The 56,921-nt window shown below is 71.2% G+C and carries 55 protein-coding genes (2 of these 55 only partly in view); 11 read left to right on the top strand and 44 right to left on the bottom strand.

Annotated features, from left to right (window positions below):
* From ASG91_RS10740 to rimP, 9 genes are all read right to left on the bottom strand, one after another.
* Positions 1–1,173 carry the 5' portion of a long-chain fatty acid--CoA ligase gene (locus tag ASG91_RS10740; RefSeq protein ID WP_056922620.1) on the bottom strand. Its footprint begins 678 nt before the window's first position, so only the first 1,173 of its 1,851 coding nucleotides appear in the window; its start codon is at positions 1,171–1,173; the stop codon falls past the left edge of the window.
* 121 nt (positions 1,174–1,294) lie between these two features.
* Positions 1,295–2,473, bottom strand: a complete 1,179-nt coding sequence (gene rodA / locus ASG91_RS10735) for a rod shape-determining protein RodA (protein WP_371262044.1) — start codon at positions 2,471–2,473, stop codon at positions 1,295–1,297.
* Complete coding sequence (locus ASG91_RS10730) at positions 2,437–3,396, bottom strand: bifunctional riboflavin kinase/FAD synthetase (RefSeq protein WP_056922742.1); 960 nt, start codon at positions 3,394–3,396, stop codon at positions 2,437–2,439. The genes rodA and ASG91_RS10730 overlap by 37 nt, the downstream gene beginning before the upstream one ends.
* A 10-nt stretch (positions 3,397–3,406) precedes the next feature.
* Positions 3,407–4,321 (bottom strand): tRNA pseudouridine(55) synthase TruB, encoded by a 915-nt coding sequence (truB, locus tag ASG91_RS10725; protein WP_056922618.1) that lies wholly within the window; start codon positions 4,319–4,321, stop codon positions 3,407–3,409.
* Positions 4,308–4,820 (bottom strand): 30S ribosome-binding factor RbfA, encoded by a 513-nt coding sequence (gene rbfA / locus ASG91_RS10720; protein WP_056922617.1) that lies wholly within the window; start codon positions 4,818–4,820, stop codon positions 4,308–4,310. The genes truB and rbfA overlap by 14 nt, the downstream gene beginning before the upstream one ends.
* A 97-nt stretch (positions 4,821–4,917) precedes the next feature.
* A complete protein-coding gene (gene infB / locus ASG91_RS10715; RefSeq protein ID WP_056922616.1) occupies positions 4,918–7,851 on the bottom strand; it encodes a translation initiation factor IF-2 in 2,934 nt (977 codons plus the stop codon).
* 188 nt (positions 7,852–8,039) lie between these two features.
* Positions 8,040–8,297, bottom strand: a complete 258-nt coding sequence (locus tag ASG91_RS21200; RefSeq protein ID WP_255358352.1) for a YlxR family protein — start codon at positions 8,295–8,297, stop codon at positions 8,040–8,042.
* A 95-nt stretch (positions 8,298–8,392) separates the two neighbouring features.
* Positions 8,393–9,502 (bottom strand): transcription termination factor NusA, encoded by a 1,110-nt coding sequence (gene nusA / locus ASG91_RS10705; RefSeq protein ID WP_056922615.1) that lies wholly within the window; start codon positions 9,500–9,502, stop codon positions 8,393–8,395.
* A 1-nt stretch (position 9,503) separates the two neighbouring features.
* A complete protein-coding gene (gene rimP, locus ASG91_RS10700) occupies positions 9,504–10,109 on the bottom strand; it encodes a ribosome maturation factor RimP (RefSeq protein WP_056922614.1) in 606 nt (201 codons plus the stop codon).
* Positions 10,110–10,210: 101 nt separating this feature from the next.
* Between rimP and ASG91_RS10695 the strand changes: the two genes are divergently transcribed.
* Complete coding sequence (locus ASG91_RS10695) at positions 10,211–11,251, top strand: DUF4439 domain-containing protein (RefSeq protein ID WP_056922613.1); 1,041 nt, start codon at positions 10,211–10,213, stop codon at positions 11,249–11,251.
* On the top strand, positions 11,248–12,192 hold the full coding sequence (locus ASG91_RS10690) for an aminoglycoside phosphotransferase family protein (RefSeq protein WP_056922612.1): 945 nt from the start codon (positions 11,248–11,250) through the stop codon (positions 12,190–12,192). Before ASG91_RS10695 ends, ASG91_RS10690 begins: the two co-directional genes overlap by 4 nt.
* A 93-nt stretch (positions 12,193–12,285) precedes the next feature.
* Here ASG91_RS10690 and ASG91_RS10685 read toward each other — a convergent pair whose 3' ends face one another.
* Entirely contained in the window at positions 12,286–13,002 is a 717-nt protein-coding gene (locus ASG91_RS10685) for a response regulator (protein ID WP_235545531.1), read from the bottom strand.
* A complete protein-coding gene (locus tag ASG91_RS10680; RefSeq protein ID WP_082594078.1) occupies positions 12,995–14,563 on the bottom strand; it encodes a sensor histidine kinase in 1,569 nt (522 codons plus the stop codon). The genes ASG91_RS10685 and ASG91_RS10680 overlap by 8 nt, the downstream gene beginning before the upstream one ends.
* A 203-nt stretch (positions 14,564–14,766) precedes the next feature.
* Here ASG91_RS10680 and ASG91_RS10675 point away from each other — a divergent pair, with 203 nt between their 5' ends.
* Positions 14,767–16,137 (top strand): cation:dicarboxylate symporter family transporter, encoded by a 1,371-nt coding sequence (locus ASG91_RS10675; protein WP_056922610.1) that lies wholly within the window; start codon positions 14,767–14,769, stop codon positions 16,135–16,137.
* Positions 16,138–16,179: 42 nt separating this feature from the next.
* Here ASG91_RS10675 and ASG91_RS10670 read toward each other — a convergent pair whose 3' ends face one another.
* The 4 genes from ASG91_RS10670 to ASG91_RS10655 are packed head-to-tail and all read right to left on the bottom strand — an operon-like array spanning position 16,180 to position 21,609.
* Positions 16,180–17,031: an alpha/beta fold hydrolase gene (locus ASG91_RS10670; RefSeq protein WP_200961279.1), complete on the bottom strand. Its 852-nt coding sequence runs from the start codon at positions 17,029–17,031 to the stop codon at positions 16,180–16,182.
* Positions 17,028–18,446 (bottom strand): wax ester/triacylglycerol synthase family O-acyltransferase, encoded by a 1,419-nt coding sequence (locus tag ASG91_RS10665; protein ID WP_056922609.1) that lies wholly within the window; start codon positions 18,444–18,446, stop codon positions 17,028–17,030. Before ASG91_RS10665 ends, ASG91_RS10670 begins: the two co-directional genes overlap by 4 nt.
* A complete protein-coding gene (locus tag ASG91_RS10660; protein WP_056922608.1) occupies positions 18,434–20,644 on the bottom strand; it encodes a molybdopterin-dependent oxidoreductase in 2,211 nt (736 codons plus the stop codon). Before ASG91_RS10660 ends, ASG91_RS10665 begins: the two co-directional genes overlap by 13 nt.
* Positions 20,641–21,609 carry an alpha/beta fold hydrolase gene (locus tag ASG91_RS10655; protein ID WP_200961278.1) on the bottom strand — a complete coding sequence of 323 codons (969 nt, stop codon included), beginning with the start codon at positions 21,607–21,609 and terminating at the stop codon, positions 20,641–20,643. The genes ASG91_RS10660 and ASG91_RS10655 overlap by 4 nt, the downstream gene beginning before the upstream one ends.
* A 162-nt stretch (positions 21,610–21,771) precedes the next feature.
* On the opposite strand from ASG91_RS10655, the gene ASG91_RS10650 reads away from it, so the two are divergent.
* On the top strand, positions 21,772–22,317 hold the full coding sequence (locus ASG91_RS10650) for a GNAT family N-acetyltransferase (RefSeq protein ID WP_200961277.1): 546 nt from the start codon (positions 21,772–21,774) through the stop codon (positions 22,315–22,317).
* Here the strand turns inward: ASG91_RS10650 and ASG91_RS10645 are convergent.
* Positions 22,304–22,897, bottom strand: coding sequence for a helix-turn-helix domain-containing protein (locus tag ASG91_RS10645; protein WP_082592628.1), 594 nt, complete (start codon positions 22,895–22,897; stop codon positions 22,304–22,306). The two genes, ASG91_RS10650 and ASG91_RS10645, sit on opposite strands and share 14 nt — an antisense overlap.
* Positions 22,898–22,976: 79 nt before the next feature.
* On the opposite strand from ASG91_RS10645, the gene ASG91_RS10640 reads away from it, so the two are divergent.
* On the top strand, positions 22,977–23,912 hold the full coding sequence (locus ASG91_RS10640; RefSeq protein WP_056922605.1) for an NAD(P)/FAD-dependent oxidoreductase: 936 nt from the start codon (positions 22,977–22,979) through the stop codon (positions 23,910–23,912).
* Positions 23,913–24,126: 214 nt separating this feature from the next.
* Here ASG91_RS10640 and ASG91_RS10635 read toward each other — a convergent pair whose 3' ends face one another.
* The gene (locus ASG91_RS10635; RefSeq protein ID WP_056922604.1) at positions 24,127–24,666 is read right to left on the bottom strand and encodes a TetR/AcrR family transcriptional regulator; all 540 of its coding nucleotides are present in this window, start codon (positions 24,664–24,666) and stop codon (positions 24,127–24,129) included.
* Complete coding sequence (locus ASG91_RS10630) at positions 24,663–25,103, bottom strand: SRPBCC domain-containing protein (RefSeq protein WP_056922603.1); 441 nt, start codon at positions 25,101–25,103, stop codon at positions 24,663–24,665. The genes ASG91_RS10635 and ASG91_RS10630 overlap by 4 nt, the downstream gene beginning before the upstream one ends.
* Positions 25,104–25,224: 121 nt before the next feature.
* Here ASG91_RS10630 and ASG91_RS10625 point away from each other — a divergent pair, with 121 nt between their 5' ends.
* Positions 25,225–27,201, top strand: a complete 1,977-nt coding sequence (locus ASG91_RS10625; RefSeq protein WP_056922602.1) for a thioredoxin domain-containing protein — start codon at positions 25,225–25,227, stop codon at positions 27,199–27,201.
* On the opposite strand, the gene ASG91_RS10620 is transcribed toward ASG91_RS10625, so the two are convergent.
* From ASG91_RS10620 to ASG91_RS10590, 7 genes are all read right to left on the bottom strand, one after another.
* Positions 27,179–27,802, bottom strand: a complete 624-nt coding sequence (locus ASG91_RS10620) for a hypothetical protein (RefSeq protein WP_056922601.1) — start codon at positions 27,800–27,802, stop codon at positions 27,179–27,181. The two genes, ASG91_RS10625 and ASG91_RS10620, sit on opposite strands and share 23 nt — an antisense overlap.
* 21 nt (positions 27,803–27,823) lie before the next feature.
* Positions 27,824–28,600: an FAD:protein FMN transferase gene (locus ASG91_RS10615; protein WP_235545529.1), complete on the bottom strand. Its 777-nt coding sequence runs from the start codon at positions 28,598–28,600 to the stop codon at positions 27,824–27,826.
* Between the two features lie 5 nt (positions 28,601–28,605).
* The gene (locus ASG91_RS10610) at positions 28,606–29,109 is read right to left on the bottom strand and encodes an FMN-binding protein (protein ID WP_056922600.1); all 504 of its coding nucleotides are present in this window, start codon (positions 29,107–29,109) and stop codon (positions 28,606–28,608) included.
* An 8-nt stretch (positions 29,110–29,117) separates the two neighbouring features.
* Entirely contained in the window at positions 29,118–30,554 is a 1,437-nt protein-coding gene (locus ASG91_RS10605) for a ferric reductase-like transmembrane domain-containing protein (protein WP_056922599.1), read from the bottom strand.
* 90 nt (positions 30,555–30,644) lie between these two features.
* Entirely contained in the window at positions 30,645–31,427 is a 783-nt protein-coding gene (locus tag ASG91_RS10600; protein ID WP_056922598.1) for a TSUP family transporter, read from the bottom strand.
* Positions 31,428–32,195, bottom strand: a complete 768-nt coding sequence (locus tag ASG91_RS10595) for an HAD family hydrolase (protein WP_056922597.1) — start codon at positions 32,193–32,195, stop codon at positions 31,428–31,430.
* Positions 32,195–33,979 (bottom strand): proline--tRNA ligase, encoded by a 1,785-nt coding sequence (locus tag ASG91_RS10590; RefSeq protein WP_056922596.1) that lies wholly within the window; start codon positions 33,977–33,979, stop codon positions 32,195–32,197. Before ASG91_RS10590 ends, ASG91_RS10595 begins: the two co-directional genes overlap by 1 nt.
* A gap of 179 nt (positions 33,980–34,158) precedes the next feature.
* On the opposite strand from ASG91_RS10590, the gene ASG91_RS10585 reads away from it, so the two are divergent.
* On the top strand, positions 34,159–34,779 hold the full coding sequence (locus ASG91_RS10585; protein WP_056922736.1) for a pyridoxamine 5'-phosphate oxidase family protein: 621 nt from the start codon (positions 34,159–34,161) through the stop codon (positions 34,777–34,779).
* Positions 34,780–34,853: 74 nt separating this feature from the next.
* Here ASG91_RS10585 and ASG91_RS10580 read toward each other — a convergent pair whose 3' ends face one another.
* From ASG91_RS10580 to ASG91_RS10500, 17 genes are all read right to left on the bottom strand, one after another.
* Positions 34,854–35,255 carry a MauE/DoxX family redox-associated membrane protein gene (locus ASG91_RS10580; protein ID WP_056922595.1) on the bottom strand — a complete coding sequence of 134 codons (402 nt, stop codon included), beginning with the start codon at positions 35,253–35,255 and terminating at the stop codon, positions 34,854–34,856.
* Between the two features lie 49 nt (positions 35,256–35,304).
* The gene (locus ASG91_RS10575; RefSeq protein ID WP_056922594.1) at positions 35,305–35,544 is read right to left on the bottom strand and encodes a hypothetical protein; all 240 of its coding nucleotides are present in this window, start codon (positions 35,542–35,544) and stop codon (positions 35,305–35,307) included.
* Positions 35,545–35,568: 24 nt separating this feature from the next.
* The gene (locus ASG91_RS10570; RefSeq protein ID WP_056922593.1) at positions 35,569–36,414 is read right to left on the bottom strand and encodes a DUF4081 domain-containing GNAT family N-acetyltransferase; all 846 of its coding nucleotides are present in this window, start codon (positions 36,412–36,414) and stop codon (positions 35,569–35,571) included.
* Between the two features lie 161 nt (positions 36,415–36,575).
* Positions 36,576–37,736, bottom strand: coding sequence for a flavodoxin-dependent (E)-4-hydroxy-3-methylbut-2-enyl-diphosphate synthase (ispG, locus tag ASG91_RS10565; RefSeq protein ID WP_056922592.1), 1,161 nt, complete (start codon positions 37,734–37,736; stop codon positions 36,576–36,578).
* Between the two features lie 52 nt (positions 37,737–37,788).
* Entirely contained in the window at positions 37,789–39,144 is a 1,356-nt protein-coding gene (locus ASG91_RS10560; protein WP_056922591.1) for an RIP metalloprotease, read from the bottom strand.
* Positions 39,141–40,412 (bottom strand): 1-deoxy-D-xylulose-5-phosphate reductoisomerase, encoded by a 1,272-nt coding sequence (gene dxr, locus ASG91_RS10555; protein ID WP_056922590.1) that lies wholly within the window; start codon positions 40,410–40,412, stop codon positions 39,141–39,143. The genes ASG91_RS10560 and dxr overlap by 4 nt, the downstream gene beginning before the upstream one ends.
* A complete protein-coding gene (locus tag ASG91_RS10550; protein ID WP_056922589.1) occupies positions 40,409–41,062 on the bottom strand; it encodes a Pr6Pr family membrane protein in 654 nt (217 codons plus the stop codon). Before ASG91_RS10550 ends, dxr begins: the two co-directional genes overlap by 4 nt.
* 21 nt (positions 41,063–41,083) lie before the next feature.
* Complete coding sequence (locus ASG91_RS10545) at positions 41,084–41,440, bottom strand: barstar family protein (protein WP_056922588.1); 357 nt, start codon at positions 41,438–41,440, stop codon at positions 41,084–41,086.
* A gap of 157 nt (positions 41,441–41,597) precedes the next feature.
* Positions 41,598–42,689, bottom strand: a complete 1,092-nt coding sequence (locus tag ASG91_RS10540; RefSeq protein ID WP_235543887.1) for a DnaB-like helicase C-terminal domain-containing protein — start codon at positions 42,687–42,689, stop codon at positions 41,598–41,600.
* 83 nt (positions 42,690–42,772) lie between these two features.
* A complete protein-coding gene (locus tag ASG91_RS10535; RefSeq protein WP_056922587.1) occupies positions 42,773–44,233 on the bottom strand; it encodes an NAD-dependent succinate-semialdehyde dehydrogenase in 1,461 nt (486 codons plus the stop codon).
* Entirely contained in the window at positions 44,233–45,348 is a 1,116-nt protein-coding gene (speB, locus tag ASG91_RS10530; protein WP_082592632.1) for an agmatinase, read from the bottom strand. The genes ASG91_RS10535 and speB overlap by 1 nt, the downstream gene beginning before the upstream one ends.
* Before the next feature lie 34 nt (positions 45,349–45,382).
* Positions 45,383–46,657: a saccharopine dehydrogenase family protein gene (locus ASG91_RS10525; RefSeq protein ID WP_056922586.1), complete on the bottom strand. Its 1,275-nt coding sequence runs from the start codon at positions 46,655–46,657 to the stop codon at positions 45,383–45,385.
* Between the two features lie 4 nt (positions 46,658–46,661).
* Complete coding sequence (locus tag ASG91_RS10520; protein ID WP_082593224.1) at positions 46,662–47,453, bottom strand: ABC transporter permease; 792 nt, start codon at positions 47,451–47,453, stop codon at positions 46,662–46,664.
* A gap of 9 nt (positions 47,454–47,462) precedes the next feature.
* Positions 47,463–48,380 carry an ABC transporter permease gene (locus ASG91_RS10515; protein ID WP_056922584.1) on the bottom strand — a complete coding sequence of 306 codons (918 nt, stop codon included), beginning with the start codon at positions 48,378–48,380 and terminating at the stop codon, positions 47,463–47,465.
* Positions 48,380–49,489: an ABC transporter ATP-binding protein gene (locus ASG91_RS10510; RefSeq protein WP_056922583.1), complete on the bottom strand. Its 1,110-nt coding sequence runs from the start codon at positions 49,487–49,489 to the stop codon at positions 48,380–48,382. Before ASG91_RS10510 ends, ASG91_RS10515 begins: the two co-directional genes overlap by 1 nt.
* Positions 49,489–50,712 carry a spermidine/putrescine ABC transporter substrate-binding protein gene (locus tag ASG91_RS10505; protein WP_056922582.1) on the bottom strand — a complete coding sequence of 408 codons (1,224 nt, stop codon included), beginning with the start codon at positions 50,710–50,712 and terminating at the stop codon, positions 49,489–49,491. Before ASG91_RS10505 ends, ASG91_RS10510 begins: the two co-directional genes overlap by 1 nt.
* Before the next feature lie 114 nt (positions 50,713–50,826).
* Complete coding sequence (locus ASG91_RS10500) at positions 50,827–52,284, bottom strand: gamma-aminobutyraldehyde dehydrogenase (protein ID WP_056922581.1); 1,458 nt, start codon at positions 52,282–52,284, stop codon at positions 50,827–50,829.
* Between the two features lie 173 nt (positions 52,285–52,457).
* Here ASG91_RS10500 and ASG91_RS10495 point away from each other — a divergent pair, with 173 nt between their 5' ends.
* From ASG91_RS10495 to ASG91_RS10480, 4 genes are all read left to right on the top strand, one after another.
* Complete coding sequence (locus tag ASG91_RS10495; protein ID WP_056922580.1) at positions 52,458–52,943, top strand: Lrp/AsnC family transcriptional regulator; 486 nt, start codon at positions 52,458–52,460, stop codon at positions 52,941–52,943.
* Positions 52,940–54,376: an aspartate aminotransferase family protein gene (locus tag ASG91_RS10490; protein ID WP_056922579.1), complete on the top strand. Its 1,437-nt coding sequence runs from the start codon at positions 52,940–52,942 to the stop codon at positions 54,374–54,376. Before ASG91_RS10495 ends, ASG91_RS10490 begins: the two co-directional genes overlap by 4 nt.
* Positions 54,377–54,536: 160 nt before the next feature.
* Positions 54,537–55,841, top strand: coding sequence for an FAD-binding oxidoreductase (locus tag ASG91_RS10485; protein ID WP_056922578.1), 1,305 nt, complete (start codon positions 54,537–54,539; stop codon positions 55,839–55,841).
* Between the two features lie 29 nt (positions 55,842–55,870).
* The gene (locus tag ASG91_RS10480; protein ID WP_056922734.1) at positions 55,871–56,260 is read left to right on the top strand and encodes a pyridoxamine 5'-phosphate oxidase family protein; all 390 of its coding nucleotides are present in this window, start codon (positions 55,871–55,873) and stop codon (positions 56,258–56,260) included.
* A 2-nt stretch (positions 56,261–56,262) separates the two neighbouring features.
* Here the strand turns inward: ASG91_RS10480 and ASG91_RS10475 are convergent, their stop codons facing one another.
* The gene (locus ASG91_RS10475) at positions 56,263–56,544 is read right to left on the bottom strand and encodes a hypothetical protein (protein WP_056922577.1); all 282 of its coding nucleotides are present in this window, start codon (positions 56,542–56,544) and stop codon (positions 56,263–56,265) included.
* Positions 56,545–56,563: 19 nt separating this feature from the next.
* Positions 56,564–56,921, bottom strand: the final stretch of a protein-coding gene (locus tag ASG91_RS10470) for a phosphotransferase (RefSeq protein WP_056922576.1). 641 nt of this gene lie beyond the right edge of the window; only the last 358 of its 999 coding nucleotides appear in the window; its start codon lies beyond the right edge, outside the window — the gene reads right to left on this strand; it ends in the stop codon at positions 56,564–56,566.

The following is a 56,921-nucleotide window of genomic DNA, read 5'->3' as shown; positions in this document are numbered from 1 at the left end:
GCCCTCGAGGATCGTCAGGCCGATCGAGTCGAACCAGTTGGCGATGTCCTTGTTGAGGGCCGCGGAGCCGGAGATGAAGAAGCGGATCCGGCCGCCGAACCGCTGGCGGACCTTGTGCAGCACCAGCTTGTCGGCGAGCGCGAGCTTCTTGGCGAGCAGGCCGGTCGGTACCTCACCCCGGGCCCGCATGCCGGCGACCTCGCGGCCGACGGACACCGACCACAGGAAGAGCTTCTCCTTGAGACCACCTTCGGCCTTCATCATCATCGTGATCCGGCCGTAGGCCTTCTCGAAGATGCGCGGGGCGGCGCCCATGAAGGTCGGCTGCACGACGGCCAGGTTGTCGACGATCTTGTCGACGCGACCGTCGATGGCGGTCGGGAAGCCGACCTGCAGGGGCAGAGTCAGCAGCACCTTGCCGAAGACGTGCGCCAGCGGCAGCCAGAGGTACTGCAGGTCGTTCGAGTTGAGGATCCCGATCGAGTCGACCGCGGCCGCCTCGTAGGTCCACGCGTCGTGGGTGAGCCGGACACCCTTGGGACGACCGGTGGTGCCCGACGTGTAGATGATGGTCGCGAGCTGGTCCTTGGTCAGCGCGTCGATCCGGTCGTCGACCGCGGAGGAGTTCGTGGCGAGCAGCTCGACGCCCATCTGCTCGAGCTCGTCGAGGCTGATCACCCACTCGCCGTCAGCGGTGCCGTCGAAGGTCACCACCCGGGTGATCTCGGGCAGGTCGATCCGGCGCTCCCAGAGCTTGGCGATCTGGTCGTCGTCCTCGGCGAAGACGACCACACTGCCGGAGTTGGCGAGGATGTAGGCGACGTCGGGGGCGATCGTCGTCGGGTAGATCGTCGTGGTCGCGCCACCGGCACACATCACCGCCAGGTCGGTCAGGGCCCACTCGTACCGCGTCGAGGACGCGATCGCCACGCGGTCCTCCGGGTGCACCCCGAGGGCGACCAGTCCGGCGGCCAGGCGGTAGGCACGCTCACGGACCTGGGTCCACGTGACCGACGACCACGAGTCGTCCTCGGCGAAGCGGAACGCCTCGGCGTTCGGCGACTTCGCGACGCGGTCGCGGAACAGGTGCGCGACCGTCTCGGGGCGCTGCTCCAGGACCGCGTCGTTGACGCGCTCGTTCTGGGCGGTGAACAGGGGGGTGTGAGTCGACATTGACCGTCCTCGGCTCGGTGCAGGGGTTGCCGGGGATAGTGCCATGCACCGGCACCCAGTGGGGGTGAACGAGCACGATTGTGGCCAAAAGGTTGGACGTCCTGGCCCCGGCCCCGAGGGGTCAGCGCCGTCGCGGCGTCAGGTGCACGTTGTTGACCAGCCCGATGGCCAGCCAGCAGGCGAACATCGAGGACCCTCCGTAGGACAGGAACGGCAGCGGCAGGCCGGTGACCGGCATGATCCCGAGGTTCATGCCGACGTTCTCGAAGACCTGGAACAGGAACCAGACCGCCACCCCGGACGCCATCAGCCGCCCGAAGGCGTCCTGCGCCCGCGCCGCCACGAGCACCGCGCGGAGCACCACGAAGCCGAGCAGGAGCAGGAGGCCGGCGGACCCGAGGAAGCCCAGCTCCTCCCCCGCCACCGAAAAGACGAAGTCGGTCTGCTGGAACGGGATGAAGCCGCCCTGGGTCTGCCGGCCCTCGAAGAGGCCCTGCCCCTGCCACCCGCCCGAGCCGATCGCGATCCGCACCTGGCGGGTCTGGTAGCCGATCCCCTGCGGGTCGGCCTGGGGGTTGGCGAACGCCGTGAGGCGGTCACGCTGGTAGTCGCTCAGCACCGGCGTGGTGAGGGCGACGACCACCCCCGCAGCCACGAGCGCCACCGCCGCCGCCAGCCAGCGCTTGGGGGTGCCGGCCACGGCCACCACGCCGAACGCGAGGGCTCCGAGGACCAGGGCCGAGCCCAGGTCGGGCTGGAGCATGACCAGCCCGATCGGCACGGCCGCCACCACCACCGCCAGCAGCAGGTCACGCGCGTCCGGCTGGGCCTGCCGGTCGATCCGCTCGCCCAGGATGATCGCCAGCCCGAGGCAGAGCGCTGCCTTGGCGAGCTCCGACGGCTGCACGGAGAAGCCGCCGGGAAGCAGGATCCACGAGTGGGACCCGTTGATCGTCGAGCCGACCGGTGTGAGCACGAGCACCAGGCCCGCCACGGAGACGAGGTAGAGCCACGGCGCTGCGGCGCGTAGCCACTGGTAACCGGTGCGGGTCACCGCCGCGGCGAGGGCCACTCCGACGGAGGTGTTGAACAGGTGCCGGGCGAGGTAGGCGGTGCCGCTCTGGTGGCGGGTCGCCGAGTAGACCAGGAGGGCACCGATCAGGGACAGGCCCAGCGCGGCCACGACCAGGCCCCAGTCGCTGCGCGCCCACAGCGCAGCGCCACCGCTCGCCCTGGCCCACATCCCGCCGTGGCGGGACCGGGTCAGGACGGGACGATCGAGGCCAGGACCTGTCGGCACGTCTCGATGTCCCCGGCCATCGCCTCGAGCAGCTCCTCGATCGAGTCGAAGCGCAGCGTCGGCCGGATCCGGTGGACGAACTCGACGGTGACCTCCTCGTCGTAGAGGTCGAGGTCGGTGCGGTCGAGGACGTAGGCCTCGACGGTCCGCAGGGTGCCGTCGAAGGTCGGGTTGGTGCCGACCGAGATCGCTGCCGGCAGGGTCCGCTCGGGGTCGTCCCCGGCCTTGGCCACGCGGGTGAGCCACCCGGCATACACCCCGTCGGCGGGGACCAGCCCCAGCGAGTCGGGCGACAGGTTCGCGGTCGGGTAGCCCAGCTCGCGCCCGCGGTGGGCGCCGTGGACGACGGTGCCGGTCATGCGGTGCGGCCTCCCGAGGATGGCCGAGGCCTCCGCGATCTCGCCGGCGGCGAGGTGGCGGCGGACGGCGGAGGACGACCACCGCTCGCCGTTCCCGAGGTCCTCCAGCACGATGACGTCGAAACCGTGGGCCGCGCCGAGGGCGGAGAGCGTGCCGACGTCGCCGGTGTAGCCGCGGCCGAACCCCCGGGCGTCCTCGCCGACCACGATCGCCCGCACGCCGAGGGTCTCGACGAAGGTGTGGACGATGAACTCCTCGGCGGTCTGCTGGGCGAACTCCTCGGTGAAGTCGAGCACGAGCAGCCCGTCGATGCCAGTCGTGCCGAGCAGCTCGTCGCGCAGCCGCCCGGGTGAGATCAGCTCGAGGGTGTCGGGGTGGAAGATCGCGGCCGGGTGGGGGTCGAAGGTGACGGCCACACTCGGCAGGCCGCGCTCGGTCGCCTCGGCGACGAGCCGCGCGAGCACGGCCCGGTGGCCGAGGTGGACGCCGTCGAAGTTGCCGAAGGTGGCCACACAGGGGCGCAGACCAGCAGGGGTCGCGGCGGGGTCGGTCCAGCGGTGCACGGGGGACACTCTACGAACCGGCCGGGGCGAACACGACGTGCGCCCTGGCTTTGTGACCCGACTCATCGAGCATCGCGACCAGCCGCCCGTCCGGGGCGAACGCAGCAACCGGATCGGTGCGGCCCGGCTGCGCCGAGTCCACCCGCTGGCCGTAGCCCACAGCGGTGGCTTCCTCGGCGGTGAGCTCGCGGCCGGCGAACTGGGCTCGGGCCGCGTCGGTCAGGGGGGTGACCGGGATCAGTTCCGGGTCGGCCACGGCGCCGAGGGCCTCCAGCGTGTGGGCCTGGTCGAGGGTGAACGCCCCGACCCGCGTGCGCCGCAGGGCGGTGAGGTGACCGCCCACCCCGAGCGCGGCGCCGAGGTCGCGGGCCAACGCCCGCACGTAGGTGCCGGAGCTCACCGTCACCTCGACGTCCACGTCGAGCACGGGTATGCCGTCCACGTCGCCCGCGCGGGTCGACCGGACCTCGAACCGGCTGACCGTCACTGGTCGCGGCGGGAGGTCGACGTCCTCACCCGCACGGACGCGGTGGTAGGAGCGCTCCCCCTTGACCTTGATCGCCGACACCGAGCTCGGGACCTGCTGGATGTCACCGGTGAGCTCGCGCACGGCGGCGTCGAGCTGGTCGGGGGTGACGCCGTCGGCGGCCACCGTCGCGGTGACCTCGCCCTCGGCGTCGTCGGTGATGGTGGTCTGCCCGAGCCGGATGGTGGCGGTGTAGTCCTTGTCGCAGCCGACCAGGAAGGTCAGCAGGCGGGTGGCCCGGCCGATGCCCAGCACGAGGACCCCGGTCGCCATCGGGTCGAGCGTGCCGGCGTGGCCGACCTTGCGGGTCGCGCAGAGCCGCCGGGCCCGACCGACCACGTCGTGGCTGGTCCAGCCGGACGGCTTGTCGACGACGAGCAGGCCGTCAGGCGCGGGCATCCGCGCCGGAGTCCTGCGAGCCGTCGGTTGCGGTGTCGTCCGCGTCGCCGGCGTCGTCCACCCCGTCGAGGTCGTCCTCGGGCTCGGGCTTGCGGTAGGGGTCCGCCTCGCCGGCGTAGGTCGCTCCGGCGGCCGCGGCCGCGACGGCCTCGTCGCGCTCCTTGGCCTCGCGGAGCAGGTCCTCGAGGTGGGCGGCCGTCTCGGGGATGGCGTCGGCGAAGAAGTCGAGGCTCGGCGTCAGCCGGATCTGGATCTGCCCGCCCACGAACGAGCGCAGCCGACCCTTGTTCTTCTCCAGGAGGGCCGCGGTCTTGGCGCGCTGGGTCTCGTCACCGAACACGGTGTAGAAGACCGAGGCGTGCTGCAGGTCACCGGTGACGCGCACGTCGGTGATGGTGACGAAGCCCAGGTCGGGGTCCTTGACGATCGACTCGACGTTCGCGGCGATCAGGGTCTTGATGCGGTCGGCGATCTTGCGGGCCCGTCCGGCGTCAGCCATGCGAGGACTCCTTGCTGCTCGTGGTGAGGGTGTGACTCAGGCGAAGCCTGTGGGCCGGGGGTGACGTACCGCCGCCCCCGGCCCACACGGCATACCGTCAGTCGCGCGGCTTCTCGCGCATCTCGGACGTCGCGATGAGGTCACCGATCTGGAGGTCGTTGAACGACCCCAGGTTGATGCCGCACTCGAAGCCCTCGCGGACCTCGGTGACGTCGTCCTTGAACCGGCGCAGACCGGCGATCTCGATGTTCTCCGCCACGACCACACCGTTGCGGGTGATCCGCGCCCGGGTGCCGCGCTTGATCTCGCCGCTGCGGACGATCGATCCGGCGATGTTGCCGAACTTGCTGGAGCGGAAGATCTCGCGGATCTCGGCGGTGCCGAGCTCGATCTCCTCGAACTCCGGCTTGAGCATGCCCTTGAGGGCCGCCTCGATCTCCTCGATGGCCTGGTAGATCACCGAGTAGTAGCGGATCTCGACGCCCTCGCGCTCGGCGTAGTCGGCGTTCTGGCCCTCCGCGCGGACGTTGAACCCGATGATCACCGCGCTGGACGCCATGGCCAGGTTGATGTTGTTCATCGTGATCGCACCGACACCACGATCGATGATCCGCAGGTCGACCTCGTCGCCGACGTCGATCTGCAGCAGCGCGTCCTCGAGGGCTTCGACGGAACCGGACACGTCACCCTTGAGGATGAGGTTGAGGGTCTCGACCTTGCCTGCTGCGAGGGCCTCGGTGAGGTCCTCGAGCGAGATGCGCTTGCGGGCCTTGGCCAGCGACGCCTGCCGGTCCGCGGACTCGCGGCGCTCGGCGATCTGGCGGGCCGTGCGGTCGTCCGGAGCCACCACGAAGGTGTCACCGGCGCGCGGCACCGAGGACAGGCCCAGCACCTGCACCGGACGGGACGGACCCGCCTCGGTGAGGTTGTTGCCGTGCTCGTCGAGCATCGCGCGGACGCGGCCGTAGGCCGAACCCGTGACGATGGCGTCACCGACGTGCAGCGTGCCGGCCTGGACCAGCACCGTGGCCGTGGCGCCACGGCCACGGTCGAGGTTGGCCTCGATCGCGACACCGCGGGCGTCGCGGTCGGCGTTGGCGCGCAGGTCGAGCGCGGCGTCGGCGGTGAGCAGGACGGCCTCGAGCAGCGCGTCGATGTTCTGGCCGGCCTTGGCCGACACGTCGACGAACATCGTCTCGCCGCCGTACTCCTCGGCGACCAGGTTGTACTCGGTCAGCTGCTGGCGCACCTTGGCCGGGTTCGCACCCTCGACGTCGATCTTGTTGACCGCCACCACGATCGGCACGTCCGCAGCCTGGGCGTGGTTGAGCGCCTCGATGGTCTGCGGCATGACGCCGTCGTCGGCCGCGACCACGAGGATCGCGATGTCGGTCACCTTGGCACCACGGGCACGCATGGCGGTGAACGCCTCGTGACCCGGGGTGTCGATGAAGGTGATCGGACGGTCGACGCCCTCGTGCAGCTTGTGCACCTGGTAGGCACCGATGTGCTGGGTGATGCCACCGGACTCGCCACCGGCGACGTCCTCGTTGCGGATCGCGTCGAGCAGTCGCGTCTTACCGTGGTCGACGTGACCCATGACGGTCACGACCGGCGGACGCGCCTCCAGGTCCTCGTCGTCCTCGCCCTCGATGCCCGTCTCCAGGTCGATGTTGAAGGCGTCGAACAGCTCCTTCTCCTCCTCCTCGGGCGAGACGACCTGGATGTCGTAGCCGAGCTCGGCGCCGAGCAGCTTGAAGGTGTCCTCGTCCAGCGACTGGGTGGCCGTGGCCATCTCGCCGAGGTGGAAGAGCACCGTCACGAGGGCACCGGGGTTGGCGTTGATCTTGTCCGCGAAGTCGCTCAGCGAAGAGCCCCGGCGGACCCGGATGAGGGTCGTGCCGTTGCCGCGGGGGACGGTGACGCCACCCAGCGACGGGGCCTGCATCTGCTCGAACTCCTGGCGCTTCGCGCGCTTGGACTTGCGTCCGCGCACGGGACGGCCACCACCGCGGCCGAAGGCACCCGCGGTCGAGCCGCGACCGGCGCCACCACGGAAGCCACCGCCACCGGGGCGACCGGCGAAGCCGCCGCCGCCGCCAGCGCCGGGGCCACCGGGACCACCGGGGCCACGACCGCCACCGGCACCGCCGGGGCCACCGGGCCCACGGCCGCCACCACGGGCGGGACGCTCACCGGGACGACCGACCGCACTGCGGTCGGGCATCATGCCGGGGCTGGGACGGGCCGCGCCGGGGCGCGGTCCACCGGGGCCGGCCGTGCCACCCGGGCGCGGACCGGCTGCGCCGGGACGGCTCTGGGGGCGGGGCATGCCCTGGCTGGGCGCGAACGGGTTGTTGCCCGGACGGGCGCCACCCTCGCGGCCGCCACCCTCACGGGGAGCACCCTCGCGGGGGGCACCCTCACGGGCGGCCGGGCCGCCGTCACGACCGGTGCGCATGCCCTGGCTGGGCGCGAACGGGTTGTTGCCCGGACGCGGGGCGCCGGGACGGGGGGCCGGGCCACCGGGACGGGGCGCGTTGCCGGGCCGCGGGGAGGCCGGCACGCCGGGACCCTGCTGACCACCGTCACGCGCTGACTGGACGTCGGCCCGGGCCGTAGGGGCCTCGGGAGCAGCCGGAGCAGCAGGTGCCGGAGCGGCGGGAGCGGCTGCGGCGGGCGCAGCCGGAGCGGCGGCTGCGGGAGCCGGCGCAGGGGTGGGCTCTGCTGCGGGAGCAGCAGGCGCCTCGGGGGCAGCAGCCGGGGCCGCCGCAGGTGCGGTCGGCTCGGCGGTCTTGGCTGCGGTCGGGGCCGCCGGGGCGGACGGACCGGCAGGCTTGGCAGCTGCCTTCTTGGCGGGGGCCTTCTTGAGGTCCTCCGGGAAGGTCTCCGTCGCCTTGCGGACGACGGGTGCCTCGATGGTCGAGCTGGCGGTCTTGACGTACTCACCAATGCTGTTGAGGTGGGCGATCAGCGTCTTGCTGTCGGTGCCGAGCTCTTTGGCGAGCGCGCTTACACGGACCTTGGCCACGTTTCTCCTGTTCCTGGTCCGCAGTCAGGTGACAGGCGCGGACCGTCGTTAAAGCTGGTTGGAGCTCATTGCTGAGTTCTCATCGGATGCTCATCAGCGTCAAACCCAATCTCGGTTCGATGGACATAGCTGCTTCCCTGGACGGCGCCCATGGAAGCGGACGGTCCCCTCTGGTGGAGGGGCTGTGCTTAGCTCGTGGTCTGGTCCAGGCCCTCGACGTATGCCGTGACGGCTGCCGGATCCGGGGCGGCGCCGACACGCAGCGCACGACCGAACGCCCGGCGGCGCAGGGCCTGCTCGAGGCAGTCGCCCGTGGGGTGCAGCCAAGCGCCGCGCCCCGGCAGGCAACGCCGCGGGTCGGGGCTCAGTCGGATCACTCCGGCCTCATCCGTCTCCGCGACCACTCGCAGGAGTGCCGACCGGCTATCCGTCCTGCGGCACCCCACACACGTCCGGGTCGGTTGCCCGTGCGAGGTGTGGATGGTCGTGCTCGATGCCGCTGGCCGGAGTCCAGTCCGGTCGGTCACCACCAGTCTAGCCCCTACTGCCGCTCGGCTGCGTCACCAGCACCGCTGGCGGGGGCCTCGGCACGCGCCTCGCGGGGGCTGTCGACGGGCGCGGTGTCGGGTCGGATGTCGATCCGCCAGCCGGTGAGCTTGGCCGCCAGGCGGGCGTTCTGGCCCTCCTTGCCGATGGCCAGCGAGAGCTGGTAGTCCGGCACGACCACGCGGGCCGACCGTAGCGTCTGGTCGACGATCGTCACTGACTGGACCCGTGAGGGCGACAGCGCGGCCGCGACGAACGTGCGCGGGTCCTCGGAGTAGTCGACGATGTCGATCTTCTCGCCGTGCAGCTCGGTCATGACGGCGCGCACGCGGGCACCCATCGGCCCGATGCAGGCGCCCTTGGCGTTGAGGCCGGCGACCTTGGAGTGGACCGCGATCTTCGTGCGGTGGCCGGCCTCGCGGGCCAGCGCCGCGATCTCGACCGAGCCGTCGGCGATCTCGGGCACCTCGAGGGCGAACAGCTTGCGCACGAGGTTGGGGTGGGTGCGGGACAGCCCGATCTGCGGGCCCTTGGGGCCGCGACGCACGGAGACGACGAAGCAGCGCAGCCGCTCCCCGTGGACGTAGCGCTCCCCCGGCACCTGCTCGGCCAGCGGCAGGATGCCCTCGACGGTGCCGAAGTCGACGGTCACGACCCGCGGGTCCGGGCTCTGCTGGATGACGCCGGCCACGACGTCACCCTCGCGACCCTTGAAGTCACCCATGATCGCGTCGTCCTCGAGGTCACGCAGCCGCTGCACGATGACCTGTCGCGCCGTGGCGGCGGCGATGCGGCCGAAGCCGGTCGGGGTGTCGTCGAACTCCGGGCCGTACTCACGCGGTGCGCGCTCCGCCGGCGCCGGCGGGGTGTCGGAGTCGCCGTCCTCGGGGTCGGCCGGCTCCGGCTCGGGCTGCTCGAGCTCCTCCTTGGCCCACACCACGACGTGCCCCGACTTGCGGTCGAGCTCGACGCGGGCGTTGCGGTAGGCGCCGTCGGTGCGGTGGTAGGCGACGAGGAGGGCCTGCTCGATGGCGGGGATGAGGATGTCGAGGGAGATGTCGCGCTCCCTCTCGAGGGCCCTCAGTGCGCCCAGGTCGATGTCCATGTCAGTGCTCCTCAGCGGGGTCGACGCCGTCGGCGGCGTCGTCGTGGTCGTCGTTCTCGTCGTGGTCGTCGGTCTGGTGGTCGGGGTGCTCGTCCGCGCGGTCGGAAGGCCGCGAGAACTCGACCTGCACCACCGCTCGGGACACCTCGGCATACGCGACGTGGACCGACCGGGCCGGCTCCTTCTTCGTGGCCGGCACCTCGAGGGTGACCCCGGTGTCACCCGCGGCGGTGATGCGGGCCGTGACCGGTTCGCCCTCGACGAGGGTGAGCGTGACCAGCCGCGAGACGTTGCGCCGGAAGTGCCGCGGCTCGGTCAGTGGCCGGTCGATGCCGGGTGACCCGACCTCGAGCGTGTAGGGCTGCTCGCCCATCGCGCCCGTCTCGTCGAGCGCGTCACTCACGGCTCGGGTGGCGTCGGCCACCTCGTCGAGCGTCAGCGGTGGCGTGACGGAGGTCGTGTCACCGGTGTCCTGGAGGACCCGGTCGATCCAGATGCGGACGAGGCGGCGCTTGCCGGCAGGGGTCACGGCGACGTCCTCGACCAGCAGCCCGAGGTCGCTCAGCGGCGCCTCGACGGCGGGACGAATCTGTTCCTTGACGCTCACTGACTCGTCCTCTCTGAAGTTCTGGTGGTGGTGCACCGCCACTCTATCGGCGCCCCGAGTGGGCCGCATGCCCGCACCGGTCGGCATGCCATGATCGGCGCATGCCACAGGTCGACCCCGGTATGCCGCCGTGCCCCACCCGGCGTGGCGTCCTCACCGCGGGCGTCGGCCTGGCCCTCGGGTCGGTCGCGGCGATGTCGTTGGCGGCGTGCGGGATCCGGCTCAAGGACGACGCCCCGAGGGTGCCGCTCATCCCGACCCGGGCACCGATCTCGGGTGAGGCGTTCCTCATCGCGCTGTGGCGGCACTCGGACGACCTCGCCGAGCGTGCCACCAGCCTCGGAGGGGCGGCCACCGGGGTGCCGGCCAGGCTGGCCGGGCTGCACCGGCGCCAGGTGAGCGTCCTGCAGGCCGAGCTGCTCCGGCTCGGCGTGCCGCAGAAGGTGCTGGACGACGCCTCGGCTCCGTCGGCCACCCCCACGACCACCACCCCACCCACGACGGGGGCACCGACCACGGGCACGGCCACTGGTACCGGCACTGGCACTGGCACTGCGCCCGTCGCCGGACCCAAGGCGCTCGCGGCGGAGGAGGCCAGCGACCTGGGGCCGACCGCGATCGCGTCGCTCGCCACGGTGCCCTCGAGCGCGGTCCCGCTCATCGGCAGCGTGCTGGCCCAGCGCGCCGCCGCCGCGACCCTGCTCGGCGCGCCCGCCACCTGGCCCGAGCCGGCCTGGTCGGCCCCCTCGCTCGCGGCGTCGTACCTCGAGAGCACCCGCGCCGCCGTCTACGCGTTCGAGGTGGTGGCGGCGCAGTCCCCCACCGGTGCCCAGCGGACCCTCGCGCTGGCCACCCTCACCACGCTCGAGTCGCGGGCGAGCGAGCAGGAGTCCCTCGCCAGCGCCTCGGCGGGGCCACCGGCCCTGGGCTACCCCCTGCCGTTCGCCGTGACCACCCCGGCCGCCGCGCGCCGGCTCGCGGCCCGGGTGCTGACCGACCTGCGTGCCTCGGTCGCGCGCGACCTCGGCTCCACCAACGGCGACCTCGGACCGCTCGGTGCCCTCGTGCAGTGGCTGGCCGACACCGAGGTGCTGGGATCGCGCTGGGGTGTGCCGCTCGCCGCCTTCCCCGGCCTGACGTGACCCGACCGGAAGACGTCGTCGAGCTCGTCCCCGACGAGTTCCGCGCGTTCGTCCACCGCTTCTCCGCGCAGGACGGTGGGGTCGGTGGCCCGTCGGGCGCCGACTGGGCGGCCCGGCTGCCCAGGCTGCTGGCCGACGTGCTCGACGAATGGGGGCTGGAGCCGCTCGGCACCGGTCGCACGGGCTGGACCGCGGTCGTCGTGCCGGTGCGCCGGGACGGCGAGCGGCTGGCCCTCAGGCTGGTGTGGCCCCATGTGGAGTCCCGCGACGAGGCCCTGGTGCTGCGGCACTGGGACGGTCGCGGTGCGGTCCGGCTCGTGGCGGCCGACCCGGGCCGGAGCGTCCTGCTGCTCGAGGCCCTCGACCCGGACCGCGACCTGCGCGCCCTGGACGTTGACACCGCCTGCACCGTCGCCGGTGAGCTGATGGGTCAGCTCCACGTGCCGGCGCCCGCGGGGCTGCGTCGCCTGTCGACCGTCGCGCACGAGCAGCTCGTCAAGCTGGAGTCGGCGGACGGCGCGCTCCCCCGACGCATGCTCGAGCGGACGGCGACGCTGGTGCGTGACCTCACCGCCGACGAGCTCTGCGACGCCACGCTCGTGCACACCGACCTGCACTACGAGAACGTGCTCGCGAGCCGGCCGGGCTCGGGTCGGCCGGACTGGCTGGCCATCGACCCGCACGCCATGGCCGGGCACCCCGGGTTCGAGGTCCAGCCCCTGCTGCGCAACCGCACCGACGAGCTCGGCACCGGCTCGACGTTCCGCTACCTCGTGCGTCGACGGCTCGAGATCTGTTGCGAGGCAGCGGGAGTCGACGAGGACGAGGCGCTGGCCTGGACCTACGTGCACACCGCCATGGAGGCGGGCTGGGCGGCCGGGGACGGCGACCGGGACGCGGTGTCCTTCAACGTCGCGCTGCTCAAGGCCCTCGACAGCTGACGACCACGTCACCGACTTCTGGCCACCGGTCCCGCACCGGACACCACACGTGGGCTGCTCGGGCACCACCCCTGGCCAGAAGTGGTGGTCCGGTCAGTTCACCCAGCGGTACTCGACCTCGGGGCGCCCGGCCCCGGCATACCGCTGGGAGCGCACGGCGAGGCGACTTTCGGAGAGGTACTCGGCGTAGCGCCGCGCCGTCACCCGGCTCACGCCGACCGCCTCCGCGAGCTCGCTCGCGGACAGGCCGGCACCGGCGTCGCGCAGCGCCCGGGTGACCTTCGCGAGCAGGTCCGCACCCATCCCCTTGGGCAGCGCCGCAGGGGCGCTGGTGCGCACCCCGGCCACGACCTGGTCGACCTCGGCCTGCGTGGACAGCTGCTGGCTGTCGCCGAGCTGGGCCCGGTACGCCCGGTAGGCCTCCAGCCGGTCGCGCAGGGTGGCGAAGACGAACGGCTTGAGCAGGTACTGCACGACGCCGAGCGACACCGCGGCGCGGACGACGTCGAGGTCGCGGGCGGACGTCACGGCGATGACGTCGGCCCGGTGGCCGCCGGCCCGCATCGCGCGGATGACGTCGAGCCCGTGCCGGTCGGGCAGGTTCATGTCGAGGAGCACGACGTCGACCTCGGTCGACTGCAGCGCACGCAGCGCCTCGTGGCTCGTCGCGGCCGTCGCCGCCACCGCGAAGCCGGGCACGCGTTCGACGTATGCCGCGTGGGCCTCGAGCGCGACCGGCTCGTCCTCGACCACGAGGACCCGGAACGTGGTCGCCGTCGCGTCCATCGACGGGGGTGCGGTCTCAGGCATGTGTCCTCGACTCCACGGGCAACCGCACCGTGAACCGGGCACCGGGCGGACCGGAGACCTCCATCTCCCCACCGAGCCGGGCGACCGACTGTGCGACCAGGGCCAGCCCGATCCCCCGACGGCCGGCACTCCCCTGCTCCTTGGTCGAGAACCCGCGGCGGAACGCCTGGTCGACGGCGTCGGGAGGAAGACCGGGGCCGGAGTCGACCACGCTGAGCACGACGTGGTCGCCCTCGACGCGTGACGAGACCTCGACGCGACGCTCGCCGGACTCCGGGGTCACCGCGTCGAAGGCGTTGTCGATGAGGTTGCCGACGATGGTCACGACGTCGCGCACTGGCGTCGTGTCCTGGGGCCAGGTGGCGTCCTCGGCGATCCGGAAGTCGATGCCGCGCTCGGCCGCCTGCGCCGCCTTGCCGAGGAGCAGCGCGGTCAGCGCCGGCTCGCCCACCGAGCCGACCACGCTGTCGGTGAGGCGCTGCGAGACCTGGAGCTCGTCGGTGGCGAAGGCCAGCGCCCGCTCCGGGTGGCCCAGCTCGATCAGCGACACGATCGCGTGCAGCCGGTTCGACGACTCGTGGGCCTGCGAGCGCAGCGCCTCGGTGAGTCCCCGGGCCGAGTCGAGTTCGCCGGTGAGGTGCTCGAGGTCGGTGCGGTCGCGCACCGTCGCGACGAACCCCAGCGGCCGTCCGTCCCACTGCGCCCGGGCCTTGTTGAGCACCAGCACCCGGGCCGAGGTCACGTGCAGCTCGTCCTCGCGAGGCGACCCGTCCGTCAGTGCGGCCACGAGCGGTGAGGACAGGCCGAGCTCGGCGACGGGTCGGCCGCGGGCGTCGTCGGGCAGCCCCAGCAGGCGCACCGCCTCGTCGTTCGCCAGCCGCAGCCGGCCGTCGAGGTCGGTCAGCAGCAGGCCCTCGGTCACGGCGTGCAGCACCGCGTCGTAGTACTCGACCATCTCGCGGAGCTGGCGCTCGCCGAGGCCGTGGGTCTGGCGCCGGATGCGACGGCTGACCAGCGCCGTCCCGAGACCGGACAGCAGAGCGGCCGCCAGGCCCGCGAGCAGCAGCGCGGGCAGCTGGCTGCGCAGGCGCTCGCTCACCGCGGACTTCCGGATCCCGACCGCGACCAGCCCGACCACCGACTGCGACTCGTCGGTCACCGGGACGACGACCCGCCGCGAGGCCCCGAGCGTGCCGGTGTAGTCCTCGACCACCGTGCCGCCGGCCTGGGCGGCGGCGATGTGCCCGAGGAACTGGCCACCGATCTGGGCCGGGTCGGGATGGGTGTAGCGGGTGCCGGTCGGGCTCATCACGACCACGAAGTCGGTGCGGGTCTCCCGCCGGACGTCCTCGGCGAACTCCTGCAGGGCCGGCCCGGGAGCGCCGCTGCGCACCCCGGCGACCACCGAGGGCGTGCTCGCGACCGTCTCCGCGACCGCGGTGGCCCGCGCCGTCGCCTCCTGGGTGCCGGCCCGCTGCGCCTGTGCATAGGCAGCCGCGGTGCCCACCCCGACCACGAGCAGGGCGACCAGCACCTGCAGCGCGAAGGTCTGCGCTGCCACGCTCCACCGCCCCGGTGCGGTGAGCCACCGAGATGCGCTCACCGGCACACCGGAGGAGGCTGCACGCCGAACCGTCGCGCGAGGGCGGGTCGCACGCAGAACTCAATGAACACAATCGTGACCCTAGTCACTCCAGGGCCCACCCTCGTGCTTGTTCACCCGTCCCGGGCCACGTCCGGGACCCGATCCCCCTGGAGAGCACCGTGAGCACCAGCGCCGACAGCGTCGTCGACCGCCCCGCACCGAAGCGGGACCGCACGCACTACCTCTACATCGCCGTCATCGTGGCGATGGTCCTCGGCATCATCGTCGGGTTCGCCTTCCCCGAATTCGGGGTCAAGCTCAAGTGGCTCGGCACCGGCTTCGTCAACCTCATCAAGATGATGATCACGCCGATCATCTTCTGCACGATCGTGCTGGGCATCGGCTCCGTTCGGAAGGCCACCCAGGTGGGCAAGGTGGGCGGGCTCGCGCTCGGCTACTTCCTCACCATGTCGACCTTCGCCCTCGCGATCGGTCTGCTGGTCGGCAACCTCGTGAAGCCCGGTGCCGGACTTCACCTCACCGACGAGCTCGCGGCCAGTGGGCAGAAGGCGGTCGGCGAGGAGCACACCACGACGGTTGACTTCATCCTCGGGCTGATCCCCGACACCCTGGTGTCGGCGCTGACGTCCGGCTCCGTGCTCCAGGCTCTGCTGGTCGCGCTGCTCGTGGGCTTCGCGCTGCAGAAGATGGGTCGTGCGGGTGAGCCGATCCTCGTGGGCATCAAGCACTTCGAGCGGCTCGTCTTCCGCCTCATGGCGATGATCATGTACATCGCGCCGATCGGTGCATTCGGCGCGATGGCCGCCGTCGTCGGCGCCACCGGGCTCGATGCCCTGAAGAGCCTCGCCCAGGTGATGATCGCGTTCTACATCACCTGTGCGCTGTTCGTCTTCGTCATCCTCGGCTCGATCCTCAAGCTGGTCACCGGGGTCAACGTCTTCGCGTTGTTCCGCTACCTCGCCCGCGAGTTCCTCCTCATCCTGTCGACCTCGTCGTCGGAGTCGGCCCTGCCCCGCCTCATCGCCAAGATGGAGCACGCCGGGGTGTCCCGACCGGTGGTCGGCATCACGGTCCCGACCGGCTACTCGTTCAACCTCGACGGCACCGCGATCTACCTGACCATGGCCTCGCTGTTCATCGCCGACGCGCTGGACAAGCCGTTCTCCATCGGGCAGCAGATCTCGTTGCTGGTGTTCATGATCATCGCCTCGAAGGGTGCAGCGGGTGTGACCGGCGCCGGGCTCGCGACCCTGGCCGGTGGGCTGCAGTCGCACCGCCCCGACCTGGTCGACGGCGTCGGGTTCATCGTCGGCATCGACCGGATGATGAGCGAGGCCCGGGCCCTGACCAACTTCGCCGGCAACTCGATCGCCACCATCCTGATCGGGCACTGGGTCGGCGAGCTCGACCGGCCACGGCTCGACGCGGTGCTCGCGGGTGACCTGCCGTTCGACGAGTCGAGCATGATCGACGACGACCCCCAACCCGACCTCGTCGGTGACCCCGCCTCGGTCACTGCCGGGCACTGAACGTGAGCTGACGGCCCCGCCCTCGGCGGGGCCGTCAGGCTGTCAGGCGCGCTGGTCGACCGTGAACAGCCCACGCAGGTGCCGCGGGGGCGCGAACGGCTGCCACTCCTCGGGGTCCTGGGCGAGCCGGTCGGCGACCACCCACAAGGCCGTCGGGTTGTGCCCGAAACCCAGGTGTGAGGCCGGGATCGCGATGGACTCGCGCCGCTCCCCCACGTCCTCGCGACAGATCCGCCACGAGACGATCCCGTCCATCCGCGAGTAGAGCGAGGTGGTGGGCACCCCGAGTGGTGTGGTCACGTCGGGCCCCCGGCTGGTCGCCTGGGCGTAGTGCCGCCGGGACAGCATCCGGTATGCCGCGTCGGCGTGGGTCTGTCCGGGGACCGATGAGGCGTAGGGACTTCCGAGCGTGATGACCTGTCGGACCAGCTCGGGCGACCGGACGCCGAGGGCGCGGGCGAAGATGCCCCCGAGCGACCAGCCGATCACCGACACGGGCTGGCCGTGCCGGTCGGACAGCTCGCGCAGCCGCAGCGGCAGCCTCCGGACGACTCGGCTGGTCGGGCCCGTGTTGACCCCCAGGCCCCAGCCGGCGGTGCGGTAACCGAGCCGGTCCAGGAAGCGCCGCAGGACGACCGTCGAGGTGTCCGACGCCAGCAGGCCCGGGATGACCAGCACCGGATGACCATCGCCCCTGGGTGCGCGGGCGAGCTGGGGTGCCGACACGGTGAGGGCGCCGAGCTCGAGGACGCTGCGCCAGGGTTCGCTCAGCAGCAGCAACGACGACGGGCGCCCCGCTGAAGCCTTGCGGGTCGGCCGGGTCGGCCGGGTCGGCCGGGTCGGCCGGGTCGGCTGGGTCGGCTCGGACGGCTCGGACGGCTGAGTCGGTGTCACGGTCGGGGTGCGTCGGCCGCGGACACCGCAGCCGCGACGAGCTCGTTGAAGCCGGCTCGGATGCCATCGGCGATGACCTCCACGTCGGGGAAGCTGTCGAAGTCGGCGGTGATCCCGAAGCTGAAGGTGTCGAGGTACGAGAAGATCCCGGTCGCGACCCGCACCCCGGCGAAGACGGGCACGTAGGGGTGCGACTCCAGGAGCTGGTGCCCCAGGAGGTAGAGCGGGATCCGCGGGCCCGGGACGTTGGTCGTCCCGGTCTGCGTGAGCTTGTTGGGCATCCGCGACATCGAGCGCGCGCCGAGGGCCAGCAGGGTGGGGGCTGCGTAGTCCGCGAGCCCGACGATGGCCGCGGCGTCGACGGCGCCCATCCCCCGCTTGTTGCGGTCCATCTGCTCGCGGATCAGCTGGAGCCGTCGCACGGGGTCGTCCTCGGCGACCGGCAGGTCGACGACGACGCTGGTCACCTGATTGTTGACCTGCCCTCGACCCGACGCCTGCCGGGTGGAGACGGGCACCAGAGATCGCACCACCATCTCGGGCACCAGCTCCCCACGGCCCTGCACGAGGTCGCGGTAGCCACGGGTCACGGCCGCGAGGATGACGTCGTTGACGGTGCCGCCCAGGGCGGTGCGGATGGTCTTGACCTCACCCATCGTCGCGTCGGTCCAGACCCACCGACGGTTCGGTCCCAGCGGACCGTTCAGGCTCTTCGGCGTCGGCTGACCACGCCCGGGCACGAGCTGGGCGATCTGCTGCGGGACGAGCTCCTTGGCGGCCACGGCCACCCCTGCCAAGGCCGTCGGCAGCTTGGCCAGGTCGTCGAGGCTCGGGATCCCGATGGCCTGCAACGGTTCCCGCACTGTCTCGACCACCGACCCGGCCGTCAGTGCGACCGTGGACGGCGCCGGGGACGGCGTCCAGTCGGAGGGCTCGCGCCGCACCGGCTCAGGCTCGAGGTCGAAGATCACCTGCATGAGGTCGGTGCTGCCCTCGCCGTCGATCATGCAGTGGTGCGCCTTCGAGATCAGGGCCCACCGGTCCTCCGCGAGACCCTCGACCAGCCAGGCCTCCCAGACCGGCTTGGTCATGTCGAGGCGCTGGGCGAAGACCCGACCGGCGAGGTTGCGCAGCTGCTCCGGCCCACCCGGCTTGGGCAGCGACGTGTGTCGCACGTGGTAGAGCAGCTGGAAGTGCGGGTCGTCCACCCAGATCGGGCGACCGAGCTGGAACGGCACGGTCCTGATGACCTGGCGGTAGCGCGGGACCTGGTCCATCTTGGCGGCCAGGAGCCGGACGAGGTCGCCGTACGCGGGGGCGGGCCCCTCGAGCACTGAGACACCGCCGACGTGCATGGGGGTGTTCTCGCCCTCCATGTAGTAGAACATCGCGTCCATCGCGCTCATCCGGTCCATGACTGCTCCTCGGCTGGGGTGACGGTGACGGGGATGCCGTTGAGGACCGCGGTCCCGGTGAGGGCGTCGACGAACAGGTCGTCGGCGAGGACGTTGCTGTTGACCCCCGCGTGCGCCGACGCGACCTCGGTGCGGGTGCCCGGGCTCGAGTGGCCCCAGCCGTGCGGGATGCTCACGACACCGGGGCGCACCCCGTCGGTGACCTCGACGGGCACGGTCACCGACCCCGCACGCGAGCGGACCGCTGCCACTCCGCCGTCGTGCAACCCGAGCCGGTCGGCGTCGTCGGGGTGCACCTGGAGGGTGCAGGTGTTCGACCCGCGGACCAGCGGCGCAAGGTTGTGCATCCACGAGTTGTTCGAGCTCAGCTGTCGGCGCCCGATGAGCACCAGCTCGTCGGGCCCGGCGAGCGGGCGACCGAGGGCCGCCACGAGGCGCGGCACGTCACGGGTGATGGGCTCCGGGGTCAGCTCGATCTGCCCGCTGACGGTGCGCAGCAGCTCCGGCACCCGGGAGGTCAGCGGCCCGAGGTCCAGTCCGTGCGGAGCAGCCTCGAGCTCGGCCAGGGTGAGGTCGTGGGGGCCGCCCCGCAGCATGAGGTCGAGCAGCCGCGCGGGTCCACGACGCTCCCCCGCGACCGTCACGTCCAAGCCGTACCTCGCGGCGGTCTGGGTGGCCATCAGGTCGTCGAGCGCCCCCAGGTCGGCGGTCGGCCCCTGCCCTGCGGCGATGCCGGCGAGCCGCAGCATGGTCTCCCACTCCTGCGGCTGGTCGGTCGGCAGCGCGGCAGGGCTCCAGTTGGCCATGTTGCGCACGGACAGCTGGGTGAACGTGACGTCGTAGTGGTCGCGCTCGAGCGGGGTCGGGCCCGGCAGGATGACGTCGGCGTGCTCGCTGGTCTCGTTGAGGTAGACGTCGAGTGACACCATGAGGTCGAGGGTCTGGACCGCCTCGCGGAGCCGGTCGGCGTTGGGCGTGCTCAGGCACGGGTTGCCGCCCACGACCACCAGCGCGCGCACCTGACCCGGCCCGGGGGTGAGGATCTCGTCGGCCAGGGTGGCGACCGGGAGCTCGCCCATCACCTCGGGCAGCCCACGCACCCGACTGTGCCACCGGCCGTGCCGCCAACCCTTTCCCGGCGAGCTGCCTTGCTGCGCAGGGTTTCTCACCGGCACGGTGCTGTTCGTCTGTCCCGCGGCAGCCAGAGGAAACATCGCCCCACCCGGGCGGTCCAGGTTGCCGGTGATGACGTTGAGGACGTCGACCAGCCAGCTCGCCAGGGTGCCGAACTCCTGCGTCGTCGTGCCGATCCGTCCGTATACGGCAGCGCTGCCGGCGGCGGCCAGCTCACGCGCCATCGTCTCGATCTCGGTCGTCGCGATCCCGGTGTGCGGCGCCACCGCCTCCGGCGTGAACGGCGCGGCCAGCTCCGCGAGGTCGTCGAACCCGCTCACGTGGTCGGCCAGGCGACCCAGGTCGGCCAGCCCCTCGCGCAGGATCACCTCGACGAGCGCGAAGAGCAGCAGCGCGTCGGTGCCCGGCCTGATGGCGTGGTGCTGGTCGGCCACCTCCGCCGTGCGGGTGCGGCGCGGGTCGACCACGACGACCTTGCCACCCCGCTCGCGGATCGCCTTGAGGCGGCCCCGCGCGTCGGGCACCGTCATGAGGGATCCGTTGGACACCAACGGGTTGGCACCGAGCAGGAGGAGGTGCTGGGTGCGGTCGAGGTCCGGCACCGGGATGCTCAACGGGTCACCGAAGAGGTAGCCCGACGAGTAGTGCTGCGGCAGCTGGTCGACGCTGCCGGCGGTGTAGATGTTGGGCGTCCCCACGGCCTTGTAGAACGCCCGCCCGTAGAGGGTGACGCCGAGGTTGTGGGACGAGGGGTTGCCGAGGTAGAACGCGACGGACTCCGGGCCGTGCTCGGCGACCAGGGGCACGAGGCGGCGGTCGATCTCCGCGAAGGCCTCGTCCCAGGTGGCCTGGCGCCACTCCCCGTCGCGCTTCACCATGGGGGTCCGCAGTCGGTCGGGGTCCTCGTGCAGCGCCTTGAGCGAGGCGCCCTTCGGGCAGATGAACCCGTGCGAGAACGCGTCGTCGTCGTCGCCGCGCACCGACGTGACGGTGTCGCCGTCGAAGGACACGGCCAGGCCGCACGTCGCCTCGCACAGCGGACAGGTCAGGTATGCCGTGCTCATGGCGAGCGCGTCGAGCTCGCCCTGGGCGCGAGGGCGTGGGCCTCGAGCCAGGGGATGACCCGGGCGCGGACCTGGTCCGGGACCTCGAGCTGCGGGGTGTGGCCGACCCCGGGCAGGAAGTGCGTCTCCCAGTCCGGGTGCTGCGCCGACACCGCGCGGGCCGCGGCGACGGACACCAGCCGGTCGCGCTCGCCGTGCACGAGGAGCACCGGCCGGTCGATGCTGTGCATGAGGGAGTGGTAGCGCCGTGGGTTGGCCAGCACCCGCATGAGCGACCGAGCGGCACCGAGGAAGGCCGCCTCCTGCCCGGGGACACCGCGTCGGTGCGCGGCCAGCACGACACCGGCGTCGACGACGTCGGGGTTGGCCCGACGCGGGTCGGCGAAGCAGAGGTTCACGACACCCTGGACCCGTTGGCGGTCCGTGGTGCGCTTGGTCATCAGGGCCAGGTAGCGCTCCCCCACGAACGGCGTGGCGTAGACGAGGAACGTCGCGCTGACGGCCAGGTCGGGTCGCTGTCGCGGGACGGGGATCGACGGGTCGATCAGGACGAGGCCGGCCACCAGCTCCGGGTGGGCCGCAGCCAGCAGGATCGAGACCATCCCGCCCATCGAGTTGCCAACCAGCACGACGGGCGACCCGACGACCTCCCTGATGAAGCGGGCGACGAGGTCGGCGTTGGCGTGCACCGATGCGGTCCGCGCGGTGCCGGGCGTCAGCCCGAAACCGGCCTGGTCCACGGCATACACGTGGTGGCGCTTCGAGAGCTCGGGCGCGAGGCCGACCCAGTTGAGGTGCGACCCGCCGAGGCCGTGCACCATCACCACCGGCACCCCTTGCGTGGGGTCGTCCGGGTCGGGTCCGCCGTAGTCGACCCAGTGCACGTCTCCGTCGAAGTCGCTGAGCCAGCCGGTGCCGCCCCAGGGCTCGGCCAGCTGGAGTGGTGCGGGTCGAGCGTCGTGCACTGCAGTCACTGTCCACCCATCTTCCGGGTCGTCGACGTCCGTCTCTCGCCCTTCCCGGAGACCTGGAAACACGGCAAGGTGTGCCACGGCCGACAGTAGGACGCGCACGCGGGCCCGGACAAGACCGGGGGTTCGCCGGTGCGGGACGGAAGGGTGGGACGCGTGACCGAGGTGACCCGGCTGCACACCGAGCGCTTGGTGCTGCGCGAGTGGCGCGACGAGGACCGCGAGCCCTTCGCGGCGCTCAACGACGACCCGCTCGTGATGGAGCACTTCCCCTCGCACCTGACCCGCACGGCCAGCGACGCCATGGTCGACCGCATCACGGCCTTCCTCGACGACCACGGAGGGGGGCTCTGGGCGGTCGAGGTCGCCGAGACGCGGGAGTTCATCGGCTTCACCGGGCTGTCCGTCCCCCGGTTCGAGGCGCCGTTCACTCCCTGTGTCGAGGTGGGCTGGCGGCTGGCCCGCTCGGCCTGGGGCCACGGCTACGCGACCGAGGCGGCCCGCGCGTCCGTCAGTCACGGCTTCGGCCCACTCGGCCTCGACGAGATCGTCGCGATGGTCGTGCCGGCGAACGACCGGTCACAGGGCGTCATGCGCAAGCTCGGCATGACCCGTGACGAGGCGGCCGACTTCGACCACCCCCTCATCCCGGAAGGGAGCCCGGTCAGGCGGCACCGGCTCTACCGGCTCAGCCGCCCGTAGCGCTCGACCGTGCCCTGGCGTGCACCCGCTCGCCCTGGGGACCGAACAGGCTCAGCACCTCGACCACCCCACTGCCGTCGCTGCCGAACCAGTGCGGCACCCGGGTGTCGAACTCGGCCACCTCACCCGCCGTCAGGACGAGGTCGTGGTCGCCCAGGACGAGTCGCATCCGACCGGACAGGACGAACAGCCACTCGTACCCTTCGTGCGCCTTCGGCTTCGGGGTGCTGTTGCTCGCGGGGACGATGATCTTCCACGCCTGGACCCCACCCGGCTGGCGCGTCAGGGGCAGCACCGTGCGGCCGTTCCGGGTGCTCGCCTTGAGCCGCACCCTGGGGTCGCCGACCTCGGGAGCGCCCACGAGGTCATCCAGCGGGACCCGGTAGGCCTGGGCCAACGGCAGCAGCAGCTCGAGGCTGGCGCGGCGTTGTCCCGTCTCCAGGCGCGAGAGGGTGCTCTTGGAGATGCCCGTGGTCTCGGCGAGGGCGCTGAGGGTCACGCCCCGGTGAGCGCGCAGCTGCTTGAGCCGGGGGCCCACCTGGTCCAAGGCCTTCGCGATGGTGGTGGCGGTGTCGTCCATCCCGACATTCTGACCCATTCCGTCCCGGAAACAGCAACGGATGTTGCCACTCGCCTGTCCCGAGGATCATCCTCGGCTCATGAACACCCACGACATCCTCATCGTCGGCGGCGGGGCGGCCGGACTCTCCGCAGCCCTCGTCCTGAGTCGCGCCCGGCGGGACGTCGTGGTGGTCGACGCAGGAGTACCGCGCAACGCACCCGCTGCGCACCTGCAGGGATTCCTCTCCCGCGACGGAATGGCTCCCTCGGACCTGCTGGAGGCGGGCCGGGCGGAGGCCACGGGCTACGGCGCCGTCATCGTCGGGGGCACGGTCACGGAGCTCGTCCACTGCGGTCAGTCGGGGTTCCAGGCGCTGCTCGAGGACGGGCAGCGACTGAGGGCGCGCAAGGTCCTGGTCACCACCGGCCTGCACGACGAGCTGCCCGACGTCCCGGGGCTCGCCGAGCGGTGGGCCAAGGATGTCCTGCACTGCCCCTACTGCCACGGCTGGGAGGTCCGCGACCAGCAGCTCGGCGTGCTGTGGAACGGTCCTGACAGCGTCCGCTACGCCCAGGTCGTCCGGCAGTGGACCCACGACCTCGTCCTCTTCGCCCCGACCGGCACGCTCACCGCGGCCGACCGCACCCAGCTCGTCGCCCGGGCCATCGGCATCGTCGAGGGTCCGCTGGAGCGGGTCGTCGTGCAGGACGACCGGGTGACCGCGGTCGAGCTGGCGGACGGTCGGATCATCCCGAGGCAGGCCGTGTTCGTCCCCCCGCGGTTCGTCCCCAACGCCGCCTTGCTGGCCGGTGTGGGCTGCGACCTGGACGAGGAGGGCTGGGTCGTGACCGGAGCCAGCGGCACCACCAGCGTCCCCGGGCTGTGGGTTGCCGGCAACGTCACCAACGCGCGCGCACAGGTCATCACCGCCGCCGGAGAAGGGTCGGCGGCGGCCATCGCGATCAACGCCGACCTCGTCGGCGACGACGTGCGCACGGCCGTCACCTACTTCAACCAAGGCTTCCCCGCCTGACGGCACGCATCCCGTACGGAACCCAGCACTGCGGCATACCCGACCCGCCGAGCAAGCACCTGCTGGCCCTGATGATCTGGCTCTGCAGCAGCTGACGTTCGCCGTGGCACCCGTGCCGCACCGACCGTCCTCGCGACCGGAGGCGGCGGTCACCCGCTCCGGTATGCCGTGGCAGCCGGGTGTGCGGTCGTGGGCGCCTTCGCGATCGTGCCCATCAGGGCTGCCCGCTGAGGGAGTCCAGCTCACCGTCCTCGCGGTCGGCGACGCGGTCGAACGCCGCCACCAGGGCGTCCCAGGCTGCCTGGACGTCCGCCCCCTCGGGGAACCGGTGCGCGAGCTCGAGGTCGACCAGCCCGTGGGCCGCAGCCCAGAGGGCGCGCGCCCGGTCGACGTCCCCACCACTCAGCGCCACCAGACGTGCTGACGCAGCCGTCTCCACTCCGTCCCTGAGCTGGTCTCGGCGCAGGGGCCGGCGCGCCGTCAGCTCGTACAGCCGTGGATGGAGCAGCGCCCACTGCCGGTATGCGTGGGCCAGGTCGCGGAGATCTGCAGCGGGTTGCAGGGCGGCAGCCAGCTCGGTCAGCGCCCTCTCCTGGAGCTCGGCCTCGATGCGGTCCTTGCCGTCGACGTGCTTGTACAGCGACGGCGCCTGGATGCCCAGCTCGGCCGCCAGGCGTCGCATCGACACAGCTCCCGGCCCTTCGTCCTCCAGCAGGCGCTGGGCGGCGTCGACGATCTCCTCCAGCCGGCTCATGCCCTCGCGCCCGCCACCACTCGCCGCCGCAGGCCCTCGTTCATGGCCTCGAAGCCGGCTCGGGTCCGGGCCAGCATCGTGCCGGTGAACGGGACGAGCAGGCCGCTGAACTCCTCGGCCTGGGTCAACCGCGTGCCCTCGTCACCCAGGGCCTCCAGGGTGAAGGTGTGCCGGCCGTCGAAGATGCCCCTGACTCCGACGCTGCCGAGCCACTCCAGGCGTCGGCCGGCCTCGACACAGGTCACGGTGGGCTTGAACGTCATGGCGCGCCCGCCGGGAGGCGCAATCCGGACGTCCAGGCGTTGCCCGTGGGCGAGCTCGCCGGACAGCTTGGTGATGAACGGGTTCCAGGCCGGGTAGGCAGCGGTGTCGACGAGCGTGGCCCACACCTGCTCCGGGGTGGCTGGGATGTCGATGACGGTCGTGACGTGCTTCATGGCTGCTCTCCTCCCGATGAGGCTAACGGCGTTAGCCTCTGGGGTCGATGATGGGCTAACGGCGTTAGCCTGTCAAGCCCGCCCTCGCCGCTGCGCTGGGCGGTGAGGGAGAGTGGGTGGCATGCCGAACCGCCTGTCCGAGTCCACCTCGCCCTACCTGCTCCAGCACCGCGACAACCCGGTCGACTGGCAGGAGTGGGGACCGGAGGCGTTCGCCGAGGCGCGCGAGCGTGACGTTCCCGTCCTGTTGAGCGTCGGGTATGCCGCGTGCCACTGGTGCCACGTCATGGCGCACGAGTCGTTCGAGGACGAGGACGTCGCGCGAGCGCTCAACGCGGACTTCGTCGCGGTCAAGGTGGACCGCGAGGAGCGGCCCGACATCGACGCGGTCTACATGGCGGCGACGACCGCCCTCACCGGGCACGGCGGCTGGCCGATGACCTGCCTGCTGACGCCCGACGGCGACCCGTTCTTCGCGGGCACCTACTTCCCCAAGGGACAGTTCCTCCAGCTCCTGGCCGGGGCGAAGGAGGCCTGGACCACCCAGCGGGACCGCGTCCTCGACAGCGGGGCCCACATCGCCTCCCGGCTGCGTGAGCTCTCCGCGCCAGTCACGGGCCACCCTCTCGACGCGGCCGCCCTCGATGCCGCAGCGTCCCAGCTGCGCAGCCAGTTCGACCACGGCGCAGCGGGATTCGGTGGCGCGCCGAAGTTCCCCCCGTCGATGGTGCTCGAGTTCCTGCTGCGCCACCACGCCCGCACCGGCTCGGCGGACGCGCTCACCATGGCCGCCAGCACCTGCGAGGCGATGGCGCGGGGTGGCATCTACGACCAGCTCGGTGGCGGCTTCGCGCGCTACTCCGTCGACGCCCGCTGGGTGGTCCCCCACTTCGAGAAGATGCTCTACGACAACGCCCAGCTGTTGCGGGTGTTCACCCACCTGCACCGCGCGACGGGCGACGTGCTGGCCCGGCGGGTCGCGCTCGAGACCGCGGAGTTCCTCCTGCGCGACCTCCGCACGCCCCAAGGTGGGTTCGCCTCGGCGCTCGACGCGGACACCGAGGGGATCGAGGGACTGACCTACGCGTGGACCCCTGCCCAGCTTGCCGAGGTGCTGGGCGAGGAGGACGGCCGGAGGGCCGCGGCGCTGCTCTCGGTCACCGACCAGGGCACCTTCGAGCACGGGTCGTCCACCCTCCAGCTGCTCACCGACCCGGACGACGAGAGCTGGTGGGCCGCAACGCGCGACCGTCTGCTCGCCGCGCGGCTGCTGCGACCCCAGCCCGGGTGCGACGACAAGGTCGTCACGTCGTGGAACGGCTTGGCGATCGCGGCCCTCGCCGACACCGGCACGCTGCTCGGCCGCCCCGACCTGGTCGAGGCCGCCACCCGGTGCGCCGAGTTCGTGGTCGGCACCCACGTGGTCGACGGCCGGCTGCGTCGCACCTCGCGCGCCGGCTCGGTGGGGACCGCGAACGCCGTGGCCGACGACTACGGCAACCTCGCGGAGGGCCTCCTCGCACTCCACCAGGCCACCGGGGAGCAGCGCTGGCTCGCGACCGCGGGCGACCTGCTCGCCACCGCCGTCGAGCGGTTCGGTGCGGACGACGGCGGTTTCCACGACACCAGCGACGACGCCGAGGCGCTGTTCACCCGTCCGCGCAGTGCGGCGGACAACGCCGAGCCGTCCGGCCAGTCGGCCCTGGCCGGCGCCCTGCTGACCTGCTCGGCCCTCACCGGCGACCCGTCGATGCGGGATCGGGCCGAGGCGGCGCTCGCCGCGTCGGGACAGCTCGCCGCACGCGACCCGAGGTTCGGCGGCTGGGCGCTGGCCGTGGCCGAGGCCGCCCTGGCCGGACCGCTCCAGGTCGCGCTGGTCGGGAGCGGCCGCGAGGCAGACGCCCTCGTGGCGGCTGCTCGGCAGTCGGTCTCCCCCGGTCTGGTCCTGGTGCACGGCGAACCCGATGCGACGGGCATCCCGCTGCTGGCCCAGCGGCCGCTGGTGGGTGGCCGCGCGGCGGCGTACGTGTGTCGTGGGTTCGTCTGCGACGCACCGGTGACGGACGTCGCCGCGCTCACCGCGGCGCTGGGTCGCTGACCAGGTCGACGATGCTGGCCCGGTCCCACTCCGGGCCGATGCCGGGTCGGCCGAGGAGGTAGTCGGCGATCTCGTCGTCGGGCAGGTCGTACGTCTCGCGCAACCCTGTCACCAGCGTCGCGAGATAGGCAGGGGTCGGCGAGTTCCGTTGCAGCACAGTTGGGTCCGGTGTCGTGAAGGTCAGGACCGGCAGGCCTTCGAGCTCCCCCACCAGGTGCAGCGCCTCGTAGTGACCCGGGCCGAGGTGGTGTCGCGAGTGCGTGAGGACGTGGGTGAGGTCGAGGTCCTCCCCCGGCAGCTCGCGCCGCTCCTGGGCTGCCACGTCGGCGAACTGCTGCTCGCTCACGAGGTAGGCCCGAGCCAGGGTCGGCCCCGGGTGGTCCGCGTCGTAGAACGCGATCGCCCCGCCCCAGGTCGGTGACGTCCACGCGAAGAACATCTCCCCGGGCAGCGTCAGGGCCCGGTCGTCCTCGGGCTGGCTGCTGTCGCGTGCCCCCGGGTAGGTGCGGCTCGCCCCGTGGGGCCGACCTCCGTCGAGGTAGTGCAGGAAGCGGTCGCGCGACAGGTTGCTGCCGTAGCTCGCGTACCAGACCTGCGCCACACCTCCACTGTCCCAGACAGGTCAGAGCACGAGCGAGCGGTATGCCGGGTCGGCACCTTCCAGCGTCACCGCGCCTTCGTCCGGGTCCACGAAGAGGGCGGTCGCCCACACGTCGGCCCACAGCAGGGTCGGACCCCAGACCGTGGCCGAGCCGTCGCGGCCGATGGGCGTGGCGGTGCGGGGGTCGACCACGTGCGCGCCCCGAGCCGCGGCTCCCGACGTGGCCAGCCCACCGACCCGGAGCGGGATGGTCGCCGCCACCGATCCGGGCACCCGCGGGTCCTCGACGCCGATGGTCCAGGTGCTGGCCGCGGCCTGCCGGCCCGCGCCGGCCAACAGGTCGCCGCCGGCGTTGACGCACCAGGAGATGCCGGGGACGTGGCGCAGGTGCAGGGCTGCCCGCTCGACCGCCCAGCCCTTCACCAGCCCGGTGGGGTCGTGGTGCGCGCCGTCGAAGGAAGCGCTGAACAACCCACCGGTGCGGCGCTCCGCGTCGACGCACAGCTGCTCGACCTCGGCCAGCCAGGGGTGGACCTGCGCCGCGCACAGGTCGCCGCGGCGCAGTCGCATCAGCTCGCTGTCCGGCCGCCAGGTGCTGAACACCGCGTCGGCCCTGTGCAGGACGCCCCACACCTGGTCGACCGCCGTCCCGACCTCGGGCCGGTCGACGTCGCCTCGGACGTGCACCGAGACCGGCAGCCCCATCGCCTGTTCGACGAAGGCCCGGCGCGGTGCGCCGTCGGAGCCCGGCTGGGCGGTCGAGCGGGCCGAGGGCCCGCTGTCGACGCGAGTGGTCACGGCGCTCACAGGTGGGCCTGGTCGATCGCGGACTGCAGTGAGCTGAGGTAGCCCTCTGAGGTCACCGTCGCGCCGGACACCATGTCGATCGACGCGCTCTGCGCCGAGACCGCCTCCTGGTTGAGCACCGGGAGGGCGAACGAGTTGATCTGCTCGTCCTCGTGGTTGCCGTTGGGGTAGACGATCGCCTCCGACGCGGTGATCTTGCCGTCGACCACCGTGATCCGCACCTGCACCGGTCCCCACCGCGTCTGCACCGTGTCGCCGTCATAGGTCTTGCTCGCGGCGCTCCCCGACGTCGTCCCCGAGTCCGTCGTCCCCGAGTCAGTCGTCCCCGAGTCAGTGCTGGCGGTGCCCGAGTCGGTGGTCCCGGAGCCGGCCGCCGCGGGGGCCTGCACCGAGGTGCCGGCGGCCGATGCCGTGCCGGAGCCGCCGGTCGACGTGTGGTAGCTGAACAACAGCACGAGGGTGGTCAGGGTGGACAGCGCCCACAGGGTGATCCGTCGCATGGAGGCTCCTAGTACTCGAACCGCTCGAGGTGGACATGAGTGGGCGGGACGCCGCAGGCGAGGGCGGCTTCCCGGGCGGCAGCCATCCAGGCGGGGGCGCCGCAGAGGTAGACGTCCCGCTCAGCGACGTCGGGCACCACCTGCGCGAGCGCCTCGGCATCGCTGAGGTGGGCGGCGGAGGCCGGCAGCCAGGTGTCACGACCGGGGACGCGGGGCCCCTCCACGGTGACGTAGCGCGCGCCGCGGCTGCTGGCGAGGTCGAACAGCTCCTGCCCGAGGACGAGCTGTTCGCGGGTGCTGGCGCGGTGCACGACCACGACGTCGCCAGGGGCCTGGTCGAGGTCCTCCAGGAGGGCGCGGATCGGCGTGATCCCGATCCCCGCACCCATCAGGAGCACCTTCTGCCGGGTGCGGACGCCTGCGTGGAGTCGGCCGTAGGGGCCCTCGACGAGCACCCGGGTGCCGGGTCGCAGGTCGGCGACCCGACGGGTCCCGTCACCGACGTGCGCGGCGGTCACCCTGAGGTGCTTCCCGTCAGGAGCCGCGGAGAGCGAGTAGGGGTTGGCTCGCGTCCAGCCCGGCCCGTCGACGAACCGCCACTGGAAGAACTGGCCGGCAGCCGGTCGCAGCAATGCCACTCCGGGCCCGCCGATGACGACCGAGGTGACGCCGGGAGCCTCCTCGTGGACGGCGACGACCCGCAGCGGCGAGCGCAGCGAGCGCACCAGCGGCACCCCGACCCGGAAGACGAGCACGGCCGCCGCGCACGCGGCATACAGGCTCCACCAGAAGACGGTCGAGGCGGTGGAGGCGAGGAACTCCTGGCCGGTCCACAGCTGGTGCGGCAGCGCGAGCCCGGCGCCGAGGTAGCCGTAGAGGTGGATGAGGTGCCACGACTCGTAGCGCAGCCGGCGACGTGCCCTGCGCACGGAGGTCACCACGACGAGGCAGAGCGCCACCGTGCCCGCCACCGCCAGCAGCATGCCGGGGTAGTTGAGGACGAAGTCGACGATCGTGCCCCACAGGCCCAGCGTGGACGCAGCGGCATACCCGAGGGTGATCAGCACGATGTGCGCCCAGAGCAGGTTGAACGAGGTGAAGCCGACCAGCCGGTGGGTGCGGGCGAGCTCGTCCTGGCCCCAGGCCTGCTCGAACCACGGGATGCGCGCCATGAGGAACACCTGGACCAGCAGCAGCGCCGAGGAGACCAGCCCGGTGAGCCGGCCGACGGAGGTGAGCGCTCCCGACAGCGAGCCGAGGTCCTGGACGCCGCCATGGGCGACCCACAGCGCAGTGACCCACAGGAGCACCAGCCAGAACGCCGCTACCGACGCATCACGCCACCAGCGCGGGACCCGTCGCGCGCCGGGGACCCGGCGCGCGTGCGCCGAGGCGGGCTGGGACGCGGCAGTCACCGCAGCTGGGGGCAGGTCGATCGTGGTCACAGGAAGACTGTGCGGTCGCAGTCTGGGTGTTTGCTGTGCACCAGCCATGACTGGCCTACTGAGTCCGGGGGGCTCGGTCCGCCCTTCCGGTCAGCTCCAGACGCCGAGCACCGAGCCGCCGATCCGGACGATGAAGGCGACCAGCACGATTACGAAGACCACCCGCACGAACCGGCTCCCCCGCGCCACCGCCGTGCGCGCGCCGACGTAGCCGCCGGCGATGTTGGCGACCGCCATGACCAGCCCGATCTTCCACATCACGTGGCCACCCGGCACGAACACGGTGAGGGCCCCGAGGTTGGTGGCGAAGTTGGCGATCTTGGCCTTGGCGCTGGCCTCGAGGAAGGCGTAGCCCATCAGCCCGACCAGCGCGAAGACGAGGAACGACCCGGTGCCGGGACCGAGGGCGCCGTCGTAGACGCCGATGACGAAGCCGGTCAGCATCGCCACCACGGTGTGCCGGTGGCCGTCGAACCGCAGGGCGGTCTCGTGGCCGAGCGACGGCTTCGCCACGGTGTAGGCGCCGACCACGACGAGCATCACGAGGATCACCGGGTTGAAGGCGCTCTTCGGGATGTGCAGGCCGAGCAGCGCCCCGCCGACCGCGCCGAGGTAGGCCACTGCCGCCATCGGCAGGGCGGTCCGCAGGTCGGGCCGGACCCTGCGCCAGTAGGTGATCGAGCTGGTCGTCGTGCCGAAGATGCTGGCGATCTTGTTGGTGGCCAACAGCTGGGCCGGCGTCGCGCCCGGGAAGCCCAGCAGGAGCGCCGGCAGCTGCACCAGTCCCCCGCCACCGACGACCGCGTCGACCCACCCCGCCCCGAAACCCGCGAGGGCCATGAGGAGGAGCGTGGTGAGGTCGAGGTCGGGCACCTACCGGCCCAACCAGCCGTCGACGATCCCGAGGATGTCGAGCAGCTCGTGGGCCTGCGCGTCGGGGGTGACGTCCACCGGCACCACCTGCGAGGCCGGGAGATCGCTGTGCGGCACCCAGATCGCGCGCATGCCGACCTGCTGGGGGCCGTGCACGTCCTCGTACAGCCGGTCGCCGACGTAGGCCGCCTCGGCCGGCTCGACGCCGACCGCAGCGCAGGCCGCGAGGAACGCCTCCGGGTGGGGCTTCACGACGTGGATCTCGGAGGAGTAGACGTCGCCGTCGACGAGGTCGAGCACGCCGTCGCGCTGGAACACCTCGCGGTGGTAGTCGCGGCTCCAGATCGTGTTGGACAGCACGCCGACCTTCAGGTCGCGGTCGTGCAGCCCCTCCCAGAGCGGGCGCACCTGCGGGTCGGTGTGGGTGTGCGGCTCCCAGAACCTCCGGTATGCCGCGAGCGCCAGCAGGTGCCGGTCGTGCTCTGCGTCGACCCCGGCGTCCGCGAGGATCGCCTCGATCGACGCGCTCTCGTGGGTCTCGCGGCCGCGCGACCAGGCCCGCTCCTCCGCGGCGTGGATCCGCACCGCCAGCGAGTCGGCCTCGGCCAGGTCCTCGGGCAACATCGCCGGGTCCTCGACCGGGAGGCCGTGCACCTCACGGGCGAAGACCCGCCACTGCTGCGGGAGGTCGACGTCGTGCCACGGGGTGAGCGTGCCGCCCCAGTCGAAGATGACCGCCCGGAGGGGCGCGGTTGAGGTGCCGCCCATCAGGACGCGCTGCCGCGGACCTCGCGGATGACCTCGGTGACGACGTCGTCAGCCGAGACCTCGCGGCGCTCGCCGGTGGCGCGGTCCTTGATCTCGACGATCCCGTGCTCGAGCGACTTGCCCACCACGACGATGGTCGGCACGCCGATCAGCTCGGAGTCCTTGAACTTCACACCGGGGCTGACCTTCTGGCGGTCGTCGTAGAGGACGGACAACCCGGCTGCCTCGAGGGCACGGGTGATCTCCTCGGACTTGGTGAACACCTCGGGGTCGCGGGTGACGTCCTTGCCGGTGGCGACCACGTGCACGTCGACCGGGCTGATCTCACGCGGCCAGCGCAGGCCGAGCTCGTCGTGGTTGCCCTCGGCGACACAGGCGACGGCCCGGGAGACCCCGACACCGTAGGAGCCCATGATCACGGTCTGGAGCTTGCCGTTCTGGTCGAGCACCTTGAGGTCGAGCGCCTCCGCGTACTTGGTGCCGAGCTGGAAGATGTGTCCCATCTCGATCCCGCGGGCCGACTCGAGCCCGTGCCCGCAGCTCGGGCAGGCGTCGCCGGGGCGCACGTCGGCCGCTTCGATGGTGCCGTCAGCAGTGAAGTCTCGACCCGCGACCAGGTCGATCACGTGCTTGCCGGCCTCGTTCGCGCCGGTCACCCAGCGGGTGCCCTCGACGACCCGGGGGTCGAGGAGGTAGCGGACCTTCGACGCGGACTCCGAGCCGAGCGCCTCCGGTCCGATGTAGCCCTTGACCAGCGCGGGGTTGGCCGCGAAGTCCTTCTCCTCGAAGGCCTCCACTGCGGCGGGCTCGACCTGGGCGCCGAGGCGCTTCTCGTCGATCTCGCGGTCGCCGGGCACGCCGACCGCCAGCGGCTCGCGCGTGCCGTCGGGGTGGACCAGGACGACGAGCACGTTCTTGAGCGTGTCGCCGGCCGCCCAGGGCCGGTCCTCGCGCGGGAAGTGCGCGTTGAGGTGGGCCACCAGGGTGTCGATGGTGGGGGTGTCCGGAGTGGACTCCGCGTGGGCAGCCGGCACATCGGCATACGGAAGGGCGTCGGGGACGGGGACGCGCACGGCCTCGACGTTCGCCGCGTAGCCGCAGTTGGGGCAGTGCACGTAGGTGTCCTCGCCGTTCTCCGCGGTGGCGAGGAACTCCTCGGACTTGCTGCCGCCCATCGCGCCGGCCATCGCCTGGACGATGACGTAGTGGAAGCCGAGCCGGTCGAAGATCCGGATGTAGGCGTCGCGGTGCAGCTGGTAGGCCTTGTCCAGGCCGGCCTCGTCGAGGTCGAAGGAGTAGGAGTCCTTCATGACGAACTCACGACCGCGCAGCACGCCGGCCCGCGGACGCGCCTCGTCGCGGTACTTCGTCTGGATCTGGTAGATCGCGAGGGGCAGGTCCTTGTAGGACGAGAACATGTCCTTGACCGCGAGGGTGAACATCTCCTCGTGCGTCGGCCCGAGCAGGTAGTCGGCGCCCTTGCGGTCCTTGAGGCGGAAGATGTTGTTGCCGTACTCGGTCCAGCGACCGCTCGCCTCGAAGGGCTCCTTGGGCAGCAGGGCCGGGAAGAGCAGCTCCTGGGCGCCGATCTCGTCCATCTCCTCGCGCACGATCGTCTCGACCTTGCGCAGCACCCGCAGACCCAGCGGCAGCCAGGTGTAGATGCCCGGGCTGACCCGCCGGATGTAGCCGGCGCGGACGAGCAACCGGTGGCTCGGCACCTCGGCATCGGCCGGGTCCTCGCGAAGGGTTCGCAGGAACAGGGTCGACATGCGCAGGGCCACGTGGCACTCCTCGGTTGGCGGACAACCCCCAGAGGATATCCGTCGGTATGCCGCGTGCTCACCACGGTTTCCCGCCCCGCCTCCGTGGCCGCCACCGGGCGAGTCTTTGGGGGATCCACCCCGTCCGGGCGTGGCAGATCCTGCAAAGACTCCGCGTGGGGCGTGGCAGAGTGGGCGACATGGTGCAGCCGACCCGGATCGAGACCGTCGACCAGCTGGTGGAACTGCTCGGGGAGCCGCTCCCCCGCGTCCGCGACAAGGCCCGTCCCGCGCTGCACGAGCTCGACCGGGACTGGCTGGCCGCGTCGCCGTTCTGCCTGGTCGCGACCTCGGATGCACAGGGCCGGTGCGACGTCTCCCCGAAGGGTGACCCGGCCGGCTTCGTGCGGGTGCTGGACGACACCACCATCGCGATCCCCGAGCGGCTCGGCAACAAGCGGGCCGATGGCTACCGGAACATCCTCGCGAACCCGCACGTCGGGCTGCTGTTCGTCATCCCCGGGCGCGGCGACACCCTGCGGGTCAACGGCCGCGCCCACCTGGTGTCGGACGCACCGTGGTTCGACGAGATGGTCGTCAAGGGACACCGGCCGGTGCTGGCGCTGGTGGTCGAGATCGACGAGGTGTTCGGGCACTGCGCCAAGGCGTTCATGCGCAGCAAGCTGTGGCACCCGGAGACCTGGGACCCGATGGCGGTGGGGTCCCGCCCCGAGATCGCCAAGGCCCTCGAGCGGCCCGAGGACTCCATCGAGGAGCTCGAGCGCTACTACGGCGAGCAGTACTCGACCGGGTTGTACTGAGCCCCTGCCAGCAGCGTCGCGCCAGCCGGCCCTGCCGGCGGCACCCGTTGGTGCGTGTGGCCGGCTGGGTGCGGCTAGCTGCGTCCGGCGGCCCTGAGCGCGGCGCGGATCAGGGGCACCTGGAGCGGGAGCCGCGCCACGGTGCCGGCGAAGGCGGCCTGCGCCGACGGCGTGCCCTTGCGCTGCGCCCGCTTGCCGTAGTTCGCGCTCATCTGGACGTTGCCCGGCAGGATGGCGACGAGGAGGGCGGCACTGGCCCACCCGGCATACCGACGGGTGCGGGGGTGCAGGAGCCCCGCCGCGCAGACGAGCTCGGCGACTCCGGACGCGTAGATCAGCTCACGACGTCGCGGCAGCGAGCTCGGTACGAGGGGCTCGAAGACCTCGGGCTTGACCAGGTGGGTCGTCCCGGAGGTGAGGAACAGCCCGGCGAGGCCGATGATGTCCTTGGTCAGGGGCGCGACGGTGCGGGGCATGTCGCCATCCTGTCAGTCGGTGCGGAGCGTGGGTCGGCCCAGGGCTCCGTCAGTCGGCGCGGTGCTCCCGGAGGTAGGCCCACCTGGCCCGGACCGCGAACGCGGACGCGACCCCGCCCACCACGAGCAGCACCACCCCGACCCACAGCCACGTGCGGCCGGCCGGGTCACGCCCGGGGACGGCGACGAGGAACACGCCGAACGCGAACAGGGACAACGTCATCCACACGAGGGCGTTGCCTGCCGCAGGGGTGTCCGGCCGGGGCTCGGACTCCAGCGCCGGGTCCATCAGCGGGCTCTCCTCACGGGGCAGTCAGAGCAGCACGGTCGAGAACGTACCGACGTCCTCGAACCCGACCCTGGCGTACGTCGCCCGGGCGCTCTCGTTGAAGTCGTTGACGTACAACGTGACCCAGCGCGCACGGGTCTCCATGACCTGCTCCACCACTGACGCCATGAGCGGCACTGCGAGCCCGTGGCCGCGCAGGTGCGGCGCGAGCCAGACTCCCTGCAGCTGGGCGCAGCCCAGGGCGACCGACCCCACGTCGGCCTTGAAGATCACGGCGCCGTCCTCGATCGCGACGAACGTGTGGCCGCGGTCGATGAGCGACAGGAGTGCGGAACGGTAGGCCGCGCCGGAGCCGGTGTAGGGCGGGTAGCCGATCTCACCCTCGAACATGTGCGCGGCCGCCGGCATGACGAGATCGACCTCGGACTCGGTGGCCGGGCGGACCCTGGGGTCGAGCTCGAGGCCGAGCGCTGACGGCCGGTCCATGGTGCTCATGAGGGGCTGCCGCGCGCGCACGGCCCGGGCGGGGCCCCAGGCCGGCTCGAGGTGGCGCCACAGCTCGAGCACCTGGTCGGAGGGCCCGAGCACCGAGGCGCAGTGGCGACGCCACCGACGCACCCGGTCGGCGAAGAAGCTGATCGTCTCGTCGTCGGCCTCGACCGGGACGAGGTTGGCGCTCGACCAGCAGAGGGACTGGAGGGTGCCGCCGACCTTGTGACCGAGGACCGTGCCGGGCTGGGTGCTGAGGACGCCCTCCAGGAGCCGCGCGGCGACGAAGACGTTCGCGGGGAGGTTTTGCGCGCACACCTCCAACGCGGCGTCGCGGTCCGAGGGCGACAGCGCGTGGACCGGATTACGGGTGCGCAGCACCCCGTCAGCCTAGGTCGTGCGACCGCCATCTGCGCACCATTGTCCCCAGATCCGCTCGCCGCGTGGCCCGAGCCATCACCGCAAACGGCAGTTGCGTCCGCTTGCGCCCGCCTGGAGCTAGGCGCAAGCGGACGCGACTGCCGTCTTGCGGGGCGTGGGTGTCAGCCGACGGTGACCGACGGTGCCCCGGCACTCGCCTCGTCGATCGGCTCGCCCATCTCCTCGGCGATGCGCATCGCCTCTTCGATGAGGGTCTCGACGATCTGGCTCTCGGGGACGGTCTTGACGACCTCACCCTTGACGAAGATCTGGCCCTTGCCGTTGCCGGAGGCCACGCCGAGGTCGGCCTCGCGGGCCTCCCCCGGTCCGTTGACGACGCAGCCCATCACGGCCACCCGGAGCGGCACGGTCATGCCCTCGAGCCCGGCGGTGACCTCGTCGGCGAGCTTGTAGACGTCGACCTGGGCGCGGCCGCACGAGGGGCACGAGACGATCTCGAGCTTGCGCGGCTTGAGGTTCAACGACTGGAGGATCTGGTTGCCGACCTTGACCTCTTCGACCGGCGGAGCCGACAGGGACACCCGGATCGTGTCACCGATGCCCTTGGACAGCAGCGCGCCGAAGGCCGTCGCCGACTTGATCGTGCCCTGGAAGGCCGGTCCGGCCTCGGTGACGCCGAGGTGCAGGGGCCAGTCGCCGCGCTCGGACAGCATCTCGTAGGCCTTGACCATGACGACCGGGTCGTTGTGCTTGACCGAGATCTTGAAGTCGTGGAAGTCGTGCTCCTCGAAGAGGGAGGCCTCCCAGACCGCGGACTCGACGAGCGCCTCGGCGGTGGCCTTGCCGTACTTCTCGAGCAGTCGGGGGTCGAGCGAGCCGGCGTTCACGCCGATCCGGATCGAGACGCCGGCGTCCTTGGCCGCAGCGGCGATCTGCTTGACCTGGTCGTCGAACTTGCGGATGTTGCCGGGGTTGACCCGCACCGCGGCGCAGCCGGCGTCGATCGCGGCGAAGACGTACTTCGGCTGGAAGTGGATGTCGGCGATCACGGGGATCTGCGACTTGCGCGCGATCGCGGGCAGCGCGTCGGCGTCGTCCTGGCTCGGGCACGCGACGCGCACGATGTCGCAGCCCGAGGCGGTCAGCTCGGCGATCTGCTGGAGCGTCGCATTGATGTCCGTGGTCGGGGTCGTGCACATCGACTGCACGGAGATGGGGGCGTCACCGCCGACCTCGACCTTGCCGACCTTGATCTTGCGCGTCTTGCGGCGGGGCGCGAGGACGGGCGGGGGCAGGGCCGGCATACCGAGTCCAACAGTCATGGTTGCAGTATCTCCCAGTGGGATGGTGGCGCGGACGCCGGCCGGAGCCGGGTCAGCCGAGCTTGACGGGCTTGACGACGTCTGCGTACATCAGCAGCAGGGACATGACGATGAGCACCGAGGACACGGCATACGCCACTGGCAGGGCCTTGGCGACGTCGACGTGACCGGGGTCGGGGCGCTTGAGCAGGCGGGCGGCGTTGCGCTTGAGCCCTTCCCACAGCGCGCCGGCGACGTGACCGCCGTCGAGCGGCAACAACGGGATCAGGTTGAAGACGAACAGCGCAACGTTCAGTCCGGCCAACAGGCTGACCAGGGTCGCGAACTTCGCGGCCGTGTCCAAACCGTCGATCGACCCCGACGAGATCTCGCCAGCCATCCGTCCGACGCCGACGACCGAGACCGGCCCGTTGGGATCGCGTGCCTCCGAGCCGAAGGCTGCCTGGGCGACATCGGTCATCCGCTGCGGGATGTGCAGCAGGACTCCCGCGATGTGCTGCACCTGCTCACCCAGGATGCCCGGCACGACGGCGACGGACTGACGTTCCAGGGCCGTGACCGGTGCCGACGAGACACCGACGAAACCAGCGTCCATCACGACGGGCTCGCCATCGGCGTTGACCAGGGGCGTGCCGTCGGGGCCGACCTGCTGGACGGTATTGCGGATCGGCGTGACCTGGAGGGTCTGCTCAGCGCCGTCGCGCACCACGACGATCGGGATCTGCTCCCCGACGCGAGGCCGGATCAGCTTGCCCACGTCGACGGTGCGCTTGATCGGCTGGCCGGCGACCGAGACGATCTTGTCGCCGGGCTGGATGCCGGCGAGGAAGGCCGGGGTCTTGGGGTCGCTGGGGGCGCAGGTGGTCTTGGCGGCAGCCTGGCTGGCCGGGACGACGCACTCGCTCACTGACGCGACGACGGCTCCGTCCTTGACCTCCTGCTGCCCGTAGAGGGTCACCAGGCCGGTGAGCAGGACGACCGCGATGACGAGGTTCATGACGGGCCCACCCATCATGATGACGACCTTCTTGGGCACCGAGAGCTTGTAGAACACCCGGTCCTCGTCGCCCGGCTCGATCTCCTCGAGGCTCAGCTGACGCGCCTCGTCGGCGAGCTGGCTGAGCCGCCCGGTGCTCGAGACCCGGATCGTGCCCTCCGCGTCGCCCGGCCGGGGCGGGAACATCCCGATCATCCGGATGTAGCCGCCGAGCGGGATGGCCTTGATGCCGTACTCGGTCTCACCGCGCCGCGTGGACCAGAGGGTCGGTCCGAAGCCGACCATGTACTGGGTCACCTTGACGCCGAACTTCTTGGCGGGGACCAGGTGGCCGATCTCGTGCAGGCCGATCGACAGGCCCACCCCGAGTGCCACGAAGAGCACCCCGAGCACGTAGAGGAGGACGGTCATCGGTGCATCGCCCCCTCGGTGTCCGCCAGCGGTGTCGCGGCCATCCGTCCAGTCTGCAAAGCCAGCACCTTCCGTGCCTCGTCGCGCGCCCAGCGATCAGCGCGCATCACGTCCTCAACGGACAGTGTCCCTGATTCGATCCCTGCCGCGCTGCCGGATGCGTGTTCCTCGACCACTCGGGCGACCGTGTCGACGATCTCGACGAACCCGAGGGCACCCTCGTGGAAGGCGTCCACCGCGACCTCGTTCGCCGCGTTGTAGACCGCCGGGTAGGTGCCGCCGGCCTCCCCCACCTGGCGGGCCAGCCGCACCGCCGGGAAGGCCTCGTCGTCGAGCGGCTCGAAGTCCCACGACTGGGCCCGGGTCCAGTCGACGGGCACGTCGACGTCCGCGAGCCGCTCCGGCCACGACAGGCCGAGGGCGATCGGCACCAGCATCCGCGGCGGACCGGCCTGCGCGATGGTCGAGCCGTCGACGAACTCGACCATCGAGTGGATCATCTGCTGCGGATGCACGACGACGTCGATCCGGTCGAACGGGATGTCGAAGAGCAGGTGCGCCTCGATCACCTCGAGCCCCTTGTTGACCAGCGTCGCGGAGTTGGTCGTGATGACCCGCCCCATCGAGAAGTTCGGGTGCGCCAGCGCATCGGCCGGTGTGACGTCGCGCAGCGACTCGCGGCTGCGCCCGCGGAACGGCCCACCACTCGCGGTCACGACGAGCCTGCGCACCTCCTGCGCGCGTCCGCCGCGCAGCGACTGCGCGATGGCGGAGTGCTCCGAGTCGACCGGCACGATCTGGTCGGGACTGGCCGCCGCCTTGACCAGCGGTCCGCCGACGATGAGCGACTCCTTGTTGGCCAGCGCGAGCGTGGAGCCCTCCGCGAGCGCCGCCAGGGTCGGCCGGAGGCCGATCGCTCCGGTGATGCCGTTGAGCACGACGTCGGCGCCACAGCCCGCCGCCGCGACAGCGGCGTCGTCCCCGACCACGACCTGCGGCCGGTATGCCGCGCGGCCGGCCCGCGCGGCATACGCACCGATCGCCTCGGCCACCTGCTCGTGGGTGCCACGCGCGACCGCGACCAGGTCGACGTCGAAGGTGACGGCCTGCTCGGCGACGAGCTCGAGGTTGGAGCCGGCCGAGAGGGCGACCACCCGGAAGCGGTCGGGGTTGCGCGCGATGACGTCCAGGGCCTGGGTGCCGATGGAGCCGGTCGAGCCGAGGACGGCAACGGTGCGCGGGGAAGTCACTGCCCCATTGTCCCTCATGCAGCGCGTGGTGACCGCCGCGCCAGCGCCCGGTCGGCCGCCACGAAGGCGAACCCACAGAGCGCGAAGAGGACCGCGACGCCGACGAGGTTCGCCAGGACCCGCGCCCAGCCGAGCTCGTCGACGTCGATGAACGGGTAGGGCCACCACCCCGTGACCGCCCCCCGGAGCAGGGTGAGGGCGCTCCACAGCAGTGGCCACAACAGGGCACCCAGCACCTGGGGCCGAGCCGCCTGCCCGCGCGGACCAGCCACCACCCAGGCGACCAGCGCCAGCACCGGCACGACGACGTGCAGGAGCTTGTCGACCGCGTAGCTGCTGCCGGAGAGGTCGAGCAGCGGCCGTAGGAGGAACCAGTGCACGACGCCCGTCACGGTGATGCCGACCATCGTGGCCATCCGCACCAGGCGCCACCGGAGCCCGTCGTGCAGCGGGTTCCTCGCCAGCACCACGGAGCAGCCGAGCACGAGCAGGTTGGACAGGACCGTGAAGTAGGACACGAAGCGAGCGAGCCGCACACCGAGGTCGGGTCGCGACGACTCGTTCAGGACGGCTTCCCCGTTGACGATCAGGGCGAGCTGCCACACGACGGCGACGGCCGCGACCACCGCGACGACGCCATGGATCGCTCGGGCGGTGGTGGGCTTCACGGGGTCACGCTAGCGGGAGGGTCAGCGGTCGAGCACGGTCACGACGAACGTGTCGTGGTCGGCAGTGACCTCCTCCAGGACGCTGGTGATGTCCTCGTAGCCGTCGGGGTGCTCGCGTCGCAGCTGCGCCACGCCGTCCCAGACGAGGTGCCGGGTCAGGCCGTCCTCGTGCGGCTCCTCGGCGTAGTCGTGCAGGCAGTCGGCGAGCGCGTCGAGGTTGCGACCGAACCAGTCGGGGAAGTCCAGCACCTCGGCGAACAGGTCGATGCTCTCCGCCTTGGTCGACCCGGCCGGCACGACCGACACCTCTCCCCCGTGGCGCTGGGCCTCACGCACGACGTCGGCGATGGACACCTCGGGCCCCAGAACACGGATCACGGGCCGCCTCCCCGGCCGTCCTCGCCGGGCGCGAGCACGGCGACGGCGAGCAGGGCCACCGCGAGCCTGGCGGTCCGGCGCTGGTCGGCGGGCATGGGTTCGACCCTAGGGGGGCGTTCGCCGCCCCGCACCCGGCAGAGGTCCTACAGCCGTAGGGCTACTGCTGGAAGACGCGCTCCTCGATGAGCTGCTCCTCGACGACGCGCCCCTCGGGCTCGAACCGGCCCTGCTCGAACCGCTTCTGGAACTCCAGCTCGAGGTGGTCGGCGCCGTTGCGGTTCTTCTCGATCGACATGACGACCCAGTGGCGGAACCGTTCGGCGTTGCCGAGGTGGTAGACGAGGTGGTGCTTGGCGACGATGTCGTACTTGTCGTTGAGGATCAGCACGACGTCGGCCTCGTAGGCGAGGGCGGACGACCCGCGCAGGTCGTTGACCCGCATGCGGCGGCCGGCGACCAGGCTGGACTTGTCGGCGGCGACGATGGCGACCACCGGCACGCCGAGCTCGAGCGACATGTCCTTGAGGCGCTCGACGACCACCGAGATGCGGTCCTCCTCGTTGACCACGCCCGGCACGGGGACCTTCTGGAGGTAGTCCACGAGCACCAGCGGTGGCCGCCCGTCGGACTCGACCACCTCGGCGACGGCCGCACGGATGGCGTCGATGGTGGTGTGCATGCCGCTGGACGTGTGGACGTGCAGCCGCTGCGCGTAGCCCTCGAGCGCCTCGACGGCCTCGGCCCCGCCCACGGTGTCGGCGAAGCGTTCGCGCATCGAGCGGGCGCGACTGTGCCGGGCCTCGAAGCCTGCCCGGATCTTGGTGAGCCCGACGCCCTCGATGCCCTTGATGGCGCCGGCCTCGATGGCGATGAGCCGCTCGAGGATGCTGTGGGCGTCGTGCTCGTAGGTGAACAGCACGGCGCTGCGGTTGGCGGCCACGGCGTTGCGCAGCATCTGCAGGGCCATGGCGGTCTTGCCGAGGCCCTGCGGCCCGCCGATCAGCACGAGCTCACCCGAGCGGAAGCCACCGGTCAGGGCGAGGTCGAGTGCCTCGAAACCGGTGGGCCAGACCCTGGCCCCGGCCGTCTCCCCCAGGCGGAGCTTCTCGTCGGTCTCGACGAGCACGTCGCTCAGGGAGCGCAGGCGCCCGACGTTGCGGGAGTGTGAGGCGAAGTCCTCGGATTCGGACGCGGGGTCAGACGGCATGCTGTCCGCGACCGACAGGACGGGGGCCGGGTCCGTGGTCATGTGACCGATTCAACAACCCCACGACCCCCAGTGGGGGAGTTTGACGCGGTTCGCATCCAAAAGGATGACCCTTTGTTCCGCCGTTACGGGGCAATTCCGACATAGGTCGTCTCGAGGTACTCGTCGATCCCCTCGAAGCCGCCTTCACGGCCGAAGCCGGAGGCCTTCACCCCGCCGAAGGGAGCGGCCGGGTTGGAGATGATGCCCTGGTTGATCCCGATCATCCCGTACTCGAGCGCCTCGCTGACCCGGATCACCCGGCTGAGGTCGTTGGTGAAGACGTACGACGCCAGCCCGAACTCGGTGCTGTTGGCCTTGGCGATGGCCTCGGCCTCCGTGCCGAACGTCGTGATCGGTGCCACCGGCCCGAAGATCTCCTCGCTCATCATTCGCGCGTTCATCGGCACCCCAGTGATCACGGTGGGCTCGAAGAAGTAGCCGCGGCCCTTGACCTGGCCGCCGCCGGTGACGACGGTGCCGCCCTTGGCCTTGGCGTCCTCGACGAGCTCGGTCACCCCGTCGCGCGCCTTGGCGTCGATGAGCGGGCCGACGTCGACCCCCTTCCTGGTGCCCTTGCCGATGGTGAGGCCGGACATCCGGGCGGCGAACTTCTGGGCGAACTCCTCGGCGACGCTCTCGTGCACGAAGAACCGGTTGGCCGCCGTGCAGGCCTCTCCGATGTTGCGCATCTTGGCGAGCATGGCCCCGTCGACAGCGCGGTCGAGGTCGGCGTCCTCGAACACGATGAACGGCGCGTTGCCGCCGAGCTCCATCGAGACCCGGAGGAGCTGCTCGGCCGACTGCTCCACGAGCTTGCGACCGATTCCCGTGGACCCGGTGAAGGTGAGCTTGCGCAACCGCGGGTCGCGGATGAGGGGCTCCATCACGTCACCGGTGTGCCTCGTCGTGATGACGTTCAGCACGCCGGCGGGCAGGCCGCATTCCCGCAGCAGCTCGGCGAGCGCGAGCATGGTCAGCGGGGTCTGGCTGGCCGGCTTGACGACCATGGTGCATCCGGCCGCGATGGCCGGGCCGATCTTGCGGGTGCCCATGGCCAGTGGGAAGTTCCACGGGGTGATCATCAGCGTGGGCCCGACCGGCTTCTTCATCGTGAGCAACCGCGTCGCGCCGTTGGGTGCGGTGGACCACCGGCCGTGGATCCGGACGGCCTCCTCGGAGAACCAGCGGAAGAACTCGGCGCCATAGGTCACCTCGCCGCGCGACTCGGCCAGGGTCTTGCCCATCTCCAGTGTCATCAGCGTGGCGAAGTCCTCAGCCCGCTCGGTGATCAGCTCGAAGGCCGCGCGCAAGATCTCACCGCGGTCGCGCGGCGGGGTCGCCGCCCACTCCGCCTGCGCCCCCACGGCCGCGTCCAGGGCGGCTTTGCCGTCCGCCACGGTCGCGTCGGCGACGTGGGTCAGGGTGCTCCCGCTCGAGGGGTCCTCGACCGCGAGGGTGGCACCCCCGGTGGCGTCACGCCACACGCCGCCGATGAACAGCCCCTTGGGGACCGAGTCGATGAGGGACTTCTGCGTGGTGGCCATCAGCCCTGTTCCTCCGGTGTGTGGTCGCGCGCCTGTTCGGGTGACTGGTCGTGGGTCTGGTGGGTGTGCTGGTGCGGGATGTGACCCTGCGGGATGGCGGCGTTGCGCCCCGACAGCAGCGGCTGCGAGGGGTCCCACCGGGTGCCGTCGCGCTCGTCCTGACGCTTGCGTGCGATCGCCGACAGCGCCTCGAGGACGACGCGGTTCGCGAGGGCTGCGGTGATGTCTGCATGGTCGTAGGGCGGGCTGACCTCGACGACGTCGACGCCGACCACCGGCAGCTCCAGGCAGATCCGCCGCACGGCGTCGAGGAGCTGTCGGGCCGACAGCCCACCCGGCTCGGGAGTGCCCGTGCCGGGCGCGTGGCCGGGGTCGCAGACGTCGATGTCCACCGAGAGGAAGACCCCCTCGCACTCGTCGGTGGCGATGGTGAAGGCCTCGGTGAGCACCTCGTCCAGCCCACGGTGCACGATCTCGGTCATCTCGAACGACCGCATCTGCTGCCCGGCCATCCAGTCGAGGGTCTCGGGCGGCGGCCAGTAGCCGCGCAGCCCGATCTGGAGGAACCGGTCGCCCCGCAGCGCTCCGGACTCGATGAGCCGGCGCATCGGCTGGCCGTGCCCCCACAGCGACCCGAACTCGATGTCGCCGGTGTCGGCGTGGGCGTCGAAGTGGATCATCGACACACGGCCGTGGCCGAGCACGTTGGCGACTCCCTTGGCGTCCGGGAACGCGATCGAGTGGTCACCTCCGAGGACCACCGGTATGGCGCCCGCGCGGGTCACGCGCTCGACGGCGGCTTCGAGCTTCGGCAGGGACCGCTCGATGTCGCCGGAGTACATCTCGACGTCGCCCGCGTCGACCACCCTGAGGTCGACCAGGCCGTCGGTGCGCAGCGCCAGCGACGGACGCGAACCGTCGTGGGGCAGGTAGTCGGTCATCCGGATCGCCTGCGGACCGAAGCGCGTGCCCGGCCGGTGGGAAGTGCCGCCGTCGAACGGCGCACCGAGGATCACGACGTCGGCCCCGGCATACGTGGCCTCGTCGTCGAGGTCGCAGCGGTCCACGCCGAGGAAGGTGAAGTCCGGGCCGTACTGCTGGCCGTATCTCGTCATGGAGCCAACCTAGTCCCGTTGCGGGCCATGGGAATCAGCGGTCTTCCAGGCCCCAGGGGGAACCGTAGCCGACCGGCTTGGGGGCGGCGAGGAGGTCGAGGAACGGCTTCGCGTCGAACGCCTCCGGACCCAGCACACCACGACCGCTCCAGACCCCGGTCGCCACGAGCTCGAGAGCGACGACGGGGTTGACGGCGGTCTGCCAGACGACGCACTGCGCGCCGTACTCCGCCATGGTCTCCTCGTTGTCGGACACGTGGAAGAGGTAGGTGCGGCGAGGTTTCCCGTCCTTCCCCGTGCCCGTGACGAAGACGCCGGCACAGGTCTTGCCCTTCATCCGCGGCCCGATGGTGGCCGGGTCGGGAAGGACCGCCGCGACCACGTCGCGGGGTGACACCTCGACGCCCTTGACCCGCACCGGGTCCGTGCCGTCGAGCCCCAGCGTGTGGAGGGTGCGCAGGATGGTGATCAGCTCGTCGCCGAGGCCGTACTTGAAGGTGACCCGCTCGGCATCCAGCCAGCGGGGCATGAGCAGCACCTCCTCGTGCTCGACGTGCACGCACTCCACCGGGCCGATGCCCTCCGGGAAGTCGAACACCTCCGGCTCGCTGAACGCGGGCAGGGTGAAGAAGCCCGACTCGACCCCTCCCCCAGCGCTGGCGCGCGCCTTCTCCCACACCACCGGCGGGTTGAGGCACTCCTCGATGATCGTCCACATCGAGAAGCCCGGGGCGAAGGTCTCGTTGCCGTCCTCGTCGTAGACGGCGAGGTTGGCACCGTCCCGGGTGCCGAGCTCGTCGATGCTCGAGAACAGGTGGTCGGAGGCATAGCGGGCGAACACGTCGGAGAGCCCGGGCTCGACCCCCATGCCCAGCAGGGCCAGCTGGCCGGACTCCTCCCACTGGTCGGCCATCGCGAACTGCTCGTCGCCGAGCTTGACCCCCACCTTCGCGTAGGGCTCGTCGGGGTGGCGCCGCGAGAGGCTCATCGCCATGTCGAGATAGCTCGCCCCCGCCGCGAGGGCGCCTCGGAAGATCGGCATGACGAACCGCGGGTCGACGGCGTTGAACACGTGGGTCGCACCGTGCTGCCCGGCCAGGGCGGCCACCGCCACCTCGTCGGAGGCGTCGACCTGCGCCGCCACGAGCCGGGACTCGCCGGGGCGACGAGCGGCCGCCGCCGCCACGGTCGCCTCGGCCCGCGACAGGTCGTAGTCGGCCACCACGAGCTGGACGAAGAAGTCCCGCTCGACGGCGATGCGCGCGGCAGCGTCGCCGACGCCACCGGCGCCGATCATGAGGATGCGCACGGAGTCAGACTGCTCTCTGTCGTCGGTTGCTGAGGACCTGGCCGGCGATCACGAACAGCAGGGCCGCGAGGAACACGACCGTGCCGATGACGTTGACCTGCACCGGGACCCCGCGTTGGGCCGCACCCCACACGAACATGGGGAAGGTGATCGAGCTGGGTGAGGCGTTGAAGTTGGTGATGATGTAGTCGTCGAAGCTCAGGGAGAAGGCCAGCAGCGCCCCGGCCGCGATGCCCGGAGCCGCGAGCGGCAACGTCACCCGCAGGAACGTCTGGGCTGGGGTCGCCCCCAGGTCAGCGGCCGCCTCCTCAAGGCGTGGGTCGAGCGTTGCCACCCGGGCCTTGACCGCCACCACGACGAACGAGACGCAGAACATGATGTGGGCGATGAGGATCGCCAGCGCCCCGGCCGGGATGCCCAGCATGAGGAAGAGCGTGAGCAGGCTGGACCCCATCACCACCTCGGGGGTGGCCATGGGCACGAAGATCAGGAGGTTGGTCGCCGCACGCCCCCGGAACTGGTAGCGACCCAGCGCGAGGGCCACCATCGTGCCGAGCACGGTGGCGATCAGCGAGGCGGTCACCCCGATCCGCAGGCTCAGCCCGAGCGACTCGCAGATGCCGGGCGAGCCGCAGGGGTGCGTCCACGCGTCGGTGGAAAACCGGGCCCAGTTGTAGTTGAACTTGCCGACCGGGTCGTTGAACGAGAACACGGCCACCACGACGTTGGGCACGAGCAGCAGCGTCAGGACGGCCAGGGCGGCGAAGGCCAGCAGGTGCCGGCGGATCCAGGACAGCACGGCCACTCAGACCAGCTCCTCGGTGCCGGCCTTGCGCACGTAGAACGTGACGAGGACGACGATCATGGTCAGCAGGATGAACGACAGCGCCGCCGCGAGCGGGTAGTCGAGCACCCGCAGGAACTGGCTGTCGATGACTTGGCCGATCATCACGGTCTCGGTGTTCCCGAGCAGCCTCGAGTTGATGAAGTCGCCCGCAGCAGGGATGAAGGTGAGCAGCGTGCCAGCGACCACTCCCGGCAGGGACAGCGGCCAGGTGACCCTGCGGAACGCCTCTCGCGGTGAGGCGTACAGGTCGCCAGCCGCCTCCACCAGGCGGGGATCGAGGCGCTCCAACGAGGCATAGAGCGGGAGGATCATGAACGGCAGGAAGTTGTACGTCAGACCGCAGATGACCGCGAACTTCGACGCGAGCAACGTGTCGTTGGAGGTCAGGCCGATCGCCTGCAGCAGGCTCGTGAACCCGATCGACTGGGCGAAGGCCACCACCGGCCCGTCGTCGGACAGGATGTTGCGCCAGGCCAGCGTGCGGATGAGGAAGCTCGTGAAGAAGGGGGCGATGACGAGGATGAGCAGGATGTTCTTCCAGCGTCCGGCCTTCTGCGCCATGAAGTACGCCAGCGGGTATCCGAGGAGCAGCGCCAGCACCGTGGCCGTCCCCGCGTAGCCGACCGAGCGGAGCAGGTGTGGCCAGTACCGCTGGACGGCGTCCGCGTAGATGGACACGTTGCCTGTGAAGACGTAGCCCTCGTCGATGTTGCCTTCCTGGAGCGACTGCGAGCCCAGGGTGATCATCGGGACCACGAAGAACACGACCAGCCACAACAGGCCGGGGGCGAGCAGGGCGTAGGGCACCCAGCGGCCGCGGCGGACCGGCTTGCGGACCGGTGCGCCGGTGCCGACGACCGCGGCCCCCTCGGCCACTACCCCTCCTCCTCGACGCCCGCGTCCGCCGCCTGGGAGGCGTCGAGTGCGAACCCGTGCTCGGCGGCCCAGGACACGGTGACGTCCTCGCCGGGGCGCGCGCGGTTGGACCCGTCGTTCTGCTGGACGACGGTGAGCTCGCGGCCCCACGGCATACGGACCAGGTACTGCGTGGCCACGCCCGTGAAGGACACGTCGGTCACCGTGCCGTGCAGCCGGTTCGGCCCACCGTGCTCGCCCATGCGCAGCTTCTCGGGCCGCACGCCCAGCCAGACCTCCTTGACGCCGTCCGGCACGTGGTCGGCCGCGACCGTGAGCGCCGTGTCGTATGCCGTGACCGGCACCTCGCCGTTCTGGGCGGGACCGGTCACCGTCGCCTTGAGCAGGTTCGACTGACCGAGGAAGTTGGCGACGAAGGTGGAGGCCGGCCGCTCGTACAGGGTGGCCGGGTCACCCAGCTGCTCGATCCGCCCGGCGTTCATCACGGCGATGGTGTCGGCCATGGTCATGGCCTCCTCCTGGTCGTGCGTCACGTGGATGAAGGTCAGCCCGACCTCCTGCTGGATGCGCTTGAGCTCGATCTGCATCTGCCGTCGCAGCTTGAGGTCGAGGGCGCCGAGCGGCTCGTCGAGCAGGAGCACGTCCGGGCGGTTGACCACTGCCCGCGCCAGGGCCACCCGCTGCTGCATCCCGCCGGACAGCTGGGCCGGCTTCTTCCTCGCGACCTCGCCGAGCTGGACCAGCTCCAGCGCCTCCTTGGCCTTGGCGACGGCGTTCTTGTCGCCGCGCCGACGGAGCCCGAACTCGACGTTCTCCAGCACGCTCATGTGCGGGAAGAGGGCGTACGACTGGAACACCGTGTTGACGTTGCGCTGGTGCGCCTTGGTGTCGGTGATCTCGGTGTCCCCGATGTGGATCCGGCCTGCCGTCGGCTGCTCGAGGCCGGCCACCATCCGCAGCGTCGTCGTCTTGCCGCAGCCGGACGGCCCGAGCAGGGCGAAGAACGAGCCCTGCGGGATGACGAGGTCCATCGGGTGCACCGCGGTGAAGGTGTCGAACTCCTTGGTCAGACCCGACAGCTTCAGGTCTCCCGTGGTCTGCGTGGCCATCAGCCCGTCGCCAGGTTGGTGAACATGCGGGTGAACTCGGACTCCTCCTGGGCGCTGAGGTCCCGGAACTTCTTCGCCTTCGACAGGGTCTCGGTGGAGGGGAAGATGAGCTGGTTGGAGCCGAGGTCCTTGTCGATGGCCGCGACGGCCTCCTTGGTGCCGGCGACCGGGGAGATGTAGTTGACCCAGGCCTCGACCTCGGCCATCACCTTGGGGTCGTAGTAGTAGTTGATGAGCTTCTCGGCGTTCTTCTTGTGCTTGGCCATGGCGGGGATCACGAAGTTGTCCGACCACAGCGTGTAACCGGCTTCCGGGAGGGTGAGCTCCAGCTCCGGGGCGTCGAGGCTGAGCGATGCCACGTCGCCCGACCAGGCGACGCAGGCGGCGATGTCGCCGGCGCTCAGGCCGTCGGTGTAGTCGTTGCCGGTGAACTTCTGGATCTGGCCGGCGTCCTTGGCCTTCTGGATCATCGCGATGGCGGCCTCGAAGTCCGCCTTGGTGAAGTTCGACGGGTCCTTGCCCTGGTCGAGCAGCACCAGACCGACCGTGTCGCGCATCTCGGAAAGCAGCGTCACCTTGCCCTTGAGCGCCGGGTCGGTGAGCAGCTGGGTCATCGTGGTGACCTTCTTGCCACCCGTCGCCTTGGTGTTGAAGCCGATACAGGCGAAGCCCGCCTGCCACGGCAGGGAGTACTTCCGGCCCGGGTCGAACGACACGTCCTGGAAGGCAGCCTCGAGGTTCTTGGCGTTGGGGATGTTGGCCTTGTCCAGCGGCTGCACGTAGCCCTGGCGGATGAGCCGCGCCACCATCCAGTCGGTGGAGCACCAGACGTCGCGGCCGGTGTCCTGTCCACCGGCGAGCAGCGGACGGACCTTCGCGTAGAACTCGTCGTTGTCGTTGTAGTCCTCGGTGTAGTTGACCTTGATGCCGGTCGCCTTGGTGAAGGCGTCGAGGGTCGGGCGGCTCTTCTCGTCGTCCGAGACGTCGATGTACTGCTGCCAGTTGGACCAGTTGATGAGCTTGTCGGTGTCGGACATGTCCTGCGCGGCCTTGGCCGTCGGCGTGGCCGAGCCGCTCGCGCTGTTCGAAGGGCTACGGCCCTTCGATCCGCAGGCAGCCAGCGCCGTCACGCCCAGCCCGGCAGCGCCGGTCATGAGGGTCCGGCGGCTGAGGGCGCCGCGCAGGAAGGCGGCCTGCATGGGGGTCGGGATCTTGTCGTTCATGGGGGTGCTCCTGCGGGTGAGGGTGGCGTTCTCGGAGAAGTCCGGGTCAGGGGTGTTCCGGGTTCCTGGGTCAGTGGCCGCCGGCGACGGTGTCGGTGGCCTGGGTGGGCGGGCCTAGCTGTCGATGTTGGCCATGACGTGCTTGATGCGGGTGTAGTCCTCGAAGCCGTACATCGACAGGTCCTTGCCGTAACCGGACTTCTTGAAGCCGCCGTGGGGCATCTCGGCGACGATCGGGATGTGCGTGTTGATCCAGACGCAGCCGAAGTCGAGGGCCTTGGAGACCCGCATGGCGCGGCCGAAGTCCTTGGTCCACACGCTGGAGGCCAGCCCGTAGTCGACCCCGTTGGCCCACGCGATCGCCTCGGCCTCGTCGGTGAACCGCTGCACGGTGATGACTGGCCCGAAGATCTCGTCCTGGATCGCCTCGTCATCCTGCTTGAGGCCGGACAGCACGGTGGGCTCGAGGAAGAACCCGTCACCCAGGGCGTCGAGCCGGTGGCCACCGGCCGCGATCGAGGCGTGGTCAGGCAGGCGGGACAGGAAGCCCTGCACCCGCTCGAGCTGGTTGCGGTTGTTGACCGGCCCGAGCAAGGCGTCCTCGTCGTCCGGCAGGCCGACCTTCGCCGAGTTCTTGGCGTACTCGCCGAGGGCGGCGACGAAGTCGTCGTGGATGTGGGGGGCCGCCAGCACGCGCGTCGCGGCGGTGCAGTCCTGGCCGGCGTTGAAGTACCCGGCGACGGCGATGCCTTCGACGGCGGCCTCGATGTCGGCGTCGTCGAACACGATGACCGGTGCCTTGCCGCCGAGCTCGAGGTGGACCCGCTTGAGGTCGCGGCTGGCGCTCTCGGCGACCTGCATGCCGGCCCGCACGGAACCGGTGATGGCGACCAGCGCCGGCGTCTTGTGCTCGACGACCGCCCGGCCGGTCTCACGGTCACCGGTGACGACGTTGAACGTGCCGGGCGGCATGAACTCCGAGGCGATCTCCGCCAGCAGGAGGGTGGTCTCGGGCGTGGTGTCCGACGGCTTGAGGACGATGGTGTTGCCTGCCGCGAGGGCGGGTCCGATCTTCCAGACCGCCATCATCATCGGGTAGTTCCACGGGGTCACCTGACCCACGACGCCGATCGGCTCACGCCGGATCCAGCTGGTGTGGCCCTTCATGTACTCCCCCGCCGCCCGACCCTCGAGCACGCGGGCCGCGCCGGCGAAGAACCGGATCTGGTCCACCATCGGCGGCAGCTCTTCGGAGGCGGTGAGGGCCCAGGGCTTGCCGGTGTTCTCGGACTCGAGCTTGACGAACTCGTCGGCCCGCTTCTCGATCGCGTCGGCGAACTTGAGCAGCGCCTGCTGGCGCTCGCTCGGGGTGGTCTGGCCCCACTCGGCGAACGCCTTGCTGGCCGAGGAGTAGGCGGCGTCGACGTCGGCAGCCGTGGAGACCGGGGCCTTCGCGACGACCTGGGCGGTGACGGGGCTGACGAGGTCGGTGGTCGCATCGGTCTGCGCCTCGACGTACTCGCCGTTGATGAAGTTGCGCAGGACGCGGGGGGCCGCGGACGTGGCAGTCACTGATGTGCTCCAATGCGGATCGGGTGCTGATTCCGGTGTCTGGCACTGTAGCCGCCTGACGATGGATTTCAATAGGTTCGGCCTGTCAAGATACGGAAAACATTGTCGAAAGCCATCGGGTGCGACTGATTCCGTCGTGTGGGGACTTGCTTTATCCGCATCTGGGGACCACCATGACCAGCGTGACCCGACTCCCCAGCACCAGCGCCGATGTGCGCCTCGACGACGTGTCGAAGGCCATCATCGAGCTGCTGCAGGAGGACGGTCGGCAGTCCTACGCCACCATCGCCAAGCGGGTGGGACTGTCCGAGGCGGCGGTGCGCCAGCGCGTCCAGCGCCTCCTCGACCAGGAGGTCATGCAGATCGTCGCAGTCACCGACCCGTTGCAGGTGGGGTTCCGCCGGCAGGCCATGATCGGCATCCGCGTCGACGGCGACCTCCTGCCGGTGGGTGACGCCCTCACGGCGATGTCGGAGGTGTCCTACGTCGTCACGACGGCGGGGTCCTTCGACCTGCTGGCCGAGGTCGTCTGCGAGGACGACGCCGAGCTGCTCGACCTGCTCACCCGTCGCATCCGCACCCTTCCCGGGGTGCAGACCACCGAGACGTTCGTCTACCTGAAACTCAACAAGCAGCACTACAACTGGGGTACTCGATGACCACTGACCTGTCCATCTTCGAACCGTCCAGCGACTCGCACACGCCACTCGGCACGTTGCACAGCGAGGCCGCACGCGACCACCTGTGGATGCACTTCACCCGCCACTCGGTCTTCGAGGACCGCCCCGACGGCGGTCTCGGGCACAGCGTGCCGATCATCACGCGCGGTGAGGGCCACAAGATCTGGGACGACCGCGGCAACGAGTACATCGACGGCCTCGCCGGGCTGTTCGTCGTGCAGGTCGGCCACGGGCGGGAAGAGCTGGCGGAGGCCGCGGCGAAGCAGGCCAAGGAGCTCGCCTTCTTCCCCCTCTGGTCCTACGCGCACCCCCGCGCGATCGAGCTGGCCGAGCGGCTGGCCAACGGCGCCCCGGGCGACCTCAACCGCGTGTTCTTCACGACCGGCGGCGGTGAAGCCGTCGAGACGGCCTGGAAGCTCGCCAAGCAGTACTTCAAGCTGACCGGCAAGCCCACCAAGCACAAGGTGATCAGCCGGGCGGTGGCCTACCACGGCACCCCCCAGGGTGCGCTGTCGATCACCGGGATCCCTGCGGCCAAGGAGATGTTCGAGCCGCTCGTGCCGGGCGCGTTCAAGGTCCCCAACACCAACCTCTACCGCGCGCCGGAGCACCTGCGCGACGACGAGAAGGCCTTCGGCCGGTGGGCCGCCGACCGGATCGCCGAGGCCATCGAGTTCGAGGGCCCCGACACGGTCGCCGCAGTCTTCCTCGAGCCCGTGCAGAACTCTGGCGGCTGCTTCCCGCCCCCGCCCGGCTACTTCGAGCGGGTCCGCGAGATCTGCGACGAGTACGACGTGCTCCTGGTGTCCGACGAGGTGATCTGCTCGTTCGGCCGGATCGGCTCGATGTTCGCGTGCGACGACTTCGGCTACGTCCCCGACATCATCACCTGCGCCAAGGGCATGACCTCCGGCTACTCCCCCATCGGCGCGATGATCGCGAGCGACCGGCTGTTCGAACCCTTCAAGAAGGGGACCACGTACTTCCCGCACGGCTACACCTTCGGTGGACACCCCGTCAGCGCGGCCGTCGCCATGGCCAACCTCGACATCTTCGAGCGTGAGGGGCTCAACCAGCACGTCAAGGACAACGCCCCCAAGTTCCGGGCGACGCTCGAGAAGCTGCTCGACCTGCCGATCGTCGGCGACGTGCGCGGGGCGGGCTACTTCTACGGCATCGAGCTGGTCAAGGACAAGGAGACCCGCGAGACCTTCAACGACGCGGAGTCCGAGCGGCTGCTGCGTGGGTACCTGTCCAAGGCGCTCTTCGACGCCGGCCTCTACTGCCGCGCCGACGACCGTGGCGACCCGGTGATCCAGCTCGCGCCGCCGCTGATCATCGGCCAGCCGGAGTTCGACGACATCGAGTCGCGGCTGCGGTCGGTCCTGACCGGCGCCGAGAAGCACCTCTGAGCCAGACCAGCACCTCGTGAGCCACCCGCTCTGGTGGGAGAGCCCGTATGCCGCGTCGCAGGCAGACGGGCTCTCCGCACCGCAGGTTTCCCACCCAGATGGAACGAAACCTGCGGCCGTCCCGCCCGGGGGTGGGCGCCGCCCGCAGACGACGTTCCAATTGGGTGAGATACCTGCGCGGGCGGACGTGGTCATCGTCGGTGGTGGCTTCACCGGGTTGTGGACCGCGCACTACCTCCTCCTGGCCGACCCTGCGCTCGACGTCGTGGTGCTCGAGGCGGAGCACGTCGGCTTCGGTGCGAGCGGACGCAACGGTGGCTGGGTGTCGGCCCTCTGGCCGGTCGGTCCTCGGACGCTGGCCCGCCGCGGCGGCGCGCAGGCGGCTCGGGCGATGGTTGCCGAGCTCCAGAACACCGTCGACGAGGTGGGCAGGGCAACGGAATCCGCGGCGATCGACTGCGGATTCCGCAAGGGCGGGGCGATCGCCCTCGCGCGCTCACCCGCACAGGCAGCCAGGGCCCGGGCCGAGGTCGACGAGGCTCGGGAGTGGGGCCTCGGCACCCGCTGGCTCGACGCGTCCGAAGCCTCCGAACGCCTGGCCGCGAGCCGGGTCGTGGGGGCCACGTTCACCCCGCACTGCGCTCGCGTCCACCCCCGGCGTCTGGTCGACGGTCTCGCAGCCACGGTCCGGTCGCAGGGCGCCCAGGTGCACGAGGGTGTGCGGGTGCAGGCGATCGGGCCCGGACACGTCGTGCTCGAGGGCGGCGAGCAGGTCTCGGCGCCCCACGTCATCCGGGCCACCGAGGCGTGGACCCCCCTGCTGCCCGGCGAGCGCCGCACCGTCGCCCCGGTCTACTCGCTGATGGTGGCCACGGAGCCCCTGAGCGAGGAGCAGTGGTCGAGGATCGGGCTCGCGGAGCGTGAGGTCTTCAGCGACCACCGGCACGTCATCATCTACGGCCAGCGGACCGTCGACGACCGACTCGCCTTCGGCGGTCGGGGGGCGCCGTACCACTTCGGATCGCGGATCAAGCCTGAGTTCGACCACGAGGCAACGGTTTTCGCCGATCTCCGCGCGACCCTCACCGACCTCCTCCCCCAGCTCGGCGACGTGGAGTTCACGCACGCCTGGGGCGGCCCGCTCGGCATCGCGCGCGACTGGCACCCTTCGGTCGGCCACGACCCCAGCACCGGGCTCGGGTGGGCCGGCGGCTACGTCGGCGACGGCGTCGCGGCCACCAACCTCGCGGGACGGACGTTGGCCGACCTGGTCACCGGCCGCTCGACGGCACTGACCCAGCTGCCGTGGGTGGGCCACCGCAGCCGCAAGTGGGAGCCCGAGCCCGCCCGCTGGGCCGGGATCAACGCGGGGCTGCGGCTGGCGCACGCCGCCGACCGTGAGGAAGCCCGCACCGGCCACCCTGCGCGGCTCGCGGCACTGCTCGGCGCCGTGACCGGGCACTGAGACACGAAGGGATGCGGGAGACTCGGTCCGTGTCGACCGCGCCCGCAGACCTGTCCCCCGCCGCCCTCGACTTCGTGACGGCACGGCACCTGGCCACGCTGACCACGTTGCGCCCGGACGGGTCGCCCCACGTGGTGCCCGTGGGCTTCACGTGGGACCGCGAGGCGCTGGTCGTCCGCGTGATCACCAGCGGTCCGAGCCGCAAGGCGCGCAACGCCGCCCGTGGCGGGCGCGCCGTCGTGTGCCAGGTCGACGGGCGGCACTGGCTGTCGTTCGAGGGCCCGGCCAGGGTGCTCACCGACCGGGAGTCGGTGGCCGACGCCGAGCTCCGGTATGCCGCGCGCTACCGCGTGCCGCGCGAGAACCCTGAGCGCGTGGTCATCGAGATCGCCGTCGACCGGGTGCTCGGCAACCTCTAGGGTCAGGCACCCTCGAAACCGCTGAGCAGGAGGAAGAAGAGCAGCACGCCCACGGCGGCCGCGGCGACGCCGTACGCCGCCCCGACGAGGACCCGCCTTCGCGTTGCTCCGCCCACGAAGCCGGGCAGCCTCGCGCCGAGGAGTGCACCGAGCAGCGCCACCACAGCCACGTCGACGGGCAGGATCCAGTTCTCGTTGCCCTGGTCGTCGAGGAAGGTGGCAGCGAGGGGAAGGCTGATGACACCTGCTGCCAGCAGCACCACCCACCCGAGGACCTTCGTCATGGTCTCAGGGTAGGGCTCGTCACGGCCCGTTCTCGGGGTCTTCGGGCGGAAACGGCTCGTGGGTGAGCCGCAGGTAGTAGAGCGCCGAGTCGCCCCACTCGGCGAGCTCCTCCGGCTGGGCACCCTCGATGGCGCCGAGCCAGGTGAACGAGCGGTTCACCGCGTGGGTGACCATCGCCGGCACCATCAGGGCCTCGAGCGCGTCGCGGTCGAGCAGGTCCGCCCACACCTGCGCGTAGGCGTCCAACAGGTCCGGCCACGGGTGGTGGGTGACGCGCGTGGAGTAGCCGTAGGGCACGGCGAGGACCTCCAGCACGTGGGCCCACTGGGCATCGCCGAAGTCGAAGAAGCGCAGGCTCCCATCGACGACGAAGACG

The organism is Phycicoccus sp. Soil802 (assembly GCF_001429605.1).
GTDB lineage: Bacteria > Actinomycetota > Actinomycetes > Actinomycetales > Dermatophilaceae > Pedococcus.
Note: the sequence above shows the minus strand (reverse complement) of the source record. Positions and strands in the feature narration are given on the sequence as shown.

What these genes read in the sequence shown, in the direction of transcription:
- truB (WP_056922618.1), bottom strand. Translation starts at nt 4,321, where the DNA reads ATGCCCGCGCCTGACGGCCTGCTCGTCGTCGACAAGCCGTCCGGCTGG.
- rbfA (WP_056922617.1), bottom strand. Translation starts at nt 4,820, where the DNA reads ATGGCTGACGCCGGACGGGCCCGCAAGATCGCCGACCGCATCAAGACC.
- nusA (WP_056922615.1), bottom strand. Translation starts at nt 9,502, where the DNA reads ATGGACATCGACCTGGGCGCACTGAGGGCCCTCGAGAGGGAGCGCGAC.
- ASG91_RS10695 (WP_056922613.1), top strand. Translation starts at nt 10,211, where the DNA reads ATGCCACAGGTCGACCCCGGTATGCCGCCGTGCCCCACCCGGCGTGGC.
- ASG91_RS10685 (WP_235545531.1), bottom strand. Translation starts at nt 13,002, where the DNA reads ATGCCTGAGACCGCACCCCCGTCGATGGACGCGACGGCGACCACGTTC.
- ASG91_RS10665 (WP_056922609.1), bottom strand. Translation starts at nt 18,446, where the DNA reads ATGGACCGGATGAGCGCGATGGACGCGATGTTCTACTACATGGAGGGC.
- ASG91_RS10660 (WP_056922608.1), bottom strand. Translation starts at nt 20,644, where the DNA reads ATGAGCACGGCATACCTGACCTGTCCGCTGTGCGAGGCGACGTGCGGC.
- ASG91_RS10645 (WP_082592628.1), bottom strand. Translation starts at nt 22,897, where the DNA reads ATGGACGACACCGCCACCACCATCGCGAAGGCCTTGGACCAGGTGGGC.
- ASG91_RS10640 (WP_056922605.1), top strand. Translation starts at nt 22,977, where the DNA reads ATGAACACCCACGACATCCTCATCGTCGGCGGCGGGGCGGCCGGACTC.
- ASG91_RS10635 (WP_056922604.1), bottom strand. Translation starts at nt 24,666, where the DNA reads ATGAGCCGGCTGGAGGAGATCGTCGACGCCGCCCAGCGCCTGCTGGAG.
- ASG91_RS10630 (WP_056922603.1), bottom strand. Translation starts at nt 25,103, where the DNA reads ATGAAGCACGTCACGACCGTCATCGACATCCCAGCCACCCCGGAGCAG.
- ASG91_RS10625 (WP_056922602.1), top strand. Translation starts at nt 25,225, where the DNA reads ATGCCGAACCGCCTGTCCGAGTCCACCTCGCCCTACCTGCTCCAGCAC.
- ASG91_RS10610 (WP_056922600.1), bottom strand. Translation starts at nt 29,109, where the DNA reads ATGCGACGGATCACCCTGTGGGCGCTGTCCACCCTGACCACCCTCGTG.
- ASG91_RS10595 (WP_056922597.1), bottom strand. Translation starts at nt 32,195, where the DNA reads ATGGGCGGCACCTCAACCGCGCCCCTCCGGGCGGTCATCTTCGACTGG.
- ASG91_RS10585 (WP_056922736.1), top strand. Translation starts at nt 34,159, where the DNA reads ATGGTGCAGCCGACCCGGATCGAGACCGTCGACCAGCTGGTGGAACTG.
- ASG91_RS10580 (WP_056922595.1), bottom strand. Translation starts at nt 35,255, where the DNA reads ATGCCCCGCACCGTCGCGCCCCTGACCAAGGACATCATCGGCCTCGCC.
- ASG91_RS10575 (WP_056922594.1), bottom strand. Translation starts at nt 35,544, where the DNA reads ATGGACCCGGCGCTGGAGTCCGAGCCCCGGCCGGACACCCCTGCGGCA.
- ispG (WP_056922592.1), bottom strand. Translation starts at nt 37,736, where the DNA reads ATGACTGTTGGACTCGGTATGCCGGCCCTGCCCCCGCCCGTCCTCGCG.
- ASG91_RS10560 (WP_056922591.1), bottom strand. Translation starts at nt 39,144, where the DNA reads ATGACCGTCCTCCTCTACGTGCTCGGGGTGCTCTTCGTGGCACTCGGG.
- dxr (WP_056922590.1), bottom strand. Translation starts at nt 40,412, where the DNA reads ATGAGGGACAATGGGGCAGTGACTTCCCCGCGCACCGTTGCCGTCCTC.
- ASG91_RS10540 (WP_235543887.1), bottom strand. Translation starts at nt 42,689, where the DNA reads ATGACCACGGACCCGGCCCCCGTCCTGTCGGTCGCGGACAGCATGCCG.
- ASG91_RS10535 (WP_056922587.1), bottom strand. Translation starts at nt 44,233, where the DNA reads ATGGCCACCACGCAGAAGTCCCTCATCGACTCGGTCCCCAAGGGGCTG.
- speB (WP_082592632.1), bottom strand. Translation starts at nt 45,348, where the DNA reads ATGACGAGATACGGCCAGCAGTACGGCCCGGACTTCACCTTCCTCGGC.
- ASG91_RS10510 (WP_056922583.1), bottom strand. Translation starts at nt 49,489, where the DNA reads ATGGCCACGCAGACCACGGGAGACCTGAAGCTGTCGGGTCTGACCAAG.
- ASG91_RS10505 (WP_056922582.1), bottom strand. Translation starts at nt 50,712, where the DNA reads ATGAACGACAAGATCCCGACCCCCATGCAGGCCGCCTTCCTGCGCGGC.
- ASG91_RS10495 (WP_056922580.1), top strand. Translation starts at nt 52,458, where the DNA reads ATGACCAGCGTGACCCGACTCCCCAGCACCAGCGCCGATGTGCGCCTC.
- ASG91_RS10490 (WP_056922579.1), top strand. Translation starts at nt 52,940, where the DNA reads ATGACCACTGACCTGTCCATCTTCGAACCGTCCAGCGACTCGCACACG.
- ASG91_RS10475 (WP_056922577.1), bottom strand. Translation starts at nt 56,544, where the DNA reads ATGACGAAGGTCCTCGGGTGGGTGGTGCTGCTGGCAGCAGGTGTCATC.